Genomic DNA, 49271 nt, shown 5'->3' with positions numbered 1-49271 from the left:
GATGTCGATTTGAAGGCTTTCCTCAGCTACATCAATGAGCGTTTGCAGCCCGAATATCTGCATATTGGCCTGTTCCAGCTTCTTTTCCAGCTCTTTTTTGATCTTTCTGAGCGCTTCCAGTTCCTGTCTTATACTGAAAAAACCTTACAGGGTACGGTGATATAAATACAGGATCTGCTTTACAGTCCCGCGAGTTGATACAGCTAAAGCTTTACAGTAGCGGTTGATGCTACCGTTATCACTTTACACTTCTAAAATAGTTTTTGATTTCTTTTTGGGCCGCCACTTTTTAGGAAGCGGCCCTGTTTTTTGATGTGCCTGGTTGGGCGTCAGGTAGTTGCAGCTCATATGCGGCCGTAGCCGGTTGTAAGCGTCAATGGCCTTGGCCGTGGCTTCCACCGCCTGCTGATAGCCGCTAAAAGTCTTGCCAAGCCCCATATCCGTCTTCAAAATACCGTTGACCCTTTCTGCCTGTGCATTCTCATATGGGCTGCCGGACTGGGTCATGGAGATGGCAATACCGCTTTGCTGCAATATCTGGACATACTCCTGGCAACAGTATTGAATACCCCGGTCGGAGTGATGGACCAGACCCGCCACACCGCCTGCCAGGCTGCTGATCGCCTTTTTAAGCGCAATGACCGGTCCCTGGGCACCTAATTGCTGACTCAGGTGATAACCCACTATTTTGCGGGAATAGGCATCGGTAACCAGTGACAGGTAAAGAAACCCTTTTTCAGTGCGTAAATAGGTGATGTCGCTAACCCATAACTGCGAAGAGCCGGTAATGGACAGACCGGCGGTAAGATCGGGCCATTTACGGTAATAGTGATGGGAATGGGTAGTGGTTACATACCGGCGCCGGGGCCTGACTAACAGGTCATGACTGCCTAGCAGCTTGAAAAAGCGGTCCCGCCCGATCAGCACAGCGTGCCCCTGCAACTGCTGCTGAACGATCTTGTGCAGCTTGACCCCGCCCACACCTGGCATGGTGCTGCGAAGTTGACGTACCAGGGACACCACCACTGCTTCCGGCAGTTGCCCGTCAGTCTGTTGCCAGCTATGTTCATAGAAAGCCTGCCGTGTTTTACCAAACAGCCCGCAGAGCCGTCCCAGCCCTATATGCGGATAATACTGCTTCATTTGTTGGACTGTTTGGTACCAGACTTTTTTACCAGGTCAATTCCCAGTTCTTCCTTAGCGTTAGCCAGCAGCAACTCCAGGGCGGCTATTTTAAGCCGCGCCTGCTCCAGTTCTTTATCTTTAGCCCGATCAGCCGGGCTTGCTGCCGCCTGTGCCGATGGCTGAGCGGCCGTAGCCGTTCCCTTATCTGCCACTGCTTCCCCTTCCGGGTAATGCCGTCGGTACCAATTTACAAAGTGAATGATAGTGCGCTTGGGCAGCCCATATTGCTGACCTAACTGGCCATAGCCCGCATCGCCGGCTAAATATTGGCGGGCGATGGCGATTTTCTCTTGCGCCGAATACTTGGCCGGTGGGCCGGAGGATTGCTTCTTCATATTAGTAAAATAATTAGTGTACCCCTATTCTAAAAATATGTAAAGCTTTTTCTGTAATGGGACACTTTGTCTTAACTGAAGGCTCGTTACAGGTACCTGGGGGCTTATCCTGATACAGGTATACACCGTTGGTTAGAAAATACTGATACTGGTTTACAATGCTCCCAACAACTCCTGGTTACGGTTTACCATGCGCGACACCGTGTGCCCCCACTGCCGGAGCGAGTCTGGCCCCTGCAACCCCAGGAAGGGCAACTTCAAAGACGTTAAAAGGCTCCAGCTGAAACCGCTACCGGGCTGCCTCCTGCCCCACCATGGCCCTGGTGAGCAACCGAACAGTGACCGGCGCGGTAGACACCTGGTCAGCCCCTGCATCAAGCGGCAGGTTACGTGGCTGCCCGTCCATATCCGTTTTAACGGCCGGATAAGGCGTTTTTACCGCCCCTTTAGCCGGGCTGGAGGGTTGGAGGTGGTAAACGCCCTCAGCGGTCTTAAAAAGGCGGGGATCGGCTTTTTTGTAGCCTTCCTGCGGCATATCTCCCCCGCTTGCCACCTGGTGGAGGATGTTCCCGCTGAAGGAGATGTCTTTATTGGGCCCCGCCAGCTGGGCGGCGGGCGCCTGGCTCCCCTGCAGGATGTTACAGGCCAGCGTTATGCCCGTGGCGCCCATGCCGTTGTTGCGGCCGCTCTGGGTGATGTTTTCCGTATTGTTCACCAGGGTGTTGAAAGCGATCAGTACCCGGTCAGGCCTGTCGTGGCAGGTCAGTTTGGCCCCGTCTGCTACTTCTCCGTCCCCATTGCCGATGTTGATGGCGGGTTTGCACTGCTCGAAGTAGTTGCTGTGTATTACATGGTCATCTCCGAAGATGCGGATGCCGGGTGTGTTGACAAAGTAGTTGCCATATACCTCGCAGCGGTTGCCATGGCGCAGGGTGAACTGCGCGGGGCAGTTGCGGATGGTATTGTAACGCAGCACCACGGCAGACGCTTTTACGGATATCATCTCGTTCTCTCCCGCACAGTCTTCAAAGAGGTTATATTCCACCACGCTGTTGCTGGAAGACATGCTGAAACCGCTCAGCCCGAACTGCAGGGTTTCTATGCCGTTGCCGGACTGGCGCCGCTGGTCGAAGAAATAGTTATGGTGTATGTGCAATCTTTCGGCAATCTGGCCGCCGGCGCCGCGAATGGCCAGGAAGCGGCCCATGGCGTTCTTGTGCTGGAAGGTGTTGTAGTCTACCTCATGATCGCTGCCGGCAATGGACAGGTTCTCCCCGTCTCCCGGCGTTTCAAAAAGGTTGCGCGTCCAACGGCAGAAAGAAGTGCCGGGCGCAGACTTTGCGCGGTTGGCGCGGTGTGTGAAACGGAAACCTTTGATGACGATGTGCTGAGCCGGTGCTACAAGGCTGAAACCGCCGTTGCCGGTTATCTCGGCGCCATTAACGGTTTCTGAAGTGATGACAATAGGCTTGCCGGCCGTGCCTTGTTTGTTGATGACGATCACGGAATCTCCCTTATACACACCATTGGCAAGGGTGATCACATCTCCCGGACGGGCATTGTGAATGGCGCTTTGCAGCGCGGGAAGGGAATTGACGGTGATGTTGGCCGCCTGTAATGACAGCGTGGCCAGCAGGCAGGCTGCCAGCAGGTATAATGATGTTTTCATGCGGGAATTTTAAAACTGCGCAAACGTTGCGCCCGCAATGTTAGTGAAATTCCCGGATGGAGGGTAATAGCATTTTAACGGGAGGTGTTACTTTTCAAACCGTATCCCCTTCAACCGGTACCCACCTGCCAGCGCCTTTACGCGTAATGCCTGGCTGCCTCTTTTCAGGGAAACATTTTTTATCTCCACCCACTGCCACGGCCCAACGGGCACTGCCACTTCTTTCACAACGCCGTTCACTTCCAGCGCTGCTTTACCCGGCAGGCTGTCTGCCGCCACCTGCAGCCGGATGGTGTAGTTGCCTTTTGCTCCCACGTTCAGCGTGTATTGCAGCCACTCGCCGGTTTCAATGTCTGTGATGTAATATTCCGTTCCCTCCTGCTTTATGTCTACCCCATCGTTCCGGTAAGCGCCGCCGCGGTTGCCGCCGGTATGTTTGGGGTCAGACACGCGGTAGTTGGCCGTATCGGTATCATAGTAGGCAAAACCGTTGCTGCCAAGGTCGTAATCTGCCGCCTGCAATGTAACCCCGGCTTTGATGTTGTTGGGTTTGAACGGTCTTGCGGAAGGGTCTGCGGGCTGGCGCAGCATGGCGTCTATCACATCGTGATGGACCACGTTGCTGGCAAAATTGGTGGCGCGGGCCAGGGCCATTACACCGCGGTAAGCGGTTTCTGCGGAGGGTTTGGGCGCTTTGGCGGAATCGTTCCACCAGGCGGTTACCTGCTGGTATTCCGGGTTGGACGGTACTTCCAGCGGGTTGTTGATGCCTACTTTTTTCAGCGGCCACCAGGCCCAGCCAATGTTGTGGGATTCCAGCAGGCGGATGGCATTGGTGAACCAGACGTTGGAGTTTTCTCCTGTTTCTCCCAGCCATACGGGAATGTTGTATTGCTCCCGGTAGCGGAGAATGTAGCTGATGGAATTTTCATCGTTGTAGTTCCAGTATTTGTGGAAGCTCAGCACCATGTTATTGTCCCACGGCGGCAGCACCCCATTGTAATTGTTGCCCCAGCCGTTGCCTTCAATGATCACGATGTGGTTCCGGTCTACCTCCCGGATGGCGCGGGTGATCTCTATCATGAGCTTGCGCAGCGGTTCGTTTTTCTTTTCCCTGATGCCGTTCTTGTCATTCACCGGGTCTTCAAACCCGAAGTTGGGCTCATTGATGATGTCGTACGCTGCTATCCACGGTTCATCTTTATAACGGCTGGCCACTTTGCGCCATAAGTCTACCGTAGCGCGCTGGTGCGCTTCGTTTTCCCAGAGGGAAGGCTGGCTGCCGTCACGGTCTGAAATATTGAGATCGTTGCCTTGTCCGCCGGGCGCGGCGTGCAGGTCAAGAATGAGGTACATGCTGTTGGCCTTGCACCAGGCCAGCAGGCTGTCTGTGAGCGCAAAACCCTTTTCCGTGTCATACAGCTTGTAGTGCATGGGCAGGCGTACGGAATTGAAGCCCCAGGCCTTCAGTGCGTCAACATCCGCGCGGGTGGCGTGGTTGGCCAGCCATGCGTTATAAAACTCTTCTGTTTTTTCCGTGCCGATAAGGGCTTCCAGCCGCTGGCGGATCTTGTGCTGCTGACCCTGCCGGTATACTTTCAGCATATACCCTTCCTGCAGCATCCAGCCGCCCAGGCCGATGCCGCGCAGCAGAACGTTTTCACCTTTTTCGTTTACAATGCGCTGGCCGGAAGTTTTCAGGAAACCCTGGCCAAGGGAAGATATGCTGAGGAGCAGCGCTCCCGCTAGGGACAGAACAGTTTTCATAATGATGACATGGAACTTTAATGCGCAGCAAGATAAATAAATTCCGGAGGTCTTCCCATTTCCGGAAACTTTGTCCGGAACCGGACACTTTTTTGCTTATCCACCTTCGCAACATCCTGTAAACGAACCATCTAAGTTTGGCACCGCGCTTGAATCACTCCGGCACATGGATAAAGAAATTTCACCCGCCGAAATAAAACGTGCCAGCAGGAAGCGCTGGCTCATTGCAGGGGCCTGCCTTGCCGCGGCCATTGCCGGCTTCCTTTTGCTCCGCAATGCCGTCAAACCCGTGCTCCGCGCCGCCGCCATTACTACTGCCGTGGTGGAGCGGGGCAATGTGGAAAACACCATCAGCGCCTCCGGTGAAATACTGCCTGAATTTGAAGAAGTGATCTGATACGCGTTTTACCATCATCTTTCCGCTAACGGCACGGTATTTTCGGGTATTGGAAAAACACGATTCATCATGGAAACAACCGTAATCACTGTGTACATCGAGAACAAGCCTTACCGCTTCAACGTGGCCGTAGACCATGAAGAGCAGAAAACCACCTATTATGTGGATTCGGAACAACACGAGGACTATATTCCGCAAACGCTGGAATTTAACGAGAACGGCAAGGTATCTGAAAAATTTGCGCTGAAAACCGTGGAACAGGAGCAAATTGCGCGGCTGGTATGGCAGGAGATCATCAACAAAATTAAGCCGCAGTAAACATGGCACAAACATTTTATTTGTTTTCACGTGGCGTTATGTATCTTACGGGCTAAACCTATTTATTTCATCTATGAAAAACAGACTCCTCCTGCTGTTGCCCATGTTAGCCGTAGCTATGTATTCCTGTAAAAAAGAAGAATCTCTGGAGCCGGAAATTGATGGCGGCAAAATTGCCGGCACTTACGATTTTGTAGGCATCGAAGCAAAAACGGAAGCCGATCAAACTATTATATTCGATGCCGAAAACACCGCAAGATCAATAACAGTGTCTCATTACTTTTCGAAGAACAATGGCGGCACCTATACTTTCGGAGCAGACAAGTTTGTAGCCACAGACATTACCTATGCGGTAGACACACTGATGTACAACCGTACATACTGGAACGGCGAGCTGGACTTTGAAGAGTCAGCACCATTTTCTTTCACACTTCCCCCTACCAGTAACAGCGCTACCTACCGGCTGGCGGGTACAGACTCTATTTACCTCACCGGCAGCCCTGTAAACGTACCGGGCAGTCCCCCCGCTCCAACAGGACCTATGGGCAACAGGTATTCCTGGGCCGGAGACACACTTGTTATCAAATTCGAGTTCGATAATACCGTTAGTTCCAATGAAGACGGCATTCGCTCCACCATGGTGCAAAAGGCTTATGTAACTACCAAACTGAAAAAACGTTTATAAAAAAGAAAGGCCGGCCATCATCATGCCGGCCTTTTCTTCCTATTCCGTACCTCCGCCCAGGGAGCGGTAAAGCTCAATAGTACCAAGGAAAACCTCCTTACGGTACTGTGTGAGCGCCAGTTCCGCCTCCAGTACACTTTTCTGGGTATTGATCACTTCCAGGTAATTCGCATAGCCTGTGGCAAACAGGTCCCCGGCAGTAGATACGGCCTCCTTCAGCACAAGTACTTCTTTTTCTTTTAACGCAAACGCTTCCTGCGCGTTAGACACGCGGTTGAGTGAGGTCATCACCTCCTGGTAGCCGTTAATGACGGCCTGGCGGTAATCATAAAATGCAGACACTCCTTCCGCGGTAGCAATACCGTATTGCGCTTTCAACTGTTTTTTATTGAACACCGGCGCGGTGATACCGCCCAGTATGCTATAGGCAATAGATGCGGGACTCTGGAACAAAAGTCCTGCCTTGAACGCGTTGTACCCCAAAGAAGCGGTGATGTTCAGCGAAGGCAGGAAGTCTGCCCTGGCCGCTTTCACATTGGCTTTGGCAGCCCTCAGCTCCAGCATGGCCTGCTGCACATCGGGCCGGCGTTGCAGCATTTGCGCGGGCACGCCCGTTCTCAGCGCCGGCGGCAGCGGCGCTTCCAGCAGTGAACTGCTGCGGGCAATAGGCTGTGGCAGCCGGCCCAGCAGGGTGTTCAGCTGGTTTTCCAGCTGCAGGCGGTGCTGCTGCACGCCGTAAGCCAGGGCTTTGGTGTTAAGCAGCTGCGCGGTGAACTGCTGCACGGCCAGCGCAGTGGCGCGGCCGGCTTCCTGCTGCACCTTTACAGTACCAATAGCGGCTTCCTGCAATGTGATGTTTTGTTGTATCACGTTCCACTCATAATCCAGCGCCATCAGCTGGTAATACATGCCGGCCACTTGTGCGGCCAGCTGGGTATGCACCAGCCGCAATCCTTCCCGGCTGGCCAGGAAGCGGGCGTAGGCCGCCTTTTTCCGGTTCTTCAGCTTGCCCCAGAGATCTATTTCCCAGGAGCTTTGCAGCCCGGCAAAATAGTCCGGCACCGCCGGGGTGGGGATGCGCTGGTCTTTATCGATATTGGGAGACAGGTTGGTATCGTAATTACCCACGCCGTCCATCGTATAGTCGCCATACTTGTTGGCGCCGCCGCTCACAGCGGCGTTCAGCGAAGGCAGCCAGGCTTTGGCCGCCATCATCAGCTGAGCCTGTGATACCTGCATGCGCTGTACAGCTACCAGTGCGTCACGGTTATTGCGCACGGCCGTGTCCAGCAGGTTTTGCAGGTAAGGGTCTGCAAAAAAGGCTTTGCGGCCCATGCTGCCAATGCCCGTGCTGTCTGCCTGCTGCCCTTCAAAGGTGGCCGGCAGGGCGGTTTGCTCCGGCAACTGCAGGTCCTGCGGCGTACGGCAGCCCGCTGCTGCCAGCACCAGCAACAATATCACAGCGGGTACGGGTTTTATCTTCATCTTTTTCTTCTTCCTGTTTTTCATCACTGCAAACAATACGTACAGGCCCGGTATCACAATTACCCCGAAGAGGGTGCCTATCAGCATGCCTCCTGCCGCGGCCGTACCAATGGAGCGGTTGCCCATGGCCCCTGCCCCGCTGGCAATTACCAGCGGCACCAGGCCCGCAATAAAGGCAAAGGAGGTCATCAGGATGGGGCGCAAGCGGCTTACGCCGCCTTCTATGGCCGCTTTCAGCACCGTCAGCCCCTGCTTCTGGCGTTGAATGGCAAACTCCACGATAAGAATGGCGTTTTTGCCCAGCAGGCCTATCAGCATCACCAGCGCCACCTGCGCGTAGATGTTGTTTTCCAGCCCGGCAACTTTCAGTGAAAGGAAAGCGCCGAATATACCGGCGGGTAAAGACAGCAGCACGGGCAACGGCAGCAGGAAGCTTTCGTACTGAGCAGCCAGCAGCAGGTATACAAACAGGAGACAGATGCCGAAAATGTAAATGGCCTGGTTGCCGGACAGTACCTGCTCACGCGTCATGCCGCTCCATTCAAAGCTGAAGCCGCGGGGCAGCACGGTAGCGGCCGTTTCTTCAATGGCCTTGATGGCCTCCCCGCTGCTGTAGCCGGGCGCGGCATCACCATTGATCATGGCGGAGGTGTACATATTGTAGCGCGTAAGCTGCTCAGGGCCGTACACTCTTTCCAGCTTCACAAAGTTGGAGTACTGCACCATCTCCCCTTGGTCGTTCTTCACGTAGAGGTTCAGCACATCTTCCGGCTTGGTACGGAAGTTGGGAGATGCCTGCACCATCACCTTGTACATTTGCCCGAAGCGGATGAAGTTAGACGCGTAGAAGCTGCCCAGCAGGGTTTGCAGCGTGCTCATGGCGTTCTCCACGCTCACCCCTTTCTTGGCCGCCATGGCCTGGTCTACATGTATCATGTACTGCGGGAACTCAGGGTCAAAGCTGGTAAAGGCGCTGCCTATTTCCGGGCGTTTTTTTAACGCCTCAATGAATTTGTTGGTCACCTCCGCCGTCTGCTGCAGATCGTCTCCCCCGGTACGGTCCAGTATTCTCAGCTCAAAACCGCTGGCATTACCGAAGCCGGGCACGGTGGGCGGCGGGAAGTACTCTATGGTGGCGTCTTTGATATGTTTCGTTTTTTCCTGCAAGGCCGCTATCAGGTCGTCTACAGATTGCGAGCGCTCATCCCAGGGCTTGAGGTTGATCATGCCCATACCGTAAGAAGCGCCGGCCACATCGTTCACCAGGCTGAAGCCCGCCAGGGTAGACACAGACTCTACCGCATCCATGCCGTCTGCCGTTTTCTGTACGTCATCCAGCACGGCAGACGTTCTTTCTACCGTGGCGCCGTTGGGCGTGGTTACGTTCACATAGATCATGCCCTGGTCTTCCATGGGAATGAAGCCGCCCGGCAAAATGGCGGAAGCGCCCCAGGTAAGCACAAAGAACAGTACCAGCAAAGCCAGCGTAAGTATGCGGCGGCCGGCCATACGGCCTATCAGGCGTTTATAACCGCGCTCCGTGGCGTTATAGCCGCGGTTGAAACCGTTAAAGAAACGCTGCAGCGGGTTTTGCTTCAGGGCCGCGCCGGGGTTGTGCTTGAGCATAAGCGCGCACAAAGCGGGCGTGAGCGTGAGGGCGTTAATACCCGATATGATGATGGCAAAGGCCAGCGTAAGCGAGAACTGCCGGTAAAACACACCTACCGGCCCGGAGAGGAAGGCCACCGGGATAAACACGGCAGACATTACCAGCGTAATGGCCACCACCGCCCCGCTGATCTCCTTCATGGAAGCCAGTGTAGCCTGCAGCGCGGGCAGATGCGTTTCCATCATTTTGGCATGCACGGCCTCCACCACCACAATAGCATTGTCTACCACAATACCGATAGATAGCACCAGGGCAAAGAGTGTGAGCAGGTTGATGGAAAAGCCCATGAGCTGCATGAACGCAAAGGTGCCTATCAGCGCCACGGGAATGGCCAGTGTGGGAATAAGCGTGGAGCGGAAGTCCTGCAAGAAGAGGAACACCACAATAAACACCAGTATGAAAGCTTCAAAGAGGGTGCGCACCACCTCGTCTATAGAGGCATCCAGGAAGCGGGACACATCGTAGTTGAAGTTATAGGTCATGCCCGGCGGGAAGGAAGCTTTTTTCAGCTCTTCCATGCGCAGCTTCACGTTCTCGATCACTTCCTGCGCATTGGAGCCGGGGCGCTGCTTGAGCATGATGGAGGCGGAAGGCTTGCCGTCCGTTTTTGACACCATGCTGTAAGTGAGCGCGCCAAACTCCACGTCCGCCACGTCTCTAAGGCGCAGTACGGAACCGCTTTCATCTGCACGGATAATGATGTCTGCATATTCTTCCGGCTTGAAGAACTTGCCGGTATAACGCAGTACGTATTGCAGCATTTGCGGGGCCTTGTCTGAACTTTCACCCGTTTTGCCCGGCGCGGCCTCAATGTTCTGCCGGCGGATGGCGTCTATCACTTCCTGGGCAGACACGTTGTAGGCCAGCATCCGGTCAGGCTGCAGCCACACGCGCATGGCGTATTCCTTGGCGCCCATGATCTCGCAGAAACCCACACCGTCTATCCTCTTCAGCTCCTTGAGCACGTTGATGTCTGCAAAGTTGTAGATGAAGTTCTCGTCCAGTGCGGGGTCTTCGCTCATGATGTTGAGGTACAGCAGCATGCTGTTCACCTCTTTTTCCGTGGTAACGCCCGCCTTGATCACTTCTTCCGGCAGCTCGTCAATGATGGTAGACACGCGGTTCTGCACGTTCACCGCCGCCAGGTCAGGGTCTGTACCTACTTTAAAAAATATGGTAATGAGCGTGATGCCGTTGTTGCTGGAAACGGAGGTCATGTACGTCATGCCCGGCACGCCGTTGATGGCGCGCTCCAGCGGAATGGCCACCGCGTTGGCGCACACTTCGGCGTTGGCGCCGGTGTACTTGGCCGTAACCGTTACAGACGGCGGCACAATATCAGGGAACTGGGTAACCGGCAGTCCGAAGAGCGCCAGCAGCCCCAGCAAAACTATAAACAAAGAGATCACCAGCGACAGCACAGGCCGCCTGATAAAAGTATCGAACATACTGTTTCAGATTCGTTTAAAATGAAAAAAAACCGGTGGCCTACAGCGCGCGGGCAGAGTCCAGCTTCACCAGCTCCGGCTTGATGGTCATGCCTTCGCGGAGGTTGCGCACGCCTTCGTACACTACTTTTTCTCCCGGCTTCAGCCCGGCATGCACAATGTAGGAATGGTGAATGCGGGCCTGCGGCTCAAAGCTTTTCATTTTAACCTGGTTGGCAGAATCCAGTATGTACACATAGTTTTTGTCCTGCATCTCAAACACTGCTTTCTGCGGCAGCAGCAGCGCGTCTTCCAGTTTGTTGGTGAGCACTATTTTGCCGCTGGCGCCGTGTTTCAGCAGCTGCTTCGGGTTGGGGAAGCGTGCCCTGAATGCAATGGAGCCGGTGTTTTCTTCAAACTCGCTTTCCACCGTTTCAATTTTCCCCATATAAGGGTACGGGCTGCCGTCAGCCAGGGTGAGCTTCACTTCGCGGTCGTTCTTGGATTCCTTGCTGCGGGAATACTCCAGGTATTCCGTTTCAGACACGTTGAAGTAGGCGTACATTTCACCAATGTCAGACACGGTGGTGAGCAGGTTGCCTTCCGTCACGTAGCTGCCGGTTTTGAGGGGAATACGGTCTATGAACCCGTCAAACGGCGCGCGGATGCTGGTGTAAGACAGATGCGTGGCGGCGTTGGCCTCCGCGGAGCGGGCCTCTTCTATTTTGGCGTTAAAGGCCGCCAGGCGGGCTTCCGCCACTTCCAGCTCCGTTTTGGCCAGCACTTTCTTGTCTGTCAGCAGCTTTACACGGTCTACCTCCAGCTGCGCGGCCTTGGCTTCCGCAATGGCGCTGCTGAGGGCTGCTTTGGCACGGGCCAGGTTGGCCTGAAACTCTTCATCGTTAAGGCTGAACAGCAGCTGGCCTTTTTTTACATGCTGGCCTTCATCTACATAGATCTTGTTCAGAAAACCGTTGATACGGGCCCGTACATCTACGTTGCGCACGGCCTGGATGTCTGCCACGTAATCATGGTGCAGCACCGTGTCTGTTACGGCCAGCTGTACCACCGGGAACGACTGCACGTCGTTTTCATTGTTCACTGATCCTCCTTTTGTAACACAGCCGCCGAAGGTTGCGGACATAGCAATAATGGTGAGTCCTGTTAAGTGACGCATAATAAACACAAGTATTTGGCGCGGCCGGTGGCCGCATCAGTCAAAAAAAGTTCAATACCGGAAAGGCCGGTATCATGATCTGTTAAGAAAGGGACAGGATGGAAATCGGGGAACGGGTATCAAAACAGGGTATACCTGAACAGGAAAGTGTAGTAAGCCGGCAGAAATGAATCCTGGTGCTGGTATTCACCGGCTTTTTTCTCCTCTGCAATTACCGCGTGGGAATGATCGTACTCAAAGTGTACGGTGCGCGGGGAAAAATTGAATTGCTGACCGGCAGCGGCCTGGTAAAAGCGGAGCCTCCGGCGGCTCTGGGAATTGCGTATGCTGGCCCAGTCATCTTCCGTATCTGCGGGCAGATATTTCGGGGGAAGGTGGAAGGCAGACTGCAATTCTACCAGCAAAGGCCTGACCTGGTCTCGCTTTACACAGGCCTTTGCCTCCATGGATGCAGAAAGCCCCGGTACAAAACCGGTTACGTGCTGCATACAGAGGAAAAGAAGTAAAAACAGCACCTTTTGCAAGATGGGCCTGTCTGGTGTCATGTCAGTTAGCGAATGAGTTAATCCGGTGCAAAGCTATGAGAACCATCTTGGAAATAAAAACGGTAAAATGACGAGCGGCAAGTTTTTAACATTTTGTTAAAAGTGTTGCCTGCTGTTTTTTTATTCATCGTAATGTGTAAACAGCTACACAGTTGCTACTGCTGTTCCTCCTGCTCTGTCGGGTCTTCATCTATCTGCTGTTTGCCCGTGAGGTCTTCTTTGGTGACCAGCTCGTTTTTCCCGTGCTCTTCTCCCGGCGCTTTGTCGTTCCCTTCAAACTCCGGCTCCACTTTTGTTTCCTGCGGTTTTTTAACGGTTGTTTCCTTTTGCATGATAAATGTGTTTAACGGCATATGCACAAAAGCCCCGCCAGCCTTCGTTGCTGGCATAATTTTTCAGGGTTGAACGGTATGGCTACCCTTACAAAACGGAAAAAAGCGGTGGAAGTGGCCGAGCGGCCCAAAAGCAAGGCTGTGGTAAAAAGGAAACCAAAAACGGCGGCTAAAACGGCCTCTACCGCCAAAACGGCGGCGGTCAAAAAGAAAAAGGACGTGGCCGCTTCCTATAACCGTTTCAAAACATATGAAGGCGAGCAGTACACCGGCATGAAGATAGGCGGTACGCACAAATGGTATTACGATAAAGGTGAATGGAAAGAAACGAAGGTTACGCCCGACCTCTGGCGTATTTCCTACGCCGTTACCAAACGCCGGGCGGGCAAGGCGCCGAAAGGCTCCGGCGCGGCGGTAGGTACAGGTTACCAGTGGTACATCATGGCCCACCAGCATGTGGAAAAGCTCAACGCCAATGATTACAGCACGGTGCTCTCCGGCCTGAAATACAAACTGTCTCACAAACGGGCGGGCAAAGACAAATGGAGCGCCAAGGCCGCCACCCAACGCAAACATCTCATCAAATTCCTGAAAGACATGATACACGAGCTGGAAGAAAAAGTGATACCGCTTGAATTTGAGTACAACGGTGTCAACTACAAGGGAGAAGCCATACCGGTGCCCGGCACCTGCCACGATGGCGTTTGTTTTGAGCTGGACGTTACGCTGAATGATTTTCACATGGGCATTATCCGTTCCCGGAAAACTGGCTGGAAGATGGAGCGGGCGGAAGACCAGAAGCTCGTGGACGCCATCGGGGAAGAGATCATGCTGTATTATGAATAACTACCGGGCCGGGCGGGCTTCTTTTTTTCAAAGCTGTACAGCAGGTAAAACAATGCCGGCAATATAAAAATGCTGCCCAGCAGCAACGCCCATGCCAGGGCTTCAATTGTTTTACCCTGCCCCTGGTGCTCCAAGAGGGAGAGATACCCGCCGCCCTTGAGCAGCACAATATTGGGAAAATGGCGGTAGGTGGCGGCAAACAGTATCATGGTTATTTCAAAACCCGCCATCAGCCTGATCAGGATAGATTTTCCCTTCTCCAGGCCATACCACAGGAAAGGCAGTGACAGGCTGGCCAGCGAAATGGCCAGAATGCCGCCGGGTTTGCCGAATATCCACTCCACCAGCGGTACGCCCTGCATGTAGGCCGCTATGAATACCAGCGCGCCGCAGCCTACGGCCGCCGCCATCATCCACTTGGCCTTGCGGGTGAAAAAGAGCCGGTCTTCTTCATTGCCCGTTTCACCGATAATGAACGCCGCCGCCAAAAAACCGCAGATGCTCACCGTGAAGAAACCCACGGTTACAGAGAACCAGTTGAGCCAGCTGAACACGTATGCATCCAGGAAGCTGGCCGCAGAAGGGTCTACCCTGCCAGACACCGTGCTGGCCGCTATGATGCCCAGGAAGAATGGGGTGATCACGCTGGAGTAAATGAAAATGCGGCTGTAGAGTTTCTGCAGGTCGTCTTTCACCGCGTCATAGTTCCTGAACACGAAGGCAGTGCCGCGCGCTATGATGCCCAGCAGCATAGCCGTCAGCGGGATGTGCAGGTAGATGGACATGGTAGTGTATATCTTCGGGAAACCGACAAAAAGGATCACGATGGTAATGATCAGCCACATGTGGTTGGCCTCCCATACCGGGCCTATAGCCTGGTACATGGTCCTGCGCGTACGGCTGCGGTTGCGGCGGGAGGTGAAGAACTCAATGATGCCCGCGCCAAAGTCTGCCCCGCCCAGGAGGAGATACAGCAGAATGGCCGCCCAGAGATATACAATTACAACGTACAGCATGATCAGTTATACAGTTTATCTACCATCCTGATCTGGCGGTACAGCAAAAAGGCCACTATCAGGGAGAGTGAAATATATACAGCGGTGAAAATGTAAAAGGAGTAAACAATGCCCGGCATGGGGGTAACGGCATCCGCCGTACGCATAATGCCATGGATGATCCAGGGCTGGCGGCCCACTTCTGTTACCGTCCAGCCCGCTTCTACGGCAATAAAGCCCATAGGTGTGGCTATCACAAAAAGCTTCAGCAACCAGCGGCCCCGCAGCCAGCTTTTCTTTTTCCAGAGCGCTATGAAATACAACAGGGATACCAGTACCAACGCCATGCCCAGCCCCACCATTACCTGGAAGGCATAGTGCGTAACCGCAATGGGCGGCCGGTTTTCAGGCGGCACCTGGTCGAGGCCCTTCACCTCAGCCGTAAAGTTGCCGTGCGCCAGGAAGCTCAGCATGCCCGGTATTCTCAGCGCATAGTCTACCTTGCCGTTCTTTTCATCTACAATACCGCCTACAATAAGCGGCGCTTTTTCTTCCGTATGAAAATGCGCCTCCATGGCGGCCAGCTTTGCCGGCTGGCGTTTAGCCACGTCTTTGGCGGAAATATCCCCGCTGATGGGTTGCAAAATAGCAGCCACGGCGCCAAAGATGGCGGCTATACGAAAAGCGCGGGCATGGAAGGCAATATTTTTCCCCTTCAGCATCATGAGGGCATGAATGCCCGCCACGGCAAAACCCGTGGCCACAAAGGCCGCCACGCTCATGTGCAGCGCCTGTGAAAACCAGGCATCGTTGAACATGGCCTGCATGGGGTCTATGTTCAGGTACTGGCCGTTCACGTAATCAAAACCCGCGGGACTGTTCATCCATGCGTTGGCCGCCACCACCAGTATGCCCGATACCAGGCCGCTGATGCCCACCACCACGCCTGTTACCCAGTGAAACCAGCGGTTGAAGCGGTTCCAGCCGTACAGGAAAAAGCCCAGGGCAATGGCCTCAATAAAAAACGCCGTTCCTTCCAGCGAGAACGGCATACCGAAAATAGGGCCTGCATGCTCCATGAACACAGGCCATAACAGCCCCAGCTCAAAAGAAAGCACCGTGCCCGATACGGCGCCCGTGGCAAAGAAAATGGCCACGCCCTTGCTCCAGGCCTTGGTAACATGTTTATACACTTCGTCTCCCGTGCGGAGCCATTTATAATGGGAAACCGCCATAAAAAAAGGCATCACCATGCCAATACAGGCGAAGATGATATGAAAGCCCAGGGAAAGGGCCATTTGGGACCGTGCGGCGAGGAAATCATCCATATGGTAAAAGTACTAAGTTTAATGAGGAATCCGGCTGATGCCGGTCAGTATCCTTTCCTGATTATAATTAGGAAAACTGTATTTTGCATCCCTTTAAACCTGTTCAACCAATATCAGACCTGCCAATATGGAAAAGATCGTTACCGCCATTAATGACGTTATCTGGAGCAATGCCTTCATCATCCTCTGCCTGGGCGTAGGCATCTATTTCTCTTTTGCGACCCGCTTTTTGCAGGTACGTTATCTGAAAGACATGGTAACGCTGCTTTTTGGCGGCAAGGCCTCAGACAAGGGCGTTACTTCCTTCCAGGCGTTTTCCATTGCCATTGCGGGGCGGGTAGGCACCGGCAATATTTCCGGTGTGGCCACGGCCATAGCCATGGGCGGCCCCGGCGCAGTGTTCTGGATGTGGCTGATAGCCTTCCTGGGCGCGGCCTCCGCTTTTATTGAGGCTACGCTTGGGCAGATCTACAAGCAGTTGAAAGACGGGCAGTTCAGGGGCGGCCCGGCCTTCTACATAGAAAAGGGCCTGGGCGTGAAGTGGTACGCCATGGTGTTTGCGGTAGCCACCATCCTGGCCACGGCGGTGTTTTTGCCCGGCGTGCAGAGCAACAGCATTTCCCAGAGCGCGGCCCACGCTTTTAATATACCCGTGGCCGTTACAGGCGGCATCATCACCCTGCTGCTGGGCCTCATCATTTTCGGCGGCGTAAAGCGCATCGGCAAGGTGGCGGAATTTGTGGTGCCTTTTATGGCCGGCGCCTACATCCTGATGGCGCTGATCATTATTGCCATCAACATCCGCGAGGTACCCTCCGTGCTTTCCCTGATATTGCGTTCCGCCTTTAACCTGGAGGCCGCTTTCTCCGGCGTGTTCGGTTCCGCCATAGCCTGGGGCGTAAAAAGAGGCATTTACTCCAACGAAGCCGGCCAGGGCACGGCCCCGCATGCGGCCGCGGCGGCAGAAGTGAGCCACCCCGCCAAACAGGGGCTGGTGCAGGCCTTTTCCGTATACGTAGATACGCTGTTCGTATGCAGCGCTACCGCTTTCATGATCCTTTTTACCGGCCAGTACAACGTTATCAACCCGGCGGGCGGTTTCATTGTAGAGCACCTGCCTGGTGTGGAAACAGGGCCGGCCTTCACGCAGTACGCCGTGTCTGCCCACTTCCCTGCCATTGGTTCCGGATTTGTGGCCATCTCCCTGCTCTTTTTTGCGTTCACCACCATCATGGCCTATTATTATATTGCGGAAACCAATCTCAGCTATCTCAACAAAGCAGGTAAAAATCCCTGGCTTACCTGGGTACTGCGTTGCGTTATATTGGCCACCACCTTTTACGGCTCCATCAAAACGGCCACCCTGGCCTGGACGCTGGGAGACATTGGTGTAGGCCTCATGGCATGGCTGAATATCATTGCCATCCTCCTGCTGCAAAAACCCGCGCTCAAAGCGCTGAAAGACTACCAGGCGCAACGAAAAGCCGGCCTCGACCCCGTTTTCCGGCCCGGCCGCCTCGGCATCAAAAATGCGGATGAATGGAAAGACGATCAGCCGGCCACCAGCGGAACTGGGGAATAAATGCAACACTCCGTGTACCCTTGCAGGCCTGAAAGCGGCCCCTCTCCTGCGGCAACGGCAGTGGCACAGCATTTGGCCGCTTACCCGAAAAAGGCACCATGAAAGAAACGCTTATTTCCGAAGCCACCGTAGCCATTGAAGCCACGCCGCAACAAGTGTGGGAGGCCATTACTACGCCAGATACCGTACATCAGTTCCTCCTGGGCACGCAGGTAACCTCTGACTGGAAAGAAGGCAGCGAGATCATTTATGAAGGGGAATACAACGGGAAAAAGTACCGGGACAAGGGCGTGATCAAAAAAATGGAACCGGGAAAGGTGTTTCAAAGCACTTTCCTGAGCGGTACCAAAGAAGACAAACCGGAGAACTACCACCTGGTCACCTATAACATCTGGGAGAAAGACGGCAAAACCATGGTCACCCTGTCTCAGGACAACATCCACTCTGAAAAAGAGCTGGAGCACTCCAATTCCAACTGGGCCATGGTGCTGGAAAAGCTGAAGGAAATACTCGAAAAATCATAAAAACAGCCATGGGTTTCATACATTTATGGTGATGAAACCCATGACCTGGCTCCTCTGTGCGAGCATCCTTTTACTCACCGCCTGTTCCAAAAAAGAAGCGCCCCCGCCCCCGGTGGGCCAGGAAGCCAGGCTCAGCAACGTTATTTACGGCCCGCACGCGCGGAACAAGATGGACGTGTACCTGCCTGCCAACCGCAGCGCGGAAACGCCTTTCGTGGTATTGATGCACGGCGGCGCATGGATGGCAGGCAACAAGGAAGACATGAAGGGCTTCCAGGACCTGTTGCTGCAGCGCGGCATAGGCAGCGTTTCTCTCAGCTACCGGTATGCCAGCGCCAGCGTGCACTACGAAGAACTGATGGAAGACGTGCACAAGGCGGTAACCATGTGTTCCGCCAACGCCGCGGCCTGGGGTATCCGCAGCAGGAACTACATCATCAGCGGCGCCAGCGCCGGCGCGCATATGGCCTTGCTGTACGGCTACAAGTATGACCAGCAGCAGCTCGTCAGCGGCATCATCTCCCTTTCCGGGCCCACAGACCTGACAGATCTCACCATGCTGAACTACGCTGGTTCCGTAGGCCTCGGACCCGCCATTCTTAATATGACAGGCGCTACATATATACCCAACCAGCCCCTGGCCCCGCAGTTTGCCGCAGCCAGCCCGGTCCGGCACGCCAAAAACATACCCAGCCTGCTGATACATGGCACTGCTGATAATGTGGTGCTGTACAGCCAGGCGGAGATCCTGGCCGGGAAACTGGAGGAACTGGCTATTCCCCATCGCCTGGTGGCCATAGACGGAGAAGGGCATGACCTGGGGCTGTATAAGCCCGAAATATTCACTATTGTAGCAACGGAAATCATTAACTGGATCAGGAAATATGGGCAATAACCCGGCTATTATAGACACTACCGTTGCCTTCGTACAGCAGGAGCTGGCGGGCGCGGAAGGCGGCCACGACTGGTGGCATATTTACAGGGTATGGCGGCAGGCCCGCCAGATAGCGGCGGAAGAGCAGGCCAACATGCTGGTGGTGGAGCTGGCCGCACTGCTGCATGATATTGCAGACCCCAAGTTTCACCAGGGAGACGAGAACATAGGCCCCGCCAAAGCCGCCGCGTTCATGCAGGCACACAACATACCGGCAGACACGGCCCTGCATGTGGAAAACATCATCCGCCACATGTCTTTCAAGAACGGGCTGGAAAAACAGGCTTTTTACTCTCCCGAAATGGGCGTGGTGCAGGATGCAGACCGGCTTGACGCCATGGGCGCCATCGGCATTGCCCGCGCCTTCAACTACGGCGGGTTCAAAAACCGCGCATTGTATGACCCGGCCATACCGCCCAACCTGCAAATGACCAAAGAGGAGTACAAACATTCCTCCGCCCCTACCATCAACCATTTTTACGAAAAACTGCTGTTGCTCAAAGACCGCATGAACACGGCCGCCGGGCGCCGCCTCGCAGAAGAACGGCACCGTTATATGGAGGGCTTCCTGGAGCGGTTTTACAGGGAATGGGAGGGTGAATGAGTGATTTACCCTAAATTTGGCCCCATGTTTCGAAATTTTGTTGAGGGCCGTATCCGGAAAAAGATCAGTGCGTTTGAAGGGATAGACGGTTGGCTGACACCCAACGAGGCGGTAGGCCTGTACCTGCTGGCCTCTAAACTGCCGCCTCATGCCACCGTGGTGGAAATAGGGAGCTGGCAGGGCAAAAGCACCTACTGCCTGGCCAGCGGCCTCCGCTCCGGCACCATATACGCCATAGACCCGTTTAACGCCTCCGGCGGCTTTGACCTGCGCAGCGAGCAGGAATACATGGAAAAAAAGGCGGGGAAAGACCTGCTGGCGCAGTTCCGGCAAAATATGGACAAGCTGGGCGTACTGCACAAAATCCAGGTTAAACAGGGATACTCCAGCCAGTTTGCCGGCGACTTCGAGAAAATTGACCTGCTCTTCATTGACGGAGATCACTCCATACCCGGCTGCATGGCGGATTTTGAGCAATACACCCCCAGGCTGGCGCCCGGCGGCATTATTGCCTTTCATGATTATTATGCCAACAGTACAGACCTTGGCTCCACTTTTGTGGTAAACAACATGATAATGCCTTCTGCCAACTTTCGTTTTTACCGCAGCTTCGATACGCTCTGGACCGCCCGGAAAATTCGCTGAGGCATACGAATTATTAATTATTTATTATATTTATCACGCTTTTTGTTCGACTTAACTATATATGAAGACATACTTCAGGCTGTTGTCATTTGCAAGACCGATAGGAAAATACGCTATACCCTATATTATTTTCACCCTGCTGGCAGTGGTGTTCGGCACCCTCAACCTGGCCCTGCTGGCGCCGCTGCTTAACACCCTGTTCAGCCAGCATGAGGCCGGTCAGGCCATTGTGAAGCCAGACAGCCCTTTTGACGTTTTCAAAATGCTCAATTACTACTCCAACGTGGCTAACGCCCGGTACGGGCTGGAGCGCACGCTGCTGTATGTTTGCATCACCATTGTTTCCTCTGTGCTGCTGGGCAATGTTTTCCGTTACCTTTCGGAGCGCACCATGGAAAACCTCCGCATCAATACCCTGCTGAACCTGCGCCGGTCTGTGTTTGACAATATCATGGGCCTGCACCTGGGCTTCTTTAACAATGAGCGCAAGGGCGAGATCATCTCCAAGGTGGCCTCAGACGTGCAGGTGGTGCAATACACCGTTACCGGCACGCTGCAGGTCATTTTCAAGGAGCCGCTTACCTTGCTGGTCTACGTTGTATTGCTGTTCATCATCTCGTACAAGCTCACGCTGGTGTCTCTGCTGGTGATACCGGTGTCTGGCCTTATCATATCGCGCATTGTGAGAAAGCTGAAAGAGCAGGCCATCGAGTCGCATGTCTCCTATGGCAATATGATCAGCTACCTGGATGAAGCACTGGCCGGCATCAAGATCATCAAGGCGTTCAGGGCGGAAAACTTCATCAAGCACCGCTTTAACAAGGAAAACGAGCATTATTCCAATATTGTGCGCGCCATGGCACGCCGGCAACAGCTGGCCTCGCCTGTTTCAGAGTTCATGGGCATTACCACTGTGTCCTTGATAGTGCTGTACGGCGGCTCGCTGGTACTGTCTAACGAAGGAGGCCTGAACGCCGCGGAGTTCATTGCCTACATAGCTTTGTTCTCCCAGGTAATGCGGCCGGCCAAGGCCATTTCAGGCGCTTTCAGCAACATTCACTCCGGCATTGCCGCGGGGGAAAGGGTATTGGCCCTGATAGATGAAAAACCGCAGATAGCTGATGCGCCAAACGCAAAACCTGCAGATGGTTTCCACGAGAGCATCCGCTTCGAGAACGTTTCTTTTGCCTATACCGAAACAGAAGTATTGCAGCACATCAACCTTACTATACCCAAAGGCAAGTCCGTAGCCCTGGTAGGGCCCTCCGGCGGCGGCAAGTCTACGCTGATGGACCTCATTCCCCGCTTCATACAGCCGCGCAGCGGCAATATATTGCTGGACGGGGTGAACATCCAGGCATTGACCACGGAATCTCTCCGAGGGCTGATGGGCATTGTGAACCAGGAGTCCATTCTTTTCAACGATACCGTGTTCAACAACATTGCCTTCGGCAAGCCAGACGCTACGCAGGCGGAAGTGGAAGCTGCGGCCCGCATTGCCAATGCCCATGAATTTATTATGGCCACAGAAAAACAGTACCAGACTAATATCGGGGATAAAGGCGTTAAATTATCAGGCGGGCAGCGGCAACGCATTTGTATTGCCCGCGCGGTGCTCGCCAACCCGCCTATTATGCTGCTGGACGAAGCCACCTCGGCACTGGACACTGAATCGGAAAAAATGGTACAGGAGGCGCTGAACAACCTGATGAAGAACCGCACTTCACTTGTTATTGCCCACCGCCTCAGTACCGTGCAGGACGCAGACCTGATCGTTGTCATAGAAAGGGGCCGGATCATTGAACAAGGAACACATCAACAGTTGATAGAAGGTAATGGATTATACCGCAGGCTGATAGATATGCAAACTTTTAGTTCGAACTAAAAAAATGTTGATACGTTATAAATAAAAAAAAGGCCTGGTTTGTGTAACAAAACAGGGGTGTTGTACGACTTATATGATAAACCGGAACGTTCTTGTGTTGAGAGCGTAACCATGGACTAATTGAAAACCGGAATAGCATGAAGAACAGGAATTTTTCCGTGGGCATTCTTGTGTCCACCTACAACTGGCCACAGGCACTGGAAGTGATATTCAAAAGCATAATGCAGCAAACGCATCAGCCGGATGAGATATTGATAGCGGATGACGGCTCGGGTGCGGAAACGGCTGCTTTGATTGAGCGTTACCGTTCCATCTTCAACATTCCCCTGAAGCACGCCTGGCAGGAAGATGCCGGCTTCAGGAAAAGCACTATCCTCAACAAGGCCATCAAGCTGGCGGAAGCAGACTATATTATTGAAATAGACGGAGATATTGTGCTCCATCCTGCTTTTATTGAAGACCACGTGCGCCACGCCCGCCGCGGCATTTTTGTACAGGGCGCCCGCACCATGATCAGCGAACACAAAACAAGAGAGATACTGGCCACGGGCCAGCCAGACATCAACTTCTTCAGCAGCGGCATCAGCAACCGTTTCAACAGCGTGCACCTGCCTTCATTATCGTTTTTGATACGCGCCAATTCCCGCAGTTCCGAAAATATCAAGGGCTGCAACCTGGCTTTCTGGAAAGATGATTTCATTGCCATTAACGGCTACAACAATCTTTTTCATGGCTGGGGCTCTGAAGACTATGAGTTTGCCGCCCGGCTGATCAACACCGGCGTTTTGAAACGGCGGCTGAAGCTGGCGGCGGTGTGTTACCACCTGCACCATAGCTGCAACTCACGGGAGCAGGAGCAGGTCAACCAGCGGCGCTACAGCGAAGCGGTGGTGAAGCGGCTCACCTTCTGCACCAACGGGTACGCGGAAGTCTAGTTTACGGAAGCCCGCCACAGAGCTACGCCAATGGCCAGCGCGGGGTATAACAGCCATTTCACTGTTCTGTAGGTATTGGAACGGTAGAAGTTGATCTTGCGGATGCGGCCATCGTCATGAAACCGCTCGCCAATGCGGTACAATTGCCCTTTCTTCAGCTTTCCCCACAGCACGCCAACATCCTGCGCCAGCCTCAGCACGGCGGCATAATATATTGCCGTGATACTGCTGCCGGGGTATCTTTTTTGCACCTGCACGGCATTGGCTATAAATTCTATGCATATCACGCCTCCCATCATGAGCAGCACAGCGCCCGTCCAGCCCGGTAAGGGCAGCAGCAGGCATAGCAGCAGCAGTGTTTCAGGGGTGTTCAGAAAATCATAGTAGGTGAATTGGGGGTGCAGGGCGCCCAGCAGGCTGTTGCCGATGCCGTAGCGGAAAGGCCGCTTGTAACCGGGCTGGCCGTTGTTCCACCAGGGGTGGCTCACGGCGGCCTGCGGTACGCAGTGCAGGCGCTGGCCGTTGTTGCGCGTCATCAGGTCCAGGAAGAAGTCAACATCTTCCCCGCCGCCGGAAGCCGGGAACGCGGTAGAAAAACGCAGCCCGTCCATAGCGCCGCGCCGCACCATTACATTGGCAGTGGCGGCCCAGGCAAAAGACGCGCGGCGTTCCGCAATGTTAAAAATATCCATGGAGCCGCTGGCCAGCACCGCCTGGGAGAAACGGGTGAGCGCAGGCGGGAAGCGCACCAGGCCAATAAAACCTGTAGCAGCAGGCTGCTCCGCCGCCGCGGCAGCATATGCTTCCAGCAACTGCGGCTCCGGCAATACATCATCATCGAGGAACAGCACCCACTCTCCCGCCGATGCATCAATGCCACGGTTGCGGGCTGCGGCGGCGCCCATATTTTTCTCGTTGACGATGATAAAAATAGTATTATTGTCGGCCATGCCGCGGATAGCCTCCGGCAATTTTGCGGCAGGGTCGTCTATCACCAGGTAAAAGCGCACAACGGCCCCGGCAGGCCGTTTCAGGCCAAGCACCGGTAACAGGTATTGTTCATCGGGCCGGAAAGATGGTATCACTACGTCTATGCTGAGCGCCATGGTGTGTGCGGCCCAAGATAGTTAAATTCCTGCTGATCCATGAAAACGATTTTCACCATCTGTTCCAATAATTACCTTGCACAAGCCGCTGTACTGGGCGCTTCCGTGAAAGAGCACCAGCCGGATGCGCACTTCATGATCTGCCTTTGTGACGAGATGCTGGCAGACATCGACTACCGCAGCCTGGCGGACGAAGTGCTGCCCGCCGCAGACATTGAGCCGCAAATGCAGGCGCTGGCACTCCGGTACAACATCGTAGAACTGAACACCTGCATCAAGCCCCGCGTGCTGGAATACCTGCTGGAAGAAAGGAACGCCGCCAAAGTACTGTACCTCGACCCTGACATTCTCCTCTACCAGCCGCTCACCGCCGTGTTTGATGTGCTGGACAATGCGCCCGTGGCCCTTACACCGCACATTTACACGCCTATTCCGCTTGACGGTAAAAAGCCCGCGGAACATACCTTTCTCAACTACGGCATTTATAACCTGGGGTTTGTGGGCGTTAGCCGGGGCAATGAGGCGCTGCGCTTCATCCGCTGGTGGAAGAACATTACCTATCACCAGGGTTATTTCAGGCCGGAAGAAGGCATTTTTGTAGACCAGCTGCCCGTCAACCTGGCGCCGCTTTTTTTTGAAGGCGTTCATATACTGGAAGACATGGGGCTGAACATGGCGCCCTGGAACCTGCATGAGCGCTACCTGACGGAAGAGAAAGGGCAATACCTGGTAAATGGCGGCAGCCTGCTGAAGTTCTTCCACTTCAGCTCATTTAAACCTGACGTAGCGGAGCTGCCCCTTTTTCATTACAACCGCTTTACACTGGCCGAAAGGCCTGACCTGCAGCAGCTATACGCAGATTACAACAGCCGCATCAAAAAGGCGGGCTATTTTTCGTTCAGCGTGCATGAAAGCGTTTACTCCACGCTCCGCAACGCTCATGTAAAAAATGAAAAGCGTTTCACCGTGAGGCTGATGAAAAAGCTCAGGGCCTGGCGGCAGGGTCCCAGAAATCAGGCTCCCCCTGCAGCCTTTTTTTAAGCTGCTTTAACCGCATTCTCATGTACATCCACCAGCCCATATGCTGGCGGATGAGCTGCAGCTTGTCCGTTTTAAAAGGTTTATCGTCCGTACCCGCGGAAAACCCGGTCATGTTGTAGCGGGCTATGGTGAAGGAATGATATTCTTTTTTGAAGCCCGGGTCTCCCCAGAGCATAATGTTCAGCGCATAGTCAGCAAATACCTTGTACCGCAGGTTGTACCGGTATTTTTTAAAAGCGGCGGCGGGGTAAATAATGGCCTGGTGGTTCATGCAGTGTTTGGCCAGGCGGTAGGCGGAAAAGCGGCCGCTCAGCAATTCCATATTCGGCTCCTGCGCCCCGTAATAAGGTTCACTGTTGCCATAATACACCGTGTTGGGGTCTTTCAGCCGCACCGCCAGCTCGCTGAAACCGGCCAGCAGCCGGTCGTCCGCTCCCATAAAATACAGCCATGTGCCGCGGGCCTTGGCTATGCCTTTGTTCAGGGCGTCATAAATACCTTCATCTGCCCCGCTGCTCCAGCGCAGCTGTGGCATGGTGTGTGTTTGCAAAATGTTCAGCGTATTGTCTGTACTGCCGCCGTCCATCACCAGCACTTCCATATTGCGGAGGGGCTGTGCGGCAATGGAAGCCAGGCAGGCTTCCAGCTCTGCGCCGGCGTTGCAGGTGGCAATAATGATGCTGAGCGTAATGCGTTCTGATTTACCTTCCATTGCTGTTAAAATAAAAAACTTATCTTTAATTCCCAGCATCAATCGTTTACAACCATTATGGAGACCTACTTAGTGCAGTCACCCGTTTTATTTCTCCTCTTCAACCGTCCGGATTTAACGCAGCGTGTCTTTGAACAGATCAGGGCGGCACGCCCCGCGCGCCTCTATATTGCGGCAGACGGGCCGCGGGAGGGAAATACGGCAGACGTGGAGCTGTGCCGGCAGGCCCGGGCGGTAGCGGAGCAGGTAGACTGGCCCTGCACCTGCCATACCCTGTTCCGGGAGCGGAACCTGGGTTGCAGGGAGGCCGTAGCTTCCGCCATTACCTGGTTTTTTGACCAGGAAACGGAAGGCATCATACTGGAAGACGATTGCCTGCCCAACAGCAGTTTTTTCCGTTTCTGCGACGCACTGCTGGAGAAATACCGGCATGACGAGCGGGTGCGCATCATTACAGGCACCAACCTGCAAATGGGCCGGCAATGGGGCAAGGCCAGCTATTATTTTTCCCAGTACAGCAACATCTGGGGCTGGGCAAGCTGGCGGCGCGTCTGGGAGCGGTATGACCCGGAACTGCGGCAATACACGCAGGAAGAAGCGGCGGAGCATATACGGAAAGTGTTTGACGATCCGTTCTTAATAAAGGAATGGGAAAAAATATTCGCAGACCTCAAGGCCGGTAAAATTGATACGTGGGACTACCAGCTGAACCTGATCACGTTTTTCGAGAACGGCCTCTGTGCCACTCCCAATGTGAACCTGATCAGCAATATCGGTTTCAGGGAAGACGGCACGCATACCCACAACCCGGCCAACCATCACGCAGCGCTGCCTGCGGGTGAGCTGACAGCATTAACGCATCCTGTATATTTCTTACCTGAAAAAGCGGCGGACTATTACTTCCTCAACAAGGAATTTGACCTGGCACAGAAATGGAGAAGGCACAGGAAACTCAAAAACAGATTGAAAAGATGGATGAAAAGCCTGTTTCAATGAAAGCAAACTATGACAAGGATTATTCCATTGTGATATGCACTTATAACCCTGACGAGCGGCTGCTCACCAGGTGCCTGAAGGCCGTGTCTGAACTGGACAGGGAAGGCCTGCGCACGGAGGTGATACTGGTAGACAACAACAGTAAAATACCCGTACGCAGCCTTGCTTACGTACAGGAACACACGAAAAATATTCCCGATCTTCAAATATTGGAAGTAAAACAGCAGGGCGTAAGGTACGCGCGTATGGCCGCCATAGAAAAGGCGCAGGGCAAATTCACCGTGTACATAGACTATGATAATGAACCGGCCGCCAGCTACCTGCAGGAGCTAAAAAGCCTGAACGACCGTTTTCCGCAGGTAGGCGCATGGGGCCCCGGGCAGGTATATGTGGATTTTATTGACGGCATAGACAAAAAGATAGAGGGTTATGCACGGATGGCTTTCCAGGAGCGGCACGATGAGGCAGCGGAATTTTCTACCGAAAGGGAGTGGCAGCACTGCTACCCCTTTGGCACCGGCCTGTGCACTTATACCTTTCTGCTGAAGGAATATATAGAGCTGGCAGAACAGGGCCGTTTCACGCAGCCCGGCAGAACGGGAGCGGCGCTTACCAGCGGAGAAGATACGCAGATGGTGCTGCTCTGCATCAGCAAGGGCTATGCCGCCGGCGTGTCTCCCACATTGCAAATGCATCATATCATTCCCCGCAGCCGCGCCAGCCGCAAGTACCTGCAGCGCCTGGCCTGGGGCACCGGCCTGTGTTATGAAAGCTGCATGCTGGAAGTGTTCCCCGAAAGAAAACCGCAGCTGCTGCGGCGGCTGATGGCCGAAGCCAAGTTCAGCAGGCAGGCGCTGAAGCGCACCATTAAAGCCACCTGGCACCGCAACCCTATGAAAAAGTTTGAGCTGGTACGTTTCCTCAGCATCAACGCCGGCATCTACACCGCGTTGAACAAGCCGCTGCCCGCCACGGTAGTGAATATTGTAAAATTCCTGAACCTGCAGTAACACATGCCCGTACAAGTATCCGTAATTATATGCTGCTTTAACAGTGCCGCCCGCCTGCCGGACACGTTGCGCCACCTTGCGCAGCAGCAGCCTCCGGCGCAGGGCAGCTGGGAAGTGCTGGTAATAGACAACGCCTCTACAGACAATACCGCCGCCACAGCCACAGATTGCTGGCAACGCTTTGGCCCGCCAGGCGTACCGTTGCGGGTGGTATCAGAACCGCAACCGGGCCAGATGCACGCGCGTAAAAAAGGCGTACAGGAAGCGCAGGCGGAATGCCTGGTGTTTTGTGATGATGATAACTGGCTGGGCAACAACTATGTGGCCCATGCCTGGGCAATGGCGCAGCAGCCGCAATTTGGCGCCGGCGGCGGCAAAAACGTGCCGGTAACGGATGCGCCCGCTTATCCTGACTGGTTTGAGGAATACAAAGACAAATATGCCGTCAGCATCCGTTTCGGCCCTTCGGGAGACGTAAGCAGCCGCGGGCTGGTGCTGGGCGCAGGCCTCGTAACCCGCAAATCTCTCTTCCTGGAAGTGAACAGTGACCGCTACCCTTCCCTCCTCAATGGCCGCGACGGGCAGCACCTCAGCACCGGGGACGATTTTGAGTACTGCAAACGCCTGCTGCTATGGGGATATAAATTGTACTATGATGAACAGATGATATTGCAGCACTTCATTCCCAAAGACCGCCTCACCGTTCCCTACCGGGAAAAACTGATGGCCGGCATTGTGGAAGCTGGAAAAGTGCTGGGAGAATACGACCTTGCACTTCGCCTGCATCACAGGAACAGCAAAAAGAACCGCTGGCGCCTGCTGGCACTGGCGCCGTTCAGGATATTGCTCTGCCGCCTGGGGCTTACAGACCGGCAGTTGCAGGATGAGCAGCTGACCCTGTTCTACCTCTCGCCCCTGCCGGGTAAAAACAATACTCCCAGGGCATTGATCAAAAAATTCATGTACAGACAATAAAAAAAAGCAGCATGTTCTTTAAGAAGAAAAAACAGGAACAGTCCCTTTTCAAGATATTTTCTTTCTATAACCAGAACGTGAACCCTGACGTGCCGGTGTACCAGAAGACGGTGTTCTCCAAATTCGGTCTCAGCATCAACCATGTGTTTGACAAACGTTTCAGCCACGGGGATTTCCTGAACCACGTATGCCGCAACGTAACGGATACGGACTACATCATCATTTTCGACATAGACTGCATACCCACTCATCCGCAATGGCTGCAATGGCTGCTGAATGACCTGTTGGAGCCGCACACTATTGTAGGCGCAGCGCAAACCGCCAACCACCTCCGCAACGGGCAAAACCTGTATGTTTCCCCTTTCTTTTTTGCCATTTCCACCGCCTACCTGAAAGAATTGAATTACCCGGACATGAACATGACGGAAGATATGGACGCAGGGCAAAACCTCACAGAACATGTTCAGCGGAACGGCGGGCAGGTAAAATACTGGTGGCCCACACACATTGAAGAAGAAAAATGGGACCTCTACCACCCGGAACACAAGCGCTTCGGGCTGGGCACAACGTACAACAACGCCATATACCACGCTTTTTATTCAAGAGACAATATTTCTGCAAGGTTCATTGAGAAATGCAGGGAAGTGACGGGAGAATAACACCGCCTTACAATGTACGCAGGAATGCTCCTATATAGCGGAGCATTTCTGCTTTCTGGGCTTCCGTAGCGCCATCCCACATATCGTTATGGATGGTGGCCGGCAATTTCACTACTTTCATGTGATAGCGGGCCTGCTCTGCCGGCGTGGGTATTACACCGCTGTCTGCCGGCTGGTCACTGGAGCGGAGGGAAAGTACCCGCGGGCGTTCCGCCCGGGGAAAAGGCATGCGCCGGTTATCCAGTGAAATAATGGCCGCCGCCAGGCCGGGATAGTTCTTCGCAAACAACATGCTCATATCCCCGCCGTTAGAATGCCCCACCAATAACAGGTGCTGATAGTCCAGCGAAGGCTTTGTTTTTTTCAGTTCGTTCAGCGTAAACAAGATGCTTTCAGCGCCCCGTTTCCAAAAGGGCATGCGCACTTCATACGGTTTGCCCGTGTTGGGCATGGGGGCGTCTTCCGGCAGGTCTTGCTGAATGCTGACCACATAATAACCGTGTGCAGCCAGGTAGGCCGCAATAAAGCCATACCCGTTGTTCTTCCCGCCATAACCATGACTGATAAGCGCCGGCTTCAACCGGCCCTTACCTTCCTTCACAGGTGCATAAATACACAGCGGCACCGGCCGGTTGCGGGCGCTGTCAAAAAGGGAAAGGGTGTTAATCTCAATGTTTACCTGCTGGGCGGCGCCGGGTACACAAAGGCAGCAGGCCAATACAAAAGAAAGCAGGAATAAGGGGCATGATCTCATCTTCCGAAACTATTAAAAAAATCAATCTTCCCGCAGCCGCTCGTCCGTATAAGTAATAGTGGTTTTTCCGTGCGGGGCGGGCACGCCGTTTTCATCAACGCTGACAAACACTATTTTATCTATGGTGAGAATGGTTTTCTGGGTGATCTTGTTCCTCACCTGGCAGGCGAGTGATAATGAAGTACGGCCGAAGTGGGTAGCCTTGATGCCCAGCTCCACAATATCTCCCTGGCGCGCGGAGTTGATGAAATTGATCTCGGACATGTACTTGGTAACGCAGCGGTTGGTGCCCAGTTGAATAATGGCGTAAATGGCGGCCTCTTCATCGATCCACCGCAGCAGGCTGCCGCCAAAGAGGGTACCGTGCGCGTTAAGGTCTTCCGGCTTCACCCATTTCCTGGTATAAAAATTCATTATGTATGGTTTGAATGCTGCGCAAAATTAGCAAAATGCAGGCAGAGCACCGTGCGGAAATGACGTATCTTTGCAAAAATTAAAACATGGGAATTGCAGATAAACTCTTTCAGATGAAAAATGAAAAGGCCGCGGCTAACCTGAAAGCCGGGCAGGACTTCCTGGCGGCCAACCAGCAGAAACCCGGCGTGGTGGCCTTGCCCAGCGGGCTGCAGTATGAAGTGATAAAGGAAGGCAACGGCCCCAAGCCCTCCGCCACCAGCAAGGTAACCTGCCATTACCACGGCACGCTGATAGACGGTACGGTGTTTGACAGCTCCGTACAGCGCGGCCAACCCGCCACTTTCCCCCTCAATATGGTGATCAAAGGCTGGACGGAAGGACTGCAGCTGATGGAACAGGGCAGCAAATGGCGTTTTTTCATACCGCCTCACCTCGGGTATGGAGACCGGCAGGTAAGCGCCCAGATAGGCCCCAACAGCACGCTCATATTTGACGTAGAACTGCTGGGCATCAGCTAAACTATACAACAATGCCCGGCCAACATGCTGTGACCGGGCATTATGCATATTATGAAGGCCGCTATGGTTAAGCCGTAGCGGCTTCTTTATTGTATTTGTTCCTGTATTCTATGGGAGAAAGGCCGGTTACTCTCTTGAACACCGTACGGAAGGCCTTGGTATCTGAATACCCCACATCATACATCAGTTCATTCACGCTCTTGCGGCTGGTTTCCAGCGCTTTTTTGGCGGCTTCCATCTTCACCCTTTGAATATATTCCACTACGGTGTTGGAAGTGGCTTTCTTGAAGCGGCGCTCCAGGTTACGGCGGCCCAGCGCAAACATGGAAGCCAGCTGGTCTACCGTAATTTTTTCCTGCCAGTTCTTTTCAATAAACTCCTGCGCTTCCCTGATGGGGGTATCTTCATGTTCCTTCTGCCCCTGGAATATAATGAAGGGTGACTGGCTCACGCGGTCCGGGTCTATCATAAATACCTTCGAAATGAGCACGGCCACGTCTCTTCCCGCATATTTCTCTACCAGGTAGATGAGCAGGTTCAGGAAGGAATAGGCGCCGCCGCTGGTGTAAATGCCGTCTTCTTCCGTCATGATCTTGTCGTCTACCACGTTCACGTCCGGGAACATCTGCCTGAAATCATTCACCATTTTCCAGTGGGTGGCGCATTGCCGGCCTTTCAGCAGGCCTGTGCCCGCCAGGAGGTAGGCACCCACACAAAAAGTGGCAATTTCAGCACCGTTGTTGTATTGGTCTACCACCCAGGGTATAAACTCCTTGTTGAGCTCCAGCACCGTATTAGGCTGGTCTTGCGTGGCAGGGATGATGACCAGGTCTGTTTTTTTAACGTCTTTTACCAGCACGTCAGGCGTAACGGTAAAGAGGCCGTTGCGCTGTACAGACTCCTGGGAGATGCCCACCAGCTGTATCTGGAACAGCGGGTCCCGCTCCATGGAGGCCAGCAAAGTGTTTACTTCTGAAAGGATGTGATAGGTGCCTTCCATATTAACCAGGCTCGTAAGCCCGCGTGGAACAAGAATGGATACGTGTTTCATATCATAAATGTAATACAAATAATTGTCGCAATCAACCCCTCTAAATGCCGTTTTTACGCCTATTCATGCCGTTTCACCCATTCTTTTACTACTCTTTCCAGTTCTTTCTTTTTGGCCTTCACGTCTGCCATGTCTTTAAAATAAGCCATGCGCCGGTCTTTGTAATCTCCTTCCAGCAGGCTGCTATCGTGTATCATGGCGCCGTTATGGAAAACGAAGACCAGGTGTACATGCTGAGTAGCACGGGTATGGAAGGCTGCCATGTCTTTTTTCCTGTCTTTTTTCGGGTAGAAACTGGGAGCGTTCCATTTCACCCGCTCGGCCAGCTCTTCACCACCTGCTTTCAGGATGATGGCCCTTACCGCCTCTATTTCCGCTTTCAGCGGGTGCTCCAGGCGCTGCATCAGCTCGTTTACTTTTTCAGTATCGTTCATAAGGTAAAGATGCGAGTTGTTTGATATCTTTCACCAGCTCCGGCAGGCCGCTGCTGAACAGGTGGCCCTGGTTCTCGAACGCGCGGATGGTGGCCCAGCGGAGTTCTTCGCCGTAATGCTGTACATGTTCAAAAGGTACTACTTCGTCATTCCGGCTGTGGTACAGGAAAATGCGTGGAATACGGGGCAGCCGGAAGGCAAAGTTCTCTGTCAGCATATATTCTTCCACCTGCCAGTCAGGCGGCCCCCAAAACGGCGCGGCCACAATACAGAGCCCTCCAATGGCTTTATCACATTTTTCTTCTGAAAGGAATTTGAGGATCACGGAGCCGCCCAGGGAATGACCTACCAGCACCACACCGTCTTCCGCCGCCGCTATTTCCCTTTCCAGCTCGGCTTTCCATAGTGCATAAACGGGATGTTCCGGGTCCGGCATCTGCGGGTAGGATACCTGGTACCCCTCTCCCAGCGCCTCCTGCAAACTGCGCACAAGGTCGTTACTCCCTTCATGCGGGCCCTGCGGCCCTCCGCTGTGCAGGAACAATATTTGTTTTTTCTTCATAGTAGCCCTCTGTTTGCGACGCTCATCAGCCTGCGCCTCCACTGGTACAAATGTAAAATGATCTGCGGGTAGAAATAGCGTGTGAATGCGGCAAAAAGAGGGGGAAATCCGACAAAGGGGCGGGCAGGTATAATGGTGTCAAAGGTACTGTACCGTAACACCGGCACCTGAAAGCAATAACACGTGAAGCGCAATGCCGGGCAGGCACATAAAAAACCGGCCACCCGCGGCTGGAAAGCTGCGGGTTGTGGCCGGTACTGATACACACGAATTTGCCGGGATTATGACTTTTTCTTTGCTTTTTCCTTGTTCTCCTTGTAACGCATATCTGGCGTGCCGTCTTTCTTCTTCGGAGCACTGGCCTTTTTGTTTTCCTTATATCGTTTGTCCGGTGTGCCGTCTTTCTTGAGGTGTTTGGCGTTGGCCGTCTTTTGCGGAGCTGTAGCCGTAGCGGGCTGCTGCTGGGCCGGCGCCGCGGCCTTTTGCTGGGCTATGACGCCGGTAGCGCTCATTGCCAGTGCCAGAATGATGGTGAGCAGTTTTTTCATGGTATGAATTTTACCAAAAGTTAAGCTGTTTAGGCGAACACAAGGCTTAAAATTGGCTTAAAAAATAAAAGGAGGCTCCGCAGAGCCTGCCTTTCAGAAACACCCGTGATCATCCATGCCGGATCACTTTTTTTTTCCACCTTGCGGCGCTTTAACGCAATTGCTGCCGCATGGTGCGTGCCTGCTCCAGGTGCATCCGTATGCCGGGCAGATATTTAGCTGCATAAGCGCGCAAGGCTCCTACCCTGCTGCTGTCTGCCGCTTTCTGGTACAAGGCCACGGCCCTTTCATGATCAGTGATCTGGGCGTTCATATAGGTAGTATCGAACTGTAAACCCTGCAGGGTCAATAACTGCTGCTTCAGGGCGCGGTGCAGGGAATCAGGCCCTTCGGGCAGGTTAACAGGCCAGGCGCTGGTGATATTTTCCAGTTCTGTTTGTGCAGCGTTATGATCTGCCACCATCATGCGGGCAAAGGCGCTCACGGAATCATTGGTGGAGATGGTATCTGCCACCGTGCCCAGGTCTGCTTCAGCGTAGTTGCCGTAAGACGCTTCTATGGCAAAAGTTCTGTCATGCTCCGTCAGCACGGGCGGGTTAACACCGGGCCCCTCACCTCCACAGGAAACGGCCATCAGCGCTGCTGCCACCAGCAATTGCATGCCTTTCATACATCCTATTGTTTATGAAAGGGAAACAAAAGCTGTGCTTGGCATTACAGCCGCCAATGGCCGTTACCTTAACACCCGGATTTCCAGTCAATAACGCATCGGCAGTGAGTTTCAGCCTGCGCTAAATTGTGGAGCGGAGGGGGCACTTTGAGGATCAGCCTTTCCGGTTGAAGAAACGGTGCATGAACAACAGCTGGTACTGGACGGCATTTTTCCAGTAGTCCCAATTGTGCGCGCCGGGGCGTGTATAATAATCATGCGGGATATTCCTGTAAAGCAATTGTTCGTGCAGGTTTTCGTTCACCTGGTAAAAGAAATCTTCCGTACCGCAATCTATCACCAGCGCCAGTTCTTTTTCTTTGGGGTTCAGCAGGTGCAGCATATTGATGACAGTATGGCTCTCCCAGCGGGCGGGCTGCTCTGCATAAGTACCAAGGCGTTTGGCCATGTTCCAGTTGTTGGGAAAAGGCCTGATGTCTACACCGCCGCTCATGCTGCCGGCAGCGCCAAACACGTCCTGGTGGCGGAAAGCCAGGTACAGCGCCCCGTGGCCGCCCATGCTGAGGCCGGTAACAGCACGGCCTTTACGGTCACGGATGGTTTTGTAATGACTGTCTACCCAGGCCACCAGCTCTTTGGATACATAGGTTTCATACTGGTAAGATGCATCTGCCGGGCTGTTCCAGTACCAGCTGCTCACGCCCCCGTCAGGACAAACAATGAGCATATTGTAAGTATCTGCCAGCTCCTGTACGCCTTCCGCTTTTTTCACCCAGTCTGCATAATTGCCGCCATGGCCGTGCAGCAGGTACACTACCGGCAGCTCTTTGGCATTATTATATCCTTCCGGTTTGATCACCACGGCCTTGATGGTTTTCTGCATGGCCGCGCTGTAGGTTTCAACGGTATCTGTCTGTGAGGCGCGAGCGGGCGCAGAGAGCAGCACGCAAACGGCGGCCAGCATCAGCACCCTGGAGGTCAGTAACAATAATTTCATACTGAGGACGTGTTTTTTTAGTCCGCCCAAAATACATATTATTTTTTCAGCCGTTTACTGTTTACCGAAAACATTGAAGTAATTGTAATCAGTCATAGGTGCATCCGTCAGCCCCAGGTGGCGGCCCATGGTAACCACCTGGCCACGGTGATAGGTGTTGTGGTTCACCACCTGCATTACATATTCAAAGGCCGGGAGGTTGCTTTCAAACCAGGGGTTCACCACCAGCAGCGGCTCGTTGATGGCGGATTCGCTCATGCCGCTGATAAACGCCGCCATTTCCTTCGAATGAGCCACCATGCTCTCCGGCACGTCATCAGGCCCCGGGGCTGACAGCTCGCTCCGTGCATCTTTTTCCCTGCGGAGCACCGCCAGCCAGTAGCGTTGTGCTTTCAGCATATGTTGCAGCGTTTGCCAGATAGAAGGGAAGCTTGACGGGACTTCTTTATGCAGCACGTCCTGCGGCTTTGTACGCAGCCAGTCTATGAGCATCTTATTGGCCCAGTAGTTATAACCGGCGTAATTCCTCGTAACATATACAATAGGGCTCTCCTGTTGCATAATGGTGTAGTTTGATGTCAGCAGCAAAGTAACGAAAGAGAAATGACAGTGGTATGTCAGCGGTAAAAAAGCCCGGGCAAAAGTGCCCGGGCCTGGTCATGTTTACACTTAAATTACACGTTATAAACTAAGAGTGAAAGCCGGCAGCCGCAGTATGGCGCCGCCCTGCCTCGCAGACTCGTGGGCCAGTATGCCCACGCAGGTGATATTGGCAGACTGTACCGCGTTGGGGTATGGCTGTGTGCCGTTTACCAGCGCGTCTGCAAAGGCATGTACAAGGTGTGGGTGGGAGCCGCCATGCCCCGCGCCCTGCGTGAATGAAAGGTGCTGATGGCTGTCTGCATCATACACGCCCTGCCGGGTGAACCGGCGGATGGGCTCCGGCAGCAGGTGAGCATAGTCAGGGCATTCCGTTTCCTGCGGTATTTCAGGTTCCGGTTTTTTGGCCGTATGCACCACCAGGGGCTGGCCTTCTATCAAAGGCCATTCTACAGATTTTTTTGACCCGTATACTTCAAAGCTCTCGCGGTACTGGCGCGCCACATCAAACAGGGAGCGGTATACATGCGCGCAGAGGTCTGAATTGCGGAATTTTATATGCGTGGTCTCTACTGCGTAAGGGGAATTATAATGCTGCTGCAGCTCTTCGCGGATGGTACCGGAGCCCATGCAGCTCACGTACTCCGCTTCGCCGCGCATCAGGCCCAGCACAGGGCCCACGCAATGCGTGGCGTAATACATGGGCGGGAGGCCGGGCCAGTAGTTGGGCCAGCCGTCCATATCCTGCTGGTGGCTGGCTTTCAGGAACTGCAGGCGGCCCAGTTCCCCTTTCTCGTACAGTTCTTTCATGAACAGGAACTCACGGGCGTATACCACCGTTTCCATCATCATATAGGTGAGCCCCTTTTCCCGGGTGAGGCGTACAATTTCTTCGCATTCTTCTACGGTAGTGGCCATGGGCACTGTACAGGCCACATGTTTACCTGCCTGCAGCGCTTTGATGGATTGTATGCCGTGGTCAGGAATGGGCGTGTTGATATGCACGGCATCTATTTCCGGATCTCTCAGCAAGGCATCGTAGTCCGTATACCGTTTGGCAATGCCGAAGGCATCTCCCACTTCGTTCAGGCGTTTTTCGTTACGCTGGCAGATGGCCACCAGGTTGGCATGAGGGTAATGCTGGTAAATGGGAATGAACTCCGCGCCAAAACCCAGGCCCACAATGGCAATATTGATCTTCTTGCTCATGATCTTAACAATTGATGTAAAAAATGATAGCCGTCCTGCGCAAAAGCATCCTGGCTGTCTGCAAAAGAACGCCAGATGCATACGGCGCCGGCCAGTTCTTTTATTGCTGGCGTGAAGCTTTCTATGCTCACCACGCCGTTGTAGCCAATGGCCTGTAATCCTTTCCTAAAGCTCTGCCAGGGAGTTTGCCCCGTGCCCGGCACGCCGCGGTAGTTTTCCGCTACCTGCACGTGTAATAACTTGTTGCCCGCCTGCCGGAACGCTGCTTCCAGGTTGCGCTCTTCAATGGCCATATGAAAACCGTCCAGCAGAATGCCGGCAGCGGAATGATTGATGTCATCTACCAGGCGGCGTACGTCTGCCGCGGTGTTCACCAGGTCAGACTCGAAGCGGTTCAGCGGCTCCAGGGCAATGGATAGGCCCTGCGCAGCCGCATCGGCACATACCCGTTGCAGGTTCTTCACTGCCAGCTCCCACTCCCGCCGCCGCTCCTCCGGCGGCAGCATGCGCGTTTTTCCTACCGCGGAATACATGGGGCCTGCCAGGAAGGTGGCGCCCACAGCGTTGCACAGTTCAAAGCAGGCGCGGATGTAGGCAAAACAGTTCTCATGCACGGCAGGGTCTGTATGCGTAAGGTCACGCGTAGGGCCAAAAGCGCCGCATACCACGGCTTTCAGCCCGTTATCCGCCAGCGCGCGGGCCACTTCCGGGCCGTTGATCAGTTCAGGGTACTCCGCGGGTATTTCCACCACGTCATAGCCCATCCCCTTTATTTTGGGAAAAAGGGCAATGGTGTCTGTGGTGAAGGGAGACGTCCATAGCCAGGTGCTCACGCCTAATTGTATCTGTTGCTGCATGCCGTGTAATTATTTTTTAGCGACCACTTTCATAATGCCGTTCATAATAGACCAGTGACCGGGGAAGGTGCATACAAAGGGATAGTCTCCCGGTTGCGCAGGCGCGGTGAAACGCAGCGTTACCTTTTCCTGCGGGTTGACCAGTTTGGTAGAATACAGCACTTCCGGCACTTCCGGCACATAATGCTTTTCAGCGCCGTCCGGCCGGGAAGCCATCTTGTCTGCCGCCTTGCCCACTATGGCCAGCGCGCCCTGCCGGGTGATCACCAGGTTGTGCTGCATAAAGTCAGGGTTCTCAAAAACGATCTCCACAGGCTTTCCGGCTTCTACGGTAAAGGTTTTCAGGTCATACTTCATTTCGTTCTTGATCACCTTCAGCTGTATAACGGCCGCATTGCCGCCTGCAGCGCCGGCTTCTTCCGTGGCCGGTTTATTGAGGTAAGCGCGCACAAAGGTCTCAGCCAGCCCGGCGTCTCCGAACAGTTTGGCAGAGCGGCCGCGGGTGATCTTTTCCACTTCATACCGCCAGTTACCGGTGAGGGCTACACGTTCACTGCCATTTTGCAGGTAAAGCTCTTCCGGCTTGCCGTAAATGCCACCGCCGCCGCCGGTATCTTCTACCCGTACCGCAATTACATTAGCGCCCGGTTTCAGCAGGCCCGCCGGTATTTTGTAACGGCGGGGAGCATTCCATTTACGTTCTGTTTTACCAACAGATACGCCGTTCACAAAGGTTTCATCAGAATCGTCTACCGGCCCCAGGGAAATAACGGCCTCCTTGCCGAGGGCTGTAATGTTCACTGTTTTACGGAACCATATCACACCGTCTATCTCCAGGCCGGCATCTTCAATGGTGGAGGGGAGCTTCATCTGCTTCCATGCCCCATCATTGAGCGTGGAAGCGGAGCGGTTCACGGCTGCCGGCACTTCAATTTTGAAGCCAGGATGGGCAGCCATAAAGGCGTCTATAAAGCCTTTGCGGTGCCGGGCGGCGGCGGCGTACAGCGCCCTGCCCAGCCAGTCGTCTTTTTTCACGGCCTCTTCGCCGCTCATATCGTACAACAGCTTGCCCAGGTTTTCAGAAGGCGCCGTTTCCGTGAGAGATACCAGCGCAGCCAGCCGGGTGTTGGCATCCCGGTCTTGCAAAATGCCGCTGCTGATCACCTGCTCTTCCGTCCAGTTGTAACGTGACAGTATCTGGATGGCGGCTTTGCGCACGGCGGGATTTTTATGTTTCAGCGCGGCGGCCACCGTACCGTTTTTTGTGGCAGCGCCCAGCCCGTCTATCGTCCACAGGGCATGCAACGCGGCGGGGCCGTCTTTTTTGGCAAGCGCGGCCAGCTGCGGCAGCACGTCTGTTTGCCCGCGTTCTACCAGCAGGCGCTGCGCAGTGGTGCGCCAGAGCATGTTGTCATTTTCCAGCGCGGCCAGCAAGCCTTCCGGCTCCTTTTTACTAAGCTGCAAGGGCTTTACTTTCTTCGCGCTTTTGCTCACCACGCGCCATACACGGCCATGGCTTTTATCGCGCAGGGGATTTTCGTAGGCGTTACCCTTGCCGTTTACGGCGGCGTAGCCCCCGCGTTCAGGCGTAGGCGTAGGGTTATGCTGTACAATGAAGTTGTACCAGTCCAGCACCCACACCGCGCCGTCCGGGCCGGGTTTGGCCTCTACCGGCGCTACCCATTCATCAGCGCTGGCAAAAAGGTTCCAGCCGTCTTTCTCCCTGAAACCGGCCCCGTCTTTTTCTATGCGGGCGGAGTGTACCAGGTGGCCGGTAGGCTCGCATACAAAAGCAATATTGTTCCAGTAAGGTTCAGGATAATTGCGGGCGGTGTAAAAACTGTGGCCTGCGGCAGCAGTAAAGCCCCCAAATACATCTACCTGCCTTACATGCTGTGTAATCGGATGCATGGCATAATGCCCGTCTATTTTACTGCTGCCGCCCGCCCTGATGCCTTCCACGCCTTTCAGCGCGCGGTTGGGAATGCCCATGAACACGCTGTGGGTGTTGTTGGCGGTAGACCCGAATATATCATTGTTCTCTGTGAAGCCCAGCCCCCAGGTATTGTTGCTGGTGCCGGTCATAAATTCGAAAGTAGAAACGTCTGGCGCAAAGCGGTAAAAGCCCTGGCTGAAATCATACGGCTCTCCGGCTATAGTGCCCTTGAAACCGGAGTAACCCACGGTGCCCCATATATGGTTGTCTATACCATAACGCAGGTTGGAGGGCCCGGCATGGGTGTCAAAAGTGCCCCATCCGTCCATGATCACCTTGCGGACGTCTGCCTTGCCATCTCCCGTGGTGTCTTTCAGGAAAAGGAAATGCGGCGCCTGTGACACGATGATGCCATCATTACTGAACACCAGGCTGGTGGGGATGTTCAGCCCTTCCGCAAATATGGTGAACTTGTCTGCCCGGCCGTCTCCATCTGTGTCTTCACAGATCTTGATACGGTCATCTCCCCCGCTTTTATCATCCCGCACGGTGTTGGGATAATCTACCGTTTCAATCACCCACAGGCGGCCTTTTTCATCCCAGTCCATTGCAATGGGATTGATGATGTCTGGCTCTGAAGCAAAGAGTTGCAGCTCAAAGCCCGGCGGCACCTGTATCAGTTTGGCGGAGGCTTCCGGTGAAAGCGGCTCCTGGTATTGCGGGGCGGGAACACGTTGTTCATAGTTGGGAATATTGGCCTCCTGCCGGTACGCCAGTTTGGGCATGGCAGCCCGGTATGGCTCCCAGAGGGCTTTCACATCGTCTCCCACGGCCCATAGAATACCCGCTTTCAGTAATGCATGAAAGCCGGGGTTATTCCAGGTGCGCTCATCGTGGCCATAGGCGGTGTAGAACACGCGGCCTTTGCCGTACTGTTTCACCCAGGTCCACGGTTCGCGGTGGGCGCCCTCTACCCGCTCCATGAGCACGGTACGGTCTCCTGTCAGCTTATCGTGCACATAGGTCTCGTCCCAGGTGGCAAACTCTTTCAGGGATTGGGTGACGGGGTGTGTTTTATTGGTGATCACCGCGGTGAAGGAATCTGTACCATGTTTCAGGAACTGGCCGCCCACCATGCTCACAAACTCCGGAGAATTGCGGAAGCAGTAGCTGGCGCAGTGAACGGGAATAAAGCCTTTGCCTGATTTCACGAACTGGAGCAGTGCTTCTTCCTGCGGCGGCGTGATGGAATCATGGTTGGCGTAGAGCAGCAGGCCATCGTACTGCGCCAGGTTGCTGCTGTTAAGGTCATCAGGATTGTCTGTATAGGTAAGTTGTATGCCCTCCGTGGCCAGCGCCGAAGCCAGCATAGGCATGTACAACGCGCTGTTGTGATGCTCGCTCTGGTGGCCCAGGAAAAGGATCTCTATTTTACGCGGCGCCTGTTTGGCACAGGCGGCCCATGCAAAGCAGCATATCATGCTGAGAAGGTAGACGTGGAATCGCTTGTTCATGGTTCGGAAAGATAACATAACGAAATTCCGGAAAATTAATCCGCCTGCTTTCCTTGATATTGCCAGATTTTGACTATTTTATGTCATAAAATACAGTTGAACATATCCTATTATGGTAAATGAAAAGAATTACGCGTTATGAAACCCGCCTTACAGAAATCACCTATTTCGGCAGACAGGGTATTTGAAGCGAAGTTTTTGCGGGAGCCGCACTTTGACCCCAACTGGCATTTTCACCCGGAGTACCAGTTGTTTGTGGTGTTGAAAGGCACAGGTACCCGCTTTACCGGAGACCACCTGGCCCCTTTCCGGCAGGGAGATTTTGTGATGACCGGCCCCAACCTGCCGCACATGTGGCAGAGTGACCCGGAGTACTTTGAAGGGAATAAAAACCTGTTGACGGAGGGAATTGTGATCTACCTGCCGGAAGACTTCCTGGGCCATGGTTTCCTGGGCAAAAGAGAAAGCTGGCAGCTGCGGCAGCTGTTGCAGCGCAGCAACCTGGGCATAGAGTTTTTGGGCAATACAGGCCGGCAAGGTACGCAGCTGATGCAGCAAATACTGGATCAGCATGATTTTGACCGCATACTCACCCTGCTGCAATTGCTTCACCTGCTGGCGCAGTCTGCGGAGTTCCGCCAGCTTTCCAGCGCCGGCTATACCAACCAGCTGAAGGCATCGGATACGGAGCGTATGAACCGTGTACATGCCTTTGTGATGAAAAACTTCCGGGAAAAGATCAGCCTTAACGAAGTGGCCACTATTGCCAACATGACACCTACTTCCTTCAGCCGCTATTTTAAAACGCATGCCAACCGCAGTTTTTCAGACTTCCTCACGGAAATACGCATTGGCTACGCCTGCAAGCTGCTCATGGAAGAGAATATGGACGTGGCGCGCATATGCTACGAGAGCGGCTTTTATACCCTTTCCAACTTCAACCGCGCCTTCCGGCAAATAACAGGCTATAACCCGCTGGGCTACCGTAAAAAGTACACCGGGGCATAGGTGGCTACGCATATTTTAACGATATTCGGGAACATGCATTTCTAACCATTGAAAATGAATACCATGAAAAAAGTGATAATGGCCATGCTGCTGCTGTCTGCCCTGCCCGGCCTTTCCAGGGCGCAACAGGCAGACGCTGTGGTGGGCACATGGTTGAACGAGGAGAAAGACGCCAAAGTGCAGATCTACCGCTCCGGCAACGAGTATGCCGGCAAGCTGGTATGGATAGCCCGGCAGTTTGAAGATGATGGTAAAACACCGCGGAAAGACAGCAAGAACGCAGACCCCAAGCTGCGCAACCGCGGGCTGATGGGCCTGGTCATACTTACCGGTTTCAAATATGATGACGGGGAATGGACAGGCGGCAAAATATATGATCCCAAAAGCGGCAAGACCTATAGCAGCAAAATGAAGCTGGACGGCCGGCAGCTGAACATACGCGGGTATGTGGGCGTGTCTGTGTTCGGGCGCACAACGGTGTGGACGAGGGCGGAGTAGCTACTCCACCACCGGCCAGCCTTTCACGTACCGCAGCGGCCTGATGCAGAACACCCTGGCGCCGCCTTTGCCCCGCTGAATAGCATGGTAAGCAATATATTGTTTGCCTTTTGCATCGCTGAATACAGAATTATGCCCCGGCGCCAGCCAGGTGCTGTCCATTTCAAGTATCACACTGTTAGGCGTTCCCCTTTCCTCCGCCATGGTGCGGAACGGCCCGGTGGCTTTTTTGGAGCGCGCCACCAGTACGGCGTAGCTGGCTTTTTCCCCGCAGCAGTTATCTCCTGAATAGTAGAGGTAGTAATACCCTCCACGGTAGTCTATCCAGGCCCCTTCTATCAGCCTGGTATATTTTGCTTCTTTCCCGGGCTCTACCACGGGAACGGCTGCACTGCCGGGTGCAAATGCGCTCCAGTCGTCCGTCATTTCCTGTACGCGGATGGGTTTGAAGCCGGAACCCCAGTACAGCAGCTTTTTGCCCGTTTGGGGGTCTACAATGGCCATAGGGTCTATATGCTCAAAACCTTCCCCACATACCAGGGGCGAACCTTTGTCTTTAAACGGCCCTTCCGGCCTGTCTGCATACGCCACGCCCAGGCACTTGCCGGTGGAGTCAGACACTGACTCCCCAGAGTAAAAGAGCACGTATTTCCGCAAAGCGGCATCATACAGCACATGCGGCGCCCAGTAATGGGTATTGGCCCATACGGGCGGCTCCGGCAGCGCATCTCCCAGCAGCTCCCAGTGCTGCAGGTCAGCAGAAACCGCCACCTGTATGTTGGCGCCTGACTGGGTGGCATAGGCATAGTATTTTCCTTCCGCGCGTATCACGGTAGGGTCTGGAAAATCCCGGTTGAGCACCGGGTTGGAAAATTGCTGGGCCATCAGCGCCAGCGGCATGCAAAGCAGCGCCAGGGCGGCGAGCAGACGTGGTTGTATCATAATCCGATAGTCCGGGACAGTTATCAGGATATCCCGGTTTGAATAACAAAATAGTGAACCTTTTCATGAACAGGAACTGAGGCCGGCGCAATTTGGCAAGGCGCTTTCCCGATAACTGGTAAAAAACTACAAACATTTGCTAAAATTCAAGTAGGTACATGCGGATAATTGTATGACTTTTATGCAAACGTTTTAAGTGTACTTGAGACGTCATGATAATTCCACCAGAAGAAAACTAGATACGACTTGTACGTTACGAAAGAAGGGGCCGCAACCAAGCCCGTGCTGCATTTATTTTCTTTTACCTTATGACAGAATTTGCTGATTGGCTGCGAAAGCCAAGGTGAGACCAGGCATTTATTTTTTACCAGTTAATGCAAACGATTGCAGTTTAAAACAAAGGCAAAGTATGCAAACAGGACTGGTGCGTCCCTAAAAGAACATGTTATGAAAACTGGCAGATCTTAGAATCAGAAATCCACTCAACCAAAAGAAGCGCTTCGGGCTTCAAATGGAGCATGTACACCTTGTGCAGGCTATCCCGCTATGCTGCAGCAGGCGGCCGGGCAGGTTATGCTCCTGAATGAAGGGCCGGGGTTTTTGTGATCAGAAAAAACATACAAATGAAAAGAACACTCACCATGCGCGTTTGTGGTGTGATGGGCGTGCTATTGCCCGTTGCGCTGCAAACACAGGCAGCAGGAACGCTGCCGGGAAAAGCTTCCTTAGGCAGCCCTGTACACACCGCCAGTCCACACGCTGCGCATGCACCTGCGGCCATGTGGAAACTGAACAAGGAAGTTCGCGGGCAGGTAACAGACAGCACGGGCGCTGCTATGCCCGGTGTTACCATACTGGTAAAGGGAAGCCCTAACATTGGCACTACTACAGACATTAACGGCAGGTATATACTGGAAGTACCGGATAATACGCTGGTGCTGGTGTTCAGCATGATCGGCTACACGCCCCGCGAAATTCCGCTGAACGGCCGCAGTGTGATCAACGTTGAGCTGAGCCCCTCCTCCAACCAGCTGGGTGAAACGGTGGTGGTGGCATTCGGCAAACAGAAAAAAGAATCGGTGATCGGTTCCATTACTACCATTAATCCCGGAGAGCTGAAAGTGCCTTCCAGCAACCTTACCACCGCGCTGGCGGGCCGCCTGGCGGGTGTTATTGCCTACCAGCGCAGCGGGGAGCCCGGTATGGACAATGCGGAATTCTTCATCCGCGGCGCCACCACCTTCGGTTACAAGAAAGACCCGCTCATCCTGATAGACGGTATTGAATATACCACCACGGAGCTGGCGCGCCTGCAGCCGGACGATATTGCCAGCTTCTCCATCATGAAAGACGCTACAGCCAATGCGCTTTACGGCGCCCGCGGCGCCAACGGCGTAATACTGGTTACCACCAAGGAAGGAAAGGAAGGCAAGCCCAAGCTCAACATCAGGCTGGAAAACTCTATCTCCCAGCCTACCCGCAATGTAGAGCTGGCAGCCCCCGTCACCTATATGAAGCTGAACAATGAAGCCGTGCTCACCCGCAACCCGCTGGGCATACAACCTTACTCACAAGCCAAGATAGACAATACGGAAAGCGGCCTCAACCCGGTGGTGTTCCCTACCACCAACTGGCGGGACATGCTGTTCAAAGACAGGACCATGAACCAGCGCGGCAACTTCAGCGTAAGCGGCGGCGGGCAGATAGCCACTTATTACGTTTCAGGCGGCCTTACCAAAGACAACGGCGTGCTCAATGTAGACGGTCGCAACAACTTCAACAACAACATCGATCTGAAAACATACACCCTCCGCTCCAACGTCAACCTCAAGCTCACCAAGTCTACCAGCGCCATGGTGCGCCTGCACGGTACGTTTGATGACTACAACGGGCCTATAGACGGCGGCGAAATGCTTTACGCCAAAGTGATGCGCGCCAACCAGGTGATGTTCCCGGCCTATTACCCGGTAGATGATGAGCACCAGTTCACCAATCACATCCTCTTCGGCAATGCAGACCAGGGGCAATACCTCAACCCCTATGCTGATATGATACGGGGTTACAAGGAAACCTCCCGCTCGCTCATGCTGGCGCAGTTTGAAGTGAAGCAGGACCTGTCAGACTTCATCACCAAAGGCCTCTCCATTCGCGCCATGATGAACACCAACCGCTCTGCCTATGTGGAGCTGATAAGGGCCTACAGGCCTTTCCTGTACACGGTGGGCAGTTATGACAGGCCTACCAACGCTTACAAGATCTACAACATCAACCCGGAAACAGGTACGGACTACCTCAGCTTTGAGCCGGGAGAAAAAACCGTGCAGTCCGTATTCTACCTGGAGTCTGCCATGGACTACAACCGTACGTTCAATGACCGCCATACCGTGGCCGGCATGCTCATTTTCATAGCGCGCAACCGGCTCAACGGCGTTACCGGCTCCAGCCTGCAGCGCTCCCTGCCGGCACGCAACCTCGGCCTTTCCGGCCGCGTTACCTACGCGTATGATGATAAATATTTCCTTGAAGCCAACTTCGGCTACAACGGCTCCGAACGTTTCTACAAAACAGAGCGCTTCGGTTTCTTCCCCACTATTGGCGCCGCCTGGATGGTATCCAGCGAAAAGTACTGGGAGCCGTACCGCAGGATTGTGAACAAGCTGAAGCTGCGCGCCAACTACGGCCTGGTAGGCAACGATGCCATCGGCAACGAGGACGAGCGCTTCTTCTACCTCTCTACCGTCAACATGTCCACCTCGGCAAAAGGCGCCCGTTTCGGCACCACCGGCGGCTATTACAGGGACGGTATTTCCATCAGCCGGTACGACAACCGGGCCATTACCTGGGAAACCGCCAAGAACTCCACCTTTGGTATGGAGATAGGATTGCTCGGCAAGCTGGACATGATCGTGGAGTACTTCATAGAGTCCCGCTACAACATTCTCATGCCCCGCGCATCCATCCCCAAATCCATGGGGTTGCAGGGAGAAACGCCGCAGGCCAACGTAGGCCGCGCCGCCTCCCGCTCGCTGGATATTTCGCTTGACTACAACGCCAACATCACCAAAAACTGGTACCTGGGCCTGCGCGGCAACTTCACCTATGCCCGCAACGTGTTTGAAGCATATGAAGAGCCTATGTACGATGAGCCCTGGCGCTACCGCAAAGGCCACTCCACGGCGCAGCGCTGGGGATATATAGCAGAACGCCTGTTTATTGACGACGAAGAAGTAAGAAGCTCTCCGGAGCAACGCTTCAACGGTTTTGAGACCCGCGCGGGAGACATCAAGTACCGTGACATCAACGGAGACAAGATCATTGACCAGCGTGACATGGTGCCCATCGGCTTCCCGGAAAGGCCTGAAATTGTGTACGGCGCCGGTCTTACCACCAAATACAAGGGCTTTGACTTCTCCCTGTTCTTCCAGGGCTCTGCCCGCTCTTCTTTCTGGATCAACGTAGAGCAAACCTCCCCCTTCGTGACCTCTCCGTTTACGGTAGGCGGCAGGGCCATTGGCGGCGAAACGCAATTGCTGAAGGCCTATGCAGACAACTACTGGTCTGAGGAAAACCGCAACCTCTATGCCCTCTGGCCCCGCCTGAGCCCCATTGTGAACGCCAACAGCGTGCAGCCCAATACCTGGTTCATGCGCAACGGCTCCTTCCTGCGGCTGAAGCAGCTGGAAGTAGGCTACTCCCTGCCCGCGGCATGGAACAGGCGCCTGCATATGCAGAACTTCCGCCTGTACGCAACGGCCACCAACCTGTTCACCCTCAGCAAATTCAAGCTCTGGGACATTGAAATGGCAGGCCGCGGACTGGGCTATCCCATACAGCGAGTGATCAATATAGGCCTGCAGGTCGGTTTCTAACATTCATCAACTGTTGACAAATGAAAAAACTACATAAAAAACTGTTCCTGCTCATTGCACTGGGCACACTGGGCGCCTGTAAATACCTGGATGTGGTGCCGGACAATATTGCCACCATAGAGAACGCTTTCACACAACGCACCTCTGCTGAAAAGTTCCTGTTCACCTGTTATTCCTACATGCCCATGACGGGGCATTTTAATGACAACCTGGGTTTTATGGCAGGAGACGAGATCTGGCACGATGACCCGCCCAAAGACATACAGGTTACCTTCTTCAACATTGCCAAAGGCCAGCAGAGCGTGGCCAGCCCGCTGGGCAACTACTGGTCTGGCGGCGCGCGCGGGGAAGCCCTCTTTGTTGGCCTGCGTGACTGCAATGTGTTCCTTGACAATATTCACCTGGTGCGGGAGCTCACCATGTTTGAAAGAGAAAGATGGATGGCGGAAGTGAAATTCCTCAAAGCCTACTACCATTTCTTCCTCTTCCGCATGTACGGCCCCATTCCGCTGATACGCACCAACCTGCCTATTGCCAGCGGCCCTGATGAGGTGCAGCTGTTCCGCGAGCCGGTAGACACCTGCGTGAACTACATGGTGCAGCTGCTGGACGAGTGCATTGCCAGCGATTACCTGCCGGAAAAGCTTTCCGGCACGGAAGGCACGGAACTGGGCAGAATCACCAAGCCCATTGCCTACGCCCTGAAGGCCAAAATACTGGTAACGGCGGCCAGCCCCCTGTTTAACGGCAACACAGAATACGCCGGCCTGAAAAACAAGGGAGACAAACAGGAACCGCTTTTCCCGCAAACCTATAGCGTAGATAAATGGAAAAGGGCCGCACAGGCCTGCAAGGAAGCCATTGATTTTTGCCATGAGCAGGGTTATGCCCTCTACCACTTCCCCGGCAATACCGGCTACAAGATCAATGACACCATCCAGACGCAGCTTGACCTCCGCGCCGCGCTCACTTCCACCTTCAACAACACGGAAGTGATCTGGGCCAATACCAACAGTCCCGCTGTTGACATGCAGCGCTGGTCAATGCCGCTGATAGCGCCCGGCGCCAGCACCGCCGGCCCCAAAGGCATACTGGCCCCCACCCTGAAAATCGTGGAAA

Annotated in this window: 46 protein-coding genes (1 of these 46 running past the window's edge); 21 read left to right on the top strand and 25 right to left on the bottom strand. The window is 54.0% G+C overall.

Annotated features, from left to right (window positions below):
• Positions 1–243: 243 nt before the first annotated feature.
• The 4 genes from ABDW36_RS20880 to ABDW36_RS20865 form a co-directional block, all read right to left on the bottom strand.
• Positions 244–1143, bottom strand: a complete 900-nt coding sequence (locus ABDW36_RS20880; protein WP_343703864.1) for an IS3 family transposase — start codon at positions 1141–1143, stop codon at positions 244–246.
• Positions 1140–1520 carry a transposase gene (locus ABDW36_RS20875; protein WP_343703863.1) on the bottom strand — a complete coding sequence of 127 codons (381 nt, stop codon included), beginning with the start codon at positions 1518–1520 and terminating at the stop codon, positions 1140–1142. Before ABDW36_RS20875 ends, ABDW36_RS20880 begins: the two co-directional genes overlap by 4 nt.
• A 289-nt stretch (positions 1521–1809) precedes the next feature.
• A complete protein-coding gene (locus ABDW36_RS20870; protein ID WP_343703862.1) occupies positions 1810–3189 on the bottom strand; it encodes a polysaccharide lyase 6 family protein in 1380 nt (459 codons plus the stop codon).
• A gap of 87 nt (positions 3190–3276) precedes the next feature.
• On the bottom strand, positions 3277–4956 hold the full coding sequence (locus tag ABDW36_RS20865) for a cellulase family glycosylhydrolase (protein WP_343703861.1): 1680 nt from the start codon (positions 4954–4956) through the stop codon (positions 3277–3279).
• A 166-nt stretch (positions 4957–5122) separates the two neighbouring features.
• Between ABDW36_RS20865 and ABDW36_RS20860 the strand changes: the two genes are divergently transcribed.
• From ABDW36_RS20860 to ABDW36_RS20850, 3 genes are all read left to right on the top strand, one after another.
• Positions 5123–5353 carry a hypothetical protein gene (locus tag ABDW36_RS20860; RefSeq protein ID WP_343703860.1) on the top strand — a complete coding sequence of 77 codons (231 nt, stop codon included), beginning with the start codon at positions 5123–5125 and terminating at the stop codon, positions 5351–5353.
• Between the two features lie 69 nt (positions 5354–5422).
• Positions 5423–5671: a hypothetical protein gene (locus ABDW36_RS20855; protein WP_343703859.1), complete on the top strand. Its 249-nt coding sequence runs from the start codon at positions 5423–5425 to the stop codon at positions 5669–5671.
• Positions 5672–5744: 73 nt separating this feature from the next.
• A complete protein-coding gene (locus tag ABDW36_RS20850) occupies positions 5745–6356 on the top strand; it encodes a hypothetical protein (protein ID WP_343703858.1) in 612 nt (203 codons plus the stop codon).
• 39 nt (positions 6357–6395) lie between these two features.
• Here the strand turns inward: ABDW36_RS20850 and ABDW36_RS20845 are convergent, their stop codons facing one another.
• From ABDW36_RS20845 to ABDW36_RS20830, 4 genes are all read right to left on the bottom strand, one after another.
• Entirely contained in the window at positions 6396–10958 is a 4563-nt protein-coding gene (locus tag ABDW36_RS20845; RefSeq protein ID WP_343703857.1) for an efflux RND transporter permease subunit, read from the bottom strand.
• A 40-nt stretch (positions 10959–10998) separates the two neighbouring features.
• Positions 10999–12039: an efflux RND transporter periplasmic adaptor subunit gene (locus tag ABDW36_RS20840; protein WP_343703856.1), complete on the bottom strand. Its 1041-nt coding sequence runs from the start codon at positions 12037–12039 to the stop codon at positions 10999–11001.
• Between the two features lie 194 nt (positions 12040–12233).
• A complete protein-coding gene (locus tag ABDW36_RS20835; RefSeq protein WP_343703855.1) occupies positions 12234–12659 on the bottom strand; it encodes a hypothetical protein in 426 nt (141 codons plus the stop codon).
• A 155-nt stretch (positions 12660–12814) separates the two neighbouring features.
• The gene (locus ABDW36_RS20830; RefSeq protein WP_343703854.1) at positions 12815–12991 is read right to left on the bottom strand and encodes a hypothetical protein; all 177 of its coding nucleotides are present in this window, start codon (positions 12989–12991) and stop codon (positions 12815–12817) included.
• A 21-nt stretch (positions 12992–13012) separates the two neighbouring features.
• Between ABDW36_RS20830 and ABDW36_RS20825 the strand changes: the two genes are divergently transcribed.
• Positions 13013–13837, top strand: coding sequence for a hypothetical protein (locus tag ABDW36_RS20825; protein WP_343703853.1), 825 nt, complete (start codon positions 13013–13015; stop codon positions 13835–13837).
• On the opposite strand, the gene ABDW36_RS20820 is transcribed toward ABDW36_RS20825, so the two are convergent.
• Together ABDW36_RS20820 and ABDW36_RS20815 are read right to left on the bottom strand one after the other, a co-directional pair.
• Positions 13828–14853 (bottom strand): cytochrome d ubiquinol oxidase subunit II, encoded by a 1026-nt coding sequence (locus ABDW36_RS20820; protein ID WP_343703852.1) that lies wholly within the window; start codon positions 14851–14853, stop codon positions 13828–13830. The two genes, ABDW36_RS20825 and ABDW36_RS20820, sit on opposite strands and share 10 nt — an antisense overlap.
• Positions 14854–14855: 2 nt before the next feature.
• Positions 14856–16160 carry a cytochrome ubiquinol oxidase subunit I gene (locus ABDW36_RS20815; RefSeq protein ID WP_343703851.1) on the bottom strand — a complete coding sequence of 435 codons (1305 nt, stop codon included), beginning with the start codon at positions 16158–16160 and terminating at the stop codon, positions 14856–14858.
• Positions 16161–16287: 127 nt separating this feature from the next.
• Between ABDW36_RS20815 and ABDW36_RS20810 the strand changes: the two genes are divergently transcribed.
• The 7 genes from ABDW36_RS20810 (at position 16288) to ABDW36_RS20780 (ending at position 23269) form a co-directional block, all read left to right on the top strand.
• Positions 16288–17742, top strand: coding sequence for an alanine/glycine:cation symporter family protein (locus ABDW36_RS20810; RefSeq protein WP_343703850.1), 1455 nt, complete (start codon positions 16288–16290; stop codon positions 17740–17742).
• Between the two features lie 98 nt (positions 17743–17840).
• Positions 17841–18266 (top strand): SRPBCC family protein, encoded by a 426-nt coding sequence (locus tag ABDW36_RS20805; protein WP_343703849.1) that lies wholly within the window; start codon positions 17841–17843, stop codon positions 18264–18266.
• Positions 18267–18306: 40 nt separating this feature from the next.
• Positions 18307–19161, top strand: coding sequence for an alpha/beta hydrolase (locus ABDW36_RS20800; protein ID WP_343703848.1), 855 nt, complete (start codon positions 18307–18309; stop codon positions 19159–19161).
• Positions 19151–19804 (top strand): HD domain-containing protein, encoded by a 654-nt coding sequence (locus tag ABDW36_RS20795; protein ID WP_343703847.1) that lies wholly within the window; start codon positions 19151–19153, stop codon positions 19802–19804. Before ABDW36_RS20800 ends, ABDW36_RS20795 begins: the two co-directional genes overlap by 11 nt.
• Positions 19805–19828: 24 nt before the next feature.
• Positions 19829–20449, top strand: a complete 621-nt coding sequence (locus ABDW36_RS20790) for a class I SAM-dependent methyltransferase (protein ID WP_343703846.1) — start codon at positions 19829–19831, stop codon at positions 20447–20449.
• A 61-nt stretch (positions 20450–20510) separates the two neighbouring features.
• Complete coding sequence (locus ABDW36_RS20785; RefSeq protein WP_343703845.1) at positions 20511–22334, top strand: ABC transporter ATP-binding protein; 1824 nt, start codon at positions 20511–20513, stop codon at positions 22332–22334.
• Between the two features lie 137 nt (positions 22335–22471).
• The gene (locus tag ABDW36_RS20780; protein ID WP_343703844.1) at positions 22472–23269 is read left to right on the top strand and encodes a glycosyltransferase family 2 protein; all 798 of its coding nucleotides are present in this window, start codon (positions 22472–22474) and stop codon (positions 23267–23269) included.
• Here ABDW36_RS20780 and ABDW36_RS20775 read toward each other — a convergent pair.
• On the bottom strand, positions 23266–24375 hold the full coding sequence (locus ABDW36_RS20775) for a glycosyltransferase (protein ID WP_343703843.1): 1110 nt from the start codon (positions 24373–24375) through the stop codon (positions 23266–23268). The genes ABDW36_RS20780 and ABDW36_RS20775 overlap by 4 nt on opposite strands.
• A 39-nt stretch (positions 24376–24414) precedes the next feature.
• On the opposite strand from ABDW36_RS20775, the gene ABDW36_RS20770 reads away from it, so the two are divergent.
• The gene (locus ABDW36_RS20770) at positions 24415–25416 is read left to right on the top strand and encodes a hypothetical protein (protein ID WP_343703842.1); all 1002 of its coding nucleotides are present in this window, start codon (positions 24415–24417) and stop codon (positions 25414–25416) included.
• Here ABDW36_RS20770 and ABDW36_RS20765 read toward each other — a convergent pair.
• Positions 25361–26128, bottom strand: a complete 768-nt coding sequence (locus tag ABDW36_RS20765) for a glycosyltransferase (protein WP_343703841.1) — start codon at positions 26126–26128, stop codon at positions 25361–25363. The genes ABDW36_RS20770 and ABDW36_RS20765 overlap by 56 nt on opposite strands.
• A gap of 57 nt (positions 26129–26185) precedes the next feature.
• Between ABDW36_RS20765 and ABDW36_RS20760 the strand changes: the two genes are divergently transcribed.
• From ABDW36_RS20760 to ABDW36_RS20745, 4 genes are read left to right on the top strand one after another with little or no spacing between them, the layout of a single operon-like run.
• Positions 26186–27124 (top strand): glycosyltransferase family 2 protein, encoded by a 939-nt coding sequence (locus ABDW36_RS20760; protein ID WP_343703840.1) that lies wholly within the window; start codon positions 26186–26188, stop codon positions 27122–27124.
• Positions 27121–28134 (top strand): glycosyltransferase, encoded by a 1014-nt coding sequence (locus tag ABDW36_RS20755; protein ID WP_343703839.1) that lies wholly within the window; start codon positions 27121–27123, stop codon positions 28132–28134. The genes ABDW36_RS20760 and ABDW36_RS20755 overlap by 4 nt, the downstream gene beginning before the upstream one ends.
• Before the next feature lie 3 nt (positions 28135–28137).
• Positions 28138–29109, top strand: coding sequence for a glycosyltransferase (locus ABDW36_RS20750; protein WP_343703838.1), 972 nt, complete (start codon positions 28138–28140; stop codon positions 29107–29109).
• Between the two features lie 11 nt (positions 29110–29120).
• On the top strand, positions 29121–29768 hold the full coding sequence (locus ABDW36_RS20745; RefSeq protein ID WP_343703837.1) for a hypothetical protein: 648 nt from the start codon (positions 29121–29123) through the stop codon (positions 29766–29768).
• A gap of 7 nt (positions 29769–29775) precedes the next feature.
• Here the strand turns inward: ABDW36_RS20745 and ABDW36_RS20740 are convergent, their stop codons facing one another.
• Both ABDW36_RS20740 and ABDW36_RS20735 read right to left on the bottom strand, forming a co-directional pair.
• Positions 29776–30522, bottom strand: coding sequence for a hypothetical protein (locus ABDW36_RS20740; RefSeq protein WP_343703836.1), 747 nt, complete (start codon positions 30520–30522; stop codon positions 29776–29778).
• Between the two features lie 21 nt (positions 30523–30543).
• Entirely contained in the window at positions 30544–30936 is a 393-nt protein-coding gene (locus tag ABDW36_RS20735) for a hotdog domain-containing protein (protein WP_343703835.1), read from the bottom strand.
• 113 nt (positions 30937–31049) lie between these two features.
• Here ABDW36_RS20735 and ABDW36_RS20730 point away from each other — a divergent pair, with 113 nt between their 5' ends.
• Positions 31050–31457, top strand: coding sequence for an FKBP-type peptidyl-prolyl cis-trans isomerase (locus ABDW36_RS20730; protein ID WP_343703834.1), 408 nt, complete (start codon positions 31050–31052; stop codon positions 31455–31457).
• Between the two features lie 67 nt (positions 31458–31524).
• On the opposite strand, the gene ABDW36_RS20725 is transcribed toward ABDW36_RS20730, so the two are convergent.
• The 10 genes from ABDW36_RS20725 to ABDW36_RS20680 all read right to left on the bottom strand — a co-directional run bounded on the left by ABDW36_RS20725 (position 31525) and on the right by ABDW36_RS20680 (position 41835).
• Positions 31525–32508, bottom strand: a complete 984-nt coding sequence (locus tag ABDW36_RS20725) for a helix-turn-helix domain-containing protein (RefSeq protein ID WP_343703833.1) — start codon at positions 32506–32508, stop codon at positions 31525–31527.
• 59 nt (positions 32509–32567) lie between these two features.
• Complete coding sequence (locus tag ABDW36_RS20720; protein ID WP_343703832.1) at positions 32568–32942, bottom strand: DUF1801 domain-containing protein; 375 nt, start codon at positions 32940–32942, stop codon at positions 32568–32570.
• The gene (locus tag ABDW36_RS20715; RefSeq protein WP_343703831.1) at positions 32929–33504 is read right to left on the bottom strand and encodes an alpha/beta fold hydrolase; all 576 of its coding nucleotides are present in this window, start codon (positions 33502–33504) and stop codon (positions 32929–32931) included. Before ABDW36_RS20715 ends, ABDW36_RS20720 begins: the two co-directional genes overlap by 14 nt.
• 281 nt (positions 33505–33785) lie before the next feature.
• On the bottom strand, positions 33786–34052 hold the full coding sequence (locus tag ABDW36_RS20710) for a hypothetical protein (protein WP_343703830.1): 267 nt from the start codon (positions 34050–34052) through the stop codon (positions 33786–33788).
• 151 nt (positions 34053–34203) lie between these two features.
• On the bottom strand, positions 34204–34722 hold the full coding sequence (locus ABDW36_RS20705; protein ID WP_343703829.1) for a DUF4142 domain-containing protein: 519 nt from the start codon (positions 34720–34722) through the stop codon (positions 34204–34206).
• 154 nt (positions 34723–34876) lie between these two features.
• Positions 34877–35719, bottom strand: a complete 843-nt coding sequence (locus ABDW36_RS20700; protein ID WP_343703828.1) for an alpha/beta hydrolase family protein — start codon at positions 35717–35719, stop codon at positions 34877–34879.
• Positions 35720–35773: 54 nt separating this feature from the next.
• Entirely contained in the window at positions 35774–36280 is a 507-nt protein-coding gene (locus ABDW36_RS20695; RefSeq protein WP_343703827.1) for a DinB family protein, read from the bottom strand.
• 120 nt (positions 36281–36400) lie between these two features.
• The gene (locus tag ABDW36_RS20690) at positions 36401–37528 is read right to left on the bottom strand and encodes a Gfo/Idh/MocA family oxidoreductase (protein WP_343703826.1); all 1128 of its coding nucleotides are present in this window, start codon (positions 37526–37528) and stop codon (positions 36401–36403) included.
• On the bottom strand, positions 37525–38385 hold the full coding sequence (locus ABDW36_RS20685; RefSeq protein WP_343703825.1) for a sugar phosphate isomerase/epimerase: 861 nt from the start codon (positions 38383–38385) through the stop codon (positions 37525–37527). Before ABDW36_RS20685 ends, ABDW36_RS20690 begins: the two co-directional genes overlap by 4 nt.
• Before the next feature lie 9 nt (positions 38386–38394).
• The gene (locus ABDW36_RS20680) at positions 38395–41835 is read right to left on the bottom strand and encodes a PVC-type heme-binding CxxCH protein (RefSeq protein WP_343703824.1); all 3441 of its coding nucleotides are present in this window, start codon (positions 41833–41835) and stop codon (positions 38395–38397) included.
• A 138-nt stretch (positions 41836–41973) separates the two neighbouring features.
• On the opposite strand from ABDW36_RS20680, the gene ABDW36_RS20675 reads away from it, so the two are divergent.
• Both ABDW36_RS20675 and ABDW36_RS20670 read left to right on the top strand, forming a co-directional pair.
• Complete coding sequence (locus ABDW36_RS20675) at positions 41974–42843, top strand: AraC family transcriptional regulator (protein ID WP_343703823.1); 870 nt, start codon at positions 41974–41976, stop codon at positions 42841–42843.
• A gap of 63 nt (positions 42844–42906) precedes the next feature.
• Positions 42907–43341 (top strand): DUF2147 domain-containing protein, encoded by a 435-nt coding sequence (locus ABDW36_RS20670; RefSeq protein WP_343703822.1) that lies wholly within the window; start codon positions 42907–42909, stop codon positions 43339–43341.
• On the opposite strand, the gene ABDW36_RS20665 is transcribed toward ABDW36_RS20670, so the two are convergent.
• Positions 43342–44283 carry a glycoside hydrolase family 43 protein gene (locus tag ABDW36_RS20665; RefSeq protein ID WP_343703821.1) on the bottom strand — a complete coding sequence of 314 codons (942 nt, stop codon included), beginning with the start codon at positions 44281–44283 and terminating at the stop codon, positions 43342–43344. It abuts the gene before it with no gap.
• A 623-nt stretch (positions 44284–44906) separates the two neighbouring features.
• Here ABDW36_RS20665 and ABDW36_RS20660 point away from each other — a divergent pair.
• Together ABDW36_RS20660 and ABDW36_RS20655 are read left to right on the top strand one after the other, a co-directional pair.
• A complete protein-coding gene (locus tag ABDW36_RS20660) occupies positions 44907–48152 on the top strand; it encodes a TonB-dependent receptor (protein WP_343703820.1) in 3246 nt (1081 codons plus the stop codon).
• 20 nt (positions 48153–48172) lie between these two features.
• On the top strand, positions 48173–49271 hold the 5' portion of the coding sequence (locus tag ABDW36_RS20655) for a RagB/SusD family nutrient uptake outer membrane protein (RefSeq protein WP_343703819.1). 830 nt of this gene lie beyond the right edge of the window; 1099 of the gene's 1929 nt are visible here — the first part of the coding sequence; the start codon lies at positions 48173–48175; its stop codon lies off the right edge, out of view.

It is taken from the genome of Chitinophaga sp., from assembly GCF_039596455.1.
Taxonomy (GTDB): Bacteria; Bacteroidota; Bacteroidia; order Chitinophagales; family Chitinophagaceae; genus Chitinophaga.
The sequence above is the reverse complement of the archived record's forward strand: the minus strand, read 5'-3'. Positions and strand labels throughout refer to the sequence as shown.

Excerpts from the sequence above, each read along its gene's own strand:
- ABDW36_RS20805 (WP_343703849.1), top strand. The coding sequence starts at position 17,841 with ATGAAAGAAACGCTTATTTCCGAAGCCACCGTAGCCATTGAAGCCACG.
- ABDW36_RS20760 (WP_343703840.1), top strand. The coding sequence starts at position 26,186 with ATGGAGACCTACTTAGTGCAGTCACCCGTTTTATTTCTCCTCTTCAAC.
- ABDW36_RS20880 (WP_343703864.1), bottom strand. The coding sequence starts at position 1,143 with ATGAAGCAGTATTATCCGCATATAGGGCTGGGACGGCTCTGCGGGCTG.
- ABDW36_RS20800 (WP_343703848.1), top strand. The coding sequence starts at position 18,307 with ATGACCTGGCTCCTCTGTGCGAGCATCCTTTTACTCACCGCCTGTTCC.
- ABDW36_RS20775 (WP_343703843.1), bottom strand. The coding sequence starts at position 24,375 with ATGGCGCTCAGCATAGACGTAGTGATACCATCTTTCCGGCCCGATGAA.
- ABDW36_RS20750 (WP_343703838.1), top strand. The coding sequence starts at position 28,138 with ATGCCCGTACAAGTATCCGTAATTATATGCTGCTTTAACAGTGCCGCC.
- ABDW36_RS20755 (WP_343703839.1), top strand. The coding sequence starts at position 27,121 with ATGAAAGCAAACTATGACAAGGATTATTCCATTGTGATATGCACTTAT.
- ABDW36_RS20785 (WP_343703845.1), top strand. The coding sequence starts at position 20,511 with ATGAAGACATACTTCAGGCTGTTGTCATTTGCAAGACCGATAGGAAAA.
- ABDW36_RS20825 (WP_343703853.1), top strand. The coding sequence starts at position 13,013 with ATGCACAAAAGCCCCGCCAGCCTTCGTTGCTGGCATAATTTTTCAGGG.
- ABDW36_RS20715 (WP_343703831.1), bottom strand. The coding sequence starts at position 33,504 with ATGAAGAAAAAACAAATATTGTTCCTGCACAGCGGAGGGCCGCAGGGC.
- ABDW36_RS20860 (WP_343703860.1), top strand. The coding sequence starts at position 5,123 with ATGGATAAAGAAATTTCACCCGCCGAAATAAAACGTGCCAGCAGGAAG.
- ABDW36_RS20835 (WP_343703855.1), bottom strand. The coding sequence starts at position 12,659 with ATGACACCAGACAGGCCCATCTTGCAAAAGGTGCTGTTTTTACTTCTT.
- ABDW36_RS20820 (WP_343703852.1), bottom strand. The coding sequence starts at position 14,853 with ATGCTGTACGTTGTAATTGTATATCTCTGGGCGGCCATTCTGCTGTAT.
- ABDW36_RS20705 (WP_343703829.1), bottom strand. The coding sequence starts at position 34,722 with ATGAAAGGCATGCAATTGCTGGTGGCAGCAGCGCTGATGGCCGTTTCC.
- ABDW36_RS20730 (WP_343703834.1), top strand. The coding sequence starts at position 31,050 with ATGAAAAATGAAAAGGCCGCGGCTAACCTGAAAGCCGGGCAGGACTTC.
- ABDW36_RS20870 (WP_343703862.1), bottom strand. The coding sequence starts at position 3,189 with ATGAAAACATCATTATACCTGCTGGCAGCCTGCCTGCTGGCCACGCTG.
- ABDW36_RS20700 (WP_343703828.1), bottom strand. The coding sequence starts at position 35,719 with ATGAAATTATTGTTACTGACCTCCAGGGTGCTGATGCTGGCCGCCGTT.
- ABDW36_RS20745 (WP_343703837.1), top strand. The coding sequence starts at position 29,121 with ATGTTCTTTAAGAAGAAAAAACAGGAACAGTCCCTTTTCAAGATATTT.
- ABDW36_RS20875 (WP_343703863.1), bottom strand. The coding sequence starts at position 1,520 with ATGAAGAAGCAATCCTCCGGCCCACCGGCCAAGTATTCGGCGCAAGAG.
- ABDW36_RS20690 (WP_343703826.1), bottom strand. The coding sequence starts at position 37,528 with ATGAGCAAGAAGATCAATATTGCCATTGTGGGCCTGGGTTTTGGCGCG.
- ABDW36_RS20725 (WP_343703833.1), bottom strand. The coding sequence starts at position 32,508 with ATGAAACACGTATCCATTCTTGTTCCACGCGGGCTTACGAGCCTGGTT.
- ABDW36_RS20680 (WP_343703824.1), bottom strand. The coding sequence starts at position 41,835 with ATGAACAAGCGATTCCACGTCTACCTTCTCAGCATGATATGCTGCTTT.
- ABDW36_RS20845 (WP_343703857.1), bottom strand. The coding sequence starts at position 10,958 with ATGTTCGATACTTTTATCAGGCGGCCTGTGCTGTCGCTGGTGATCTCT.
- ABDW36_RS20740 (WP_343703836.1), bottom strand. The coding sequence starts at position 30,522 with ATGAGATCATGCCCCTTATTCCTGCTTTCTTTTGTATTGGCCTGCTGC.
- ABDW36_RS20685 (WP_343703825.1), bottom strand. The coding sequence starts at position 38,385 with ATGCAGCAACAGATACAATTAGGCGTGAGCACCTGGCTATGGACGTCT.
- ABDW36_RS20830 (WP_343703854.1), bottom strand. The coding sequence starts at position 12,991 with ATGCAAAAGGAAACAACCGTTAAAAAACCGCAGGAAACAAAAGTGGAG.
- ABDW36_RS20850 (WP_343703858.1), top strand. The coding sequence starts at position 5,745 with ATGAAAAACAGACTCCTCCTGCTGTTGCCCATGTTAGCCGTAGCTATG.
- ABDW36_RS20735 (WP_343703835.1), bottom strand. The coding sequence starts at position 30,936 with ATGAATTTTTATACCAGGAAATGGGTGAAGCCGGAAGACCTTAACGCG.
- ABDW36_RS20660 (WP_343703820.1), top strand. The coding sequence starts at position 44,907 with ATGAAAAGAACACTCACCATGCGCGTTTGTGGTGTGATGGGCGTGCTA.
- ABDW36_RS20675 (WP_343703823.1), top strand. The coding sequence starts at position 41,974 with ATGAAACCCGCCTTACAGAAATCACCTATTTCGGCAGACAGGGTATTT.
- ABDW36_RS20770 (WP_343703842.1), top strand. The coding sequence starts at position 24,415 with ATGAAAACGATTTTCACCATCTGTTCCAATAATTACCTTGCACAAGCC.
- ABDW36_RS20695 (WP_343703827.1), bottom strand. The coding sequence starts at position 36,280 with ATGCAACAGGAGAGCCCTATTGTATATGTTACGAGGAATTACGCCGGT.
- ABDW36_RS20815 (WP_343703851.1), bottom strand. The coding sequence starts at position 16,160 with ATGGATGATTTCCTCGCCGCACGGTCCCAAATGGCCCTTTCCCTGGGC.
- ABDW36_RS20855 (WP_343703859.1), top strand. The coding sequence starts at position 5,423 with ATGGAAACAACCGTAATCACTGTGTACATCGAGAACAAGCCTTACCGC.
- ABDW36_RS20720 (WP_343703832.1), bottom strand. The coding sequence starts at position 32,942 with ATGAACGATACTGAAAAAGTAAACGAGCTGATGCAGCGCCTGGAGCAC.
- ABDW36_RS20865 (WP_343703861.1), bottom strand. The coding sequence starts at position 4,956 with ATGAAAACTGTTCTGTCCCTAGCGGGAGCGCTGCTCCTCAGCATATCT.
- ABDW36_RS20670 (WP_343703822.1), top strand. The coding sequence starts at position 42,907 with ATGAAAAAAGTGATAATGGCCATGCTGCTGCTGTCTGCCCTGCCCGGC.
- ABDW36_RS20665 (WP_343703821.1), bottom strand. The coding sequence starts at position 44,283 with ATGATACAACCACGTCTGCTCGCCGCCCTGGCGCTGCTTTGCATGCCG.
- ABDW36_RS20710 (WP_343703830.1), bottom strand. The coding sequence starts at position 34,052 with ATGAAAAAACTGCTCACCATCATTCTGGCACTGGCAATGAGCGCTACC.
- ABDW36_RS20810 (WP_343703850.1), top strand. The coding sequence starts at position 16,288 with ATGGAAAAGATCGTTACCGCCATTAATGACGTTATCTGGAGCAATGCC.
- ABDW36_RS20780 (WP_343703844.1), top strand. The coding sequence starts at position 22,472 with ATGAAGAACAGGAATTTTTCCGTGGGCATTCTTGTGTCCACCTACAAC.
- ABDW36_RS20765 (WP_343703841.1), bottom strand. The coding sequence starts at position 26,128 with ATGGAAGGTAAATCAGAACGCATTACGCTCAGCATCATTATTGCCACC.
- ABDW36_RS20795 (WP_343703847.1), top strand. The coding sequence starts at position 19,151 with ATGGGCAATAACCCGGCTATTATAGACACTACCGTTGCCTTCGTACAG.
- ABDW36_RS20790 (WP_343703846.1), top strand. The coding sequence starts at position 19,829 with ATGTTTCGAAATTTTGTTGAGGGCCGTATCCGGAAAAAGATCAGTGCG.